The organism is Effusibacillus lacus, assembly GCF_002335525.1.
In the GTDB taxonomy this organism is placed as follows: domain Bacteria; phylum Bacillota; class Bacilli; order Tumebacillales; family Effusibacillaceae; genus Effusibacillus; species Effusibacillus lacus.
Genome location: NZ_BDUF01000011.1, coordinates 57672 through 115342, shown reverse-complemented (window position 1 = coordinate 115342; position 57671 = coordinate 57672). Strand labels below are relative to the sequence as shown.

Annotated in this window: 52 protein-coding genes, 1 pseudogene and 1 other annotated feature (1 of these 54 only partly in view); of the genes and pseudogenes, 5 read left to right on the top strand and 48 right to left on the bottom strand. The window is 49.5% G+C overall.

Annotated features, from left to right (window positions below; translation table 11 throughout):
* Positions 1–2812, bottom strand: partial view of a phosphodiester glycosidase family protein gene (locus EFBL_RS03295; protein ID WP_096180708.1) — the 5' portion only. The gene continues 503 nt to the left of window position 1, outside the view; only the first 2812 of its 3315 coding nucleotides appear in the window; its start codon is at positions 2810–2812; its stop codon lies off the left edge, out of view.
* A 150-nt stretch (positions 2813–2962) separates the two neighbouring features.
* Here EFBL_RS03295 and splB point away from each other — a divergent pair, with 150 nt between their 5' ends.
* Positions 2963–3988, top strand: a complete 1026-nt coding sequence (gene splB / locus EFBL_RS03290; protein WP_096180707.1) for a spore photoproduct lyase — start codon at positions 2963–2965, stop codon at positions 3986–3988.
* 51 nt (positions 3989–4039) lie between these two features.
* On the opposite strand, the gene lhgD is transcribed toward splB, so the two are convergent.
* From lhgD to EFBL_RS03185, 22 genes and pseudogenes are all read right to left on the bottom strand, one after another.
* Positions 4040–5251, bottom strand: coding sequence for an L-2-hydroxyglutarate dehydrogenase (lhgD, locus tag EFBL_RS03285; protein WP_096180706.1), 1212 nt, complete (start codon positions 5249–5251; stop codon positions 4040–4042).
* Positions 5252–5304: 53 nt separating this feature from the next.
* Positions 5305–6735 carry an NAD-dependent succinate-semialdehyde dehydrogenase gene (locus EFBL_RS03280; protein WP_096180705.1) on the bottom strand — a complete coding sequence of 477 codons (1431 nt, stop codon included), beginning with the start codon at positions 6733–6735 and terminating at the stop codon, positions 5305–5307.
* 32 nt (positions 6736–6767) lie between these two features.
* Positions 6768–7514 (bottom strand): SDR family oxidoreductase, encoded by a 747-nt coding sequence (locus EFBL_RS03275; protein WP_096180704.1) that lies wholly within the window; start codon positions 7512–7514, stop codon positions 6768–6770.
* Positions 7515–7536: 22 nt separating this feature from the next.
* Positions 7537–8277 (bottom strand): oxygen-insensitive NADPH nitroreductase, encoded by a 741-nt coding sequence (gene nfsA, locus EFBL_RS03270; RefSeq protein ID WP_269432673.1) that lies wholly within the window; start codon positions 8275–8277, stop codon positions 7537–7539.
* Between the two features lie 6 nt (positions 8278–8283).
* Positions 8284–9291 carry a zinc-dependent alcohol dehydrogenase gene (locus EFBL_RS03265; RefSeq protein ID WP_096180703.1) on the bottom strand — a complete coding sequence of 336 codons (1008 nt, stop codon included), beginning with the start codon at positions 9289–9291 and terminating at the stop codon, positions 8284–8286.
* A gap of 9 nt (positions 9292–9300) precedes the next feature.
* Positions 9301–10005, bottom strand: a complete 705-nt coding sequence (locus EFBL_RS03260) for an ABC transporter ATP-binding protein (RefSeq protein WP_207907574.1) — start codon at positions 10003–10005, stop codon at positions 9301–9303.
* Positions 9998–10720, bottom strand: a complete 723-nt coding sequence (locus tag EFBL_RS03255; protein ID WP_096180701.1) for an ABC transporter ATP-binding protein — start codon at positions 10718–10720, stop codon at positions 9998–10000. The genes EFBL_RS03260 and EFBL_RS03255 overlap by 8 nt, the downstream gene beginning before the upstream one ends.
* A complete protein-coding gene (locus EFBL_RS03250) occupies positions 10704–11735 on the bottom strand; it encodes a branched-chain amino acid ABC transporter permease (RefSeq protein ID WP_096180700.1) in 1032 nt (343 codons plus the stop codon). The genes EFBL_RS03255 and EFBL_RS03250 overlap by 17 nt, the downstream gene beginning before the upstream one ends.
* A complete protein-coding gene (locus EFBL_RS03245; RefSeq protein ID WP_096180699.1) occupies positions 11732–12619 on the bottom strand; it encodes a branched-chain amino acid ABC transporter permease in 888 nt (295 codons plus the stop codon). The genes EFBL_RS03250 and EFBL_RS03245 overlap by 4 nt, the downstream gene beginning before the upstream one ends.
* Before the next feature lie 67 nt (positions 12620–12686).
* Positions 12687–13943 carry an ABC transporter substrate-binding protein gene (locus EFBL_RS03240; RefSeq protein ID WP_096180698.1) on the bottom strand — a complete coding sequence of 419 codons (1257 nt, stop codon included), beginning with the start codon at positions 13941–13943 and terminating at the stop codon, positions 12687–12689.
* Between the two features lie 40 nt (positions 13944–13983).
* The gene (locus tag EFBL_RS03235; RefSeq protein ID WP_096180697.1) at positions 13984–14742 is read right to left on the bottom strand and encodes a glucose 1-dehydrogenase; all 759 of its coding nucleotides are present in this window, start codon (positions 14740–14742) and stop codon (positions 13984–13986) included.
* 11 nt (positions 14743–14753) lie between these two features.
* A complete protein-coding gene (locus tag EFBL_RS03230) occupies positions 14754–15905 on the bottom strand; it encodes an iron-containing alcohol dehydrogenase (RefSeq protein WP_096180696.1) in 1152 nt (383 codons plus the stop codon).
* A gap of 12 nt (positions 15906–15917) precedes the next feature.
* Positions 15918–17630: a thiamine pyrophosphate-binding protein gene (locus tag EFBL_RS03225; RefSeq protein ID WP_096180695.1), complete on the bottom strand. Its 1713-nt coding sequence runs from the start codon at positions 17628–17630 to the stop codon at positions 15918–15920.
* A 17-nt stretch (positions 17631–17647) separates the two neighbouring features.
* Complete coding sequence (locus EFBL_RS21785) at positions 17648–17722, bottom strand: 3-hydroxyacyl-CoA dehydrogenase family protein (RefSeq protein ID WP_131927686.1); 75 nt, start codon at positions 17720–17722, stop codon at positions 17648–17650.
* A 9-nt stretch (positions 17723–17731) separates the two neighbouring features.
* The gene (locus tag EFBL_RS03220) at positions 17732–18862 is read right to left on the bottom strand and encodes an acyl-CoA dehydrogenase family protein (protein ID WP_096180694.1); all 1131 of its coding nucleotides are present in this window, start codon (positions 18860–18862) and stop codon (positions 17732–17734) included.
* 141 nt (positions 18863–19003) lie between these two features.
* Positions 19004–20416: a sigma-54 interaction domain-containing protein gene (locus tag EFBL_RS03215; RefSeq protein ID WP_096180693.1), complete on the bottom strand. Its 1413-nt coding sequence runs from the start codon at positions 20414–20416 to the stop codon at positions 19004–19006.
* Positions 20417–20556: 140 nt separating this feature from the next.
* Positions 20557–21075 carry an ATP-binding protein gene (locus EFBL_RS03210; protein WP_096180692.1) on the bottom strand — a complete coding sequence of 173 codons (519 nt, stop codon included), beginning with the start codon at positions 21073–21075 and terminating at the stop codon, positions 20557–20559.
* Positions 21076–21197: 122 nt separating this feature from the next.
* Positions 21198–21773 (bottom strand): class I SAM-dependent methyltransferase, encoded by a 576-nt coding sequence (locus tag EFBL_RS03205; RefSeq protein ID WP_096180691.1) that lies wholly within the window; start codon positions 21771–21773, stop codon positions 21198–21200.
* Positions 21774–22034: 261 nt separating this feature from the next.
* Entirely contained in the window at positions 22035–22895 is an 861-nt protein-coding gene (gene proC / locus EFBL_RS03200) for a pyrroline-5-carboxylate reductase (RefSeq protein WP_207907573.1), read from the bottom strand.
* A 13-nt stretch (positions 22896–22908) separates the two neighbouring features.
* Complete coding sequence (locus EFBL_RS03195) at positions 22909–24219, bottom strand: glutamate-5-semialdehyde dehydrogenase (protein WP_096180690.1); 1311 nt, start codon at positions 24217–24219, stop codon at positions 22909–22911.
* Positions 24200–25327: a glutamate 5-kinase gene (gene proB, locus EFBL_RS03190; protein ID WP_096180724.1), complete on the bottom strand. Its 1128-nt coding sequence runs from the start codon at positions 25325–25327 to the stop codon at positions 24200–24202. Before proB ends, EFBL_RS03195 begins: the two co-directional genes overlap by 20 nt.
* Before the next feature lie 51 nt (positions 25328–25378).
* Positions 25379–25607: a binding site (T-box leader), on the bottom strand.
* 107 nt (positions 25608–25714) lie between these two features.
* A pseudogene (locus EFBL_RS03185) lies at positions 25715–26679 on the bottom strand (proline dehydrogenase family protein).
* Positions 26680–26789: 110 nt separating this feature from the next.
* Between EFBL_RS03185 and pdxR the strand changes: the two are divergent.
* Positions 26790–28208, top strand: a complete 1419-nt coding sequence (gene pdxR / locus EFBL_RS03180; RefSeq protein WP_096180689.1) for a MocR-like pyridoxine biosynthesis transcription factor PdxR — start codon at positions 26790–26792, stop codon at positions 28206–28208.
* A gap of 3 nt (positions 28209–28211) precedes the next feature.
* Here pdxR and EFBL_RS03175 read toward each other — a convergent pair whose 3' ends face one another.
* The 11 genes from EFBL_RS03175 to mnmL all read right to left on the bottom strand — a co-directional run bounded on the left by EFBL_RS03175 (position 28212) and on the right by mnmL (position 42109).
* On the bottom strand, positions 28212–28442 hold the full coding sequence (locus tag EFBL_RS03175) for a tautomerase family protein (protein WP_096180688.1): 231 nt from the start codon (positions 28440–28442) through the stop codon (positions 28212–28214).
* 297 nt (positions 28443–28739) lie between these two features.
* Entirely contained in the window at positions 28740–29330 is a 591-nt protein-coding gene (locus EFBL_RS03170) for a hypothetical protein (RefSeq protein ID WP_096180687.1), read from the bottom strand.
* A gap of 14 nt (positions 29331–29344) precedes the next feature.
* Positions 29345–29734: a hypothetical protein gene (locus tag EFBL_RS03165; protein ID WP_096180686.1), complete on the bottom strand. Its 390-nt coding sequence runs from the start codon at positions 29732–29734 to the stop codon at positions 29345–29347.
* Positions 29685–30812, bottom strand: a complete 1128-nt coding sequence (locus EFBL_RS03160) for a pre-toxin TG domain-containing protein (protein ID WP_096180685.1) — start codon at positions 30810–30812, stop codon at positions 29685–29687. The genes EFBL_RS03165 and EFBL_RS03160 overlap by 50 nt, the downstream gene beginning before the upstream one ends.
* 701 nt (positions 30813–31513) lie before the next feature.
* A complete protein-coding gene (locus EFBL_RS20875) occupies positions 31514–31669 on the bottom strand; it encodes a hypothetical protein (protein WP_165912507.1) in 156 nt (51 codons plus the stop codon).
* Positions 31670–32088: 419 nt separating this feature from the next.
* Positions 32089–32952: a selenium metabolism-associated LysR family transcriptional regulator gene (locus EFBL_RS03155; RefSeq protein WP_096180684.1), complete on the bottom strand. Its 864-nt coding sequence runs from the start codon at positions 32950–32952 to the stop codon at positions 32089–32091.
* Positions 32949–36662 carry a UvrD-helicase domain-containing protein gene (locus tag EFBL_RS03150; protein ID WP_096180683.1) on the bottom strand — a complete coding sequence of 1238 codons (3714 nt, stop codon included), beginning with the start codon at positions 36660–36662 and terminating at the stop codon, positions 32949–32951. The genes EFBL_RS03155 and EFBL_RS03150 overlap by 4 nt, the downstream gene beginning before the upstream one ends.
* Positions 36659–39691, bottom strand: coding sequence for a PD-(D/E)XK nuclease family protein (locus tag EFBL_RS03145; protein ID WP_165912506.1), 3033 nt, complete (start codon positions 39689–39691; stop codon positions 36659–36661). The genes EFBL_RS03150 and EFBL_RS03145 overlap by 4 nt, the downstream gene beginning before the upstream one ends.
* 99 nt (positions 39692–39790) lie before the next feature.
* Entirely contained in the window at positions 39791–40255 is a 465-nt protein-coding gene (locus tag EFBL_RS03140; protein ID WP_096180681.1) for a hypothetical protein, read from the bottom strand.
* A gap of 133 nt (positions 40256–40388) precedes the next feature.
* Entirely contained in the window at positions 40389–41054 is a 666-nt protein-coding gene (gene mnmM / locus EFBL_RS03135) for a tRNA 5-(aminomethyl)-2-thiouridylate-methyltransferase MnmM (RefSeq protein WP_231705669.1), read from the bottom strand.
* Positions 41051–42109, bottom strand: a complete 1059-nt coding sequence (gene mnmL, locus EFBL_RS03130) for a tRNA modification radical SAM protein MnmL/YtqA (protein WP_096180680.1) — start codon at positions 42107–42109, stop codon at positions 41051–41053. Before mnmL ends, mnmM begins: the two co-directional genes overlap by 4 nt.
* Positions 42110–42539: 430 nt before the next feature.
* Here mnmL and EFBL_RS03125 point away from each other — a divergent pair, with 430 nt between their 5' ends.
* Together EFBL_RS03125 and EFBL_RS03120 are read left to right on the top strand one after the other, a co-directional pair.
* Positions 42540–43367 carry a hypothetical protein gene (locus tag EFBL_RS03125; RefSeq protein ID WP_096180679.1) on the top strand — a complete coding sequence of 276 codons (828 nt, stop codon included), beginning with the start codon at positions 42540–42542 and terminating at the stop codon, positions 43365–43367.
* 774 nt (positions 43368–44141) lie between these two features.
* On the top strand, positions 44142–44582 hold the full coding sequence (locus tag EFBL_RS03120) for a cbb3-type cytochrome c oxidase subunit I (protein ID WP_165912505.1): 441 nt from the start codon (positions 44142–44144) through the stop codon (positions 44580–44582).
* 111 nt (positions 44583–44693) lie between these two features.
* Here EFBL_RS03120 and EFBL_RS03115 read toward each other — a convergent pair whose 3' ends face one another.
* The 12 genes from EFBL_RS03115 to EFBL_RS03060 form a co-directional block, all read right to left on the bottom strand.
* Positions 44694–45602, bottom strand: coding sequence for a DMT family transporter (locus EFBL_RS03115; protein WP_096180722.1), 909 nt, complete (start codon positions 45600–45602; stop codon positions 44694–44696).
* Between the two features lie 13 nt (positions 45603–45615).
* Complete coding sequence (locus EFBL_RS03110; RefSeq protein WP_096180677.1) at positions 45616–46410, bottom strand: ABC transporter permease; 795 nt, start codon at positions 46408–46410, stop codon at positions 45616–45618.
* 2 nt (positions 46411–46412) lie between these two features.
* Entirely contained in the window at positions 46413–47315 is a 903-nt protein-coding gene (locus EFBL_RS03105) for an ABC transporter permease (protein ID WP_096180676.1), read from the bottom strand.
* 14 nt (positions 47316–47329) lie between these two features.
* Positions 47330–48418: an ABC transporter substrate-binding protein gene (locus EFBL_RS03100; protein ID WP_096180675.1), complete on the bottom strand. Its 1089-nt coding sequence runs from the start codon at positions 48416–48418 to the stop codon at positions 47330–47332.
* Between the two features lie 83 nt (positions 48419–48501).
* Positions 48502–49590: an ABC transporter ATP-binding protein gene (locus EFBL_RS03095; RefSeq protein WP_096180674.1), complete on the bottom strand. Its 1089-nt coding sequence runs from the start codon at positions 49588–49590 to the stop codon at positions 48502–48504.
* Between the two features lie 30 nt (positions 49591–49620).
* Complete coding sequence (gene speB / locus EFBL_RS03090; RefSeq protein WP_096180673.1) at positions 49621–50589, bottom strand: agmatinase; 969 nt, start codon at positions 50587–50589, stop codon at positions 49621–49623.
* A 3-nt stretch (positions 50590–50592) separates the two neighbouring features.
* Entirely contained in the window at positions 50593–52251 is a 1659-nt protein-coding gene (locus EFBL_RS03085; RefSeq protein WP_096180672.1) for a sigma-54 interaction domain-containing protein, read from the bottom strand.
* A 262-nt stretch (positions 52252–52513) separates the two neighbouring features.
* Entirely contained in the window at positions 52514–53863 is a 1350-nt protein-coding gene (gabT, locus tag EFBL_RS03080; RefSeq protein ID WP_096180671.1) for a 4-aminobutyrate--2-oxoglutarate transaminase, read from the bottom strand.
* 223 nt (positions 53864–54086) lie between these two features.
* The gene (locus EFBL_RS03075) at positions 54087–54311 is read right to left on the bottom strand and encodes a DUF542 domain-containing protein (RefSeq protein WP_096180670.1); all 225 of its coding nucleotides are present in this window, start codon (positions 54309–54311) and stop codon (positions 54087–54089) included.
* 74 nt (positions 54312–54385) lie between these two features.
* Complete coding sequence (locus tag EFBL_RS03070) at positions 54386–54877, bottom strand: DUF2249 domain-containing protein (protein WP_096180669.1); 492 nt, start codon at positions 54875–54877, stop codon at positions 54386–54388.
* Positions 54878–54889: 12 nt separating this feature from the next.
* Positions 54890–55186, bottom strand: a complete 297-nt coding sequence (locus tag EFBL_RS03065) for a metal-sulfur cluster assembly factor (protein ID WP_096180668.1) — start codon at positions 55184–55186, stop codon at positions 54890–54892.
* A gap of 25 nt (positions 55187–55211) precedes the next feature.
* The gene (locus tag EFBL_RS03060) at positions 55212–56474 is read right to left on the bottom strand and encodes a hypothetical protein (protein WP_096180667.1); all 1263 of its coding nucleotides are present in this window, start codon (positions 56472–56474) and stop codon (positions 55212–55214) included.
* Between the two features lie 101 nt (positions 56475–56575).
* On the opposite strand from EFBL_RS03060, the gene EFBL_RS20425 reads away from it, so the two are divergent.
* Complete coding sequence (locus EFBL_RS20425) at positions 56576–56794, top strand: hypothetical protein (protein WP_096180666.1); 219 nt, start codon at positions 56576–56578, stop codon at positions 56792–56794.
* Between the two features lie 79 nt (positions 56795–56873).
* On the opposite strand, the gene EFBL_RS03050 is transcribed toward EFBL_RS20425, so the two are convergent.
* On the bottom strand, positions 56874–57305 hold the full coding sequence (locus EFBL_RS03050) for a gamma-glutamylcyclotransferase family protein (RefSeq protein WP_096180665.1): 432 nt from the start codon (positions 57303–57305) through the stop codon (positions 56874–56876).
* A gap of 140 nt (positions 57306–57445) precedes the next feature.
* Positions 57446–57622: a hypothetical protein gene (locus tag EFBL_RS20420; RefSeq protein ID WP_165912500.1), complete on the bottom strand. Its 177-nt coding sequence runs from the start codon at positions 57620–57622 to the stop codon at positions 57446–57448.
* Positions 57623–57671: the final 49 nt, after the last annotated feature.

Here is a 57671-nt window from a genome sequence, read left to right as displayed (position 1 = left end):
CTTTTCCACCGGAGCTCTGTCTGAATTCCGTCAGCCAGGTTTCCACCAATTGTGCCTCTTTGCCGTCGCTTAGCTGGCTGTTCTTTGTTGGCAGCGGGTCACGCGTCGGATGGTGTCCAATGACCACCACGTTCTTGATGCTTGGATCCTTGGCCGCATCGTTCAACCGTGACCGGAGATCGATCAGTTGCAGGAAGTCCGACTTGCCGAAGCTGCCCGCCGAGGAGTCCAGCAGGATAAAGCGCGTTCCCTTATGGTCAAAGGAATACCGGTTCGTTTTAAACTTCGCAAGGAAATAGTCCAGGTTGCCCGTACCCATGACTTCATGGTTGCCCGGAATGTAGTAAACCGGGAACCGGCTGCCGATCTCTTCATTCAAAAGCTGTTCGGCAAGAGCAAAATTCTCGGGATTTGACGCATCGACCAAATCTCCCGAAATCACGAGAAAATCGGGTTTCGCCTCCACAATTTGGCGAAGCGACGTACGAATCTGCTCTGTCTGTTTGTTGTCTGCTGAATTGGCCGTCAGATGGCTGTCACTCAGCACTGCAAACTTCCAGCGTCCCGCTTCCAGTTGCCCGTTTTGCACAATCAACGGGTCTTTGTTTGCAGGTTGTTGATCCGTTATCCGGATGGCTGGTGCGACTTTCACAGTCAGGTCGTCATATACCAGCTCTCCTTGATACTGTTTGTCTTTGTTTGTTTCAATGGCTCCGATTGTCACAATCTGCACCGGATACTGAACGCCTTGAGGAACTGCCGCTTCCGCAAACTGCCACCCTGTCCAGGTCACATGGGGCCCGTACACATAATGGTATTTGCCGGATGCGTCCAGCAGGGTGAAGGAAAGCCATTCCCCTTTGCCGCTGCCCTTGACCCAAACCCCAACCTGCAGCGGTTGACCCGGAGCTTCCATTGTGGCGTTGGGATGAATATTGGCCGTACGAGTAGCAGTTGATTGGGTGAAGTCAAAGGAGACTTTCACCCCTTGACCGTTCTGACCCGCATCTGATGAAACGGAAACGGTCGAACGGGCACCCGAGGTTCCCCAAGCGGATTCATCTTCGAAGTCCGCAACCACAACCGGCTTATAGCCGATGGTAACAGGCAGCAATGCCTGCTTATCTTTGACCTTCACCGCAACAACCGCAGCCCCATCGCCAACTAACGGTGTCACAACGAACTGCCCATTATCGGAAGCTGCAATTTGCAGGATGGTTCTGTCATATTCAAGGGTTACATCCTGTGGCTCTATCGGAGCAGAATACCCTTCCGCGTCAGATCCCGTCACAAAGAATGTGTGCGATCCGCCGGTCGGAATGGAAAGACGCTCGGCAGAGGTCTTCACCCGGAACAGATCCCCGATCACCTGAAGGTTGACGGTTCCCTTGGCATCTTGGGCTTGAGCCTGAACTGTCACAGTTCCCGGCTTCTTCCCATAAAAAACTCCATCTGCCATAAGACTTGCATTGTCTGTCGGAGTTGCCTGCCAGGTCAGGGCCCCGGTCACCACATGCGCATATGTTTCATCGTGTCCTGCAGCCTTGAGTTTGCGGGACAATCCCGGGAACACCCTGTGAGCGTCCGGATGATCCATCACAGGCTGAAGGGTTATCCCCGTCAGCTTTCCGCTTCCCGGAGCGGCAAAAATCCCGACTCCGTTAGCCACGGGGCGCTGGGAACCCTCCGAGGGGCTGTTAACGACCTCGACCTGATTTTTCCCAGGAAGTCTTGCCACCATAGTCGTGGATCCGCCTCCGTCCAGATTCAGGGCATTGGCCGCTCCCAGACCTTGCAACAGTTCGGCCAATTCACGCAATGTCATTCCCCGGCTGTTCTGTTGGCGGCCGTCAACCGTTGCCAGATACATGGTTTTGCCGTCCGCCGAGAATCCGATGGCAGTACGGGGATCGGAGCTCGTATCGTCCAGTTCCTGAACGGCTCCGTCTTTCAAAAGATAAAGATTGCCGCCGACGGCAAATTGAAACTGCTCCGGAAGATTGGCTTTGGGCTTGTATTGCACCGATACCGGATCTCCCGCCTTCAAACCGTCAAAAGCGTAAGTCGCAGAATCACGGGCAAGGATCACATAGGAACCTTGGGGAATCTCGCCACTCCCGGCTTGATCGCTGATGGAAACCACCTTGCCGTCTTTGACCAAGACTTCTCGAACCGCCCAGGCATCTCCCACCGAACCTTTACGGGAGGCGGATCCCCAGGCGGAAGTAAATACACCGATTCCGTCATAGGTGATCCAGCTTTGATTCAACGCGATCAGTGGATGGGAACCGCTTGGCAAAGTCACGGTTCCTTCCAGCATCATGTCAGCCAGCCGGCCAAGACCGTCTTTCCCAACTCCTGCGACCTTTGTCCAATCCGGGACCGGTCCTTTCAGCAGTTCCCCATTTTTTACCTGGGAGCCCAAAGGCGCCCTCGTTCCCGTTATATCAAAAAAATCCCCGTTCACACCGGCGATGGCACCGCTCTTATTGGCGGTCTCAGACAACGGCTCCGCAGCAGACACCACTCCCGGGAACAGCAAGTCTGTTGATATCTTCTTGCTGCCAAGATCGACTTTCAACACTTGTCCCCGAACCCATCCCCGCCTGTCGAGCCGGTCAAAGGTCGCAAGCTCAACCCCCGGACCGATGTTCGTGGTTTTCAGGTTTGCAAGGATTGTGTCCTTCAACTCCAAGTGAGTGCCGGCAATACCGGTTTCGGCAGCCAACACCACCGGAACCGACATTCCATTCCAACCGACCGACATCATAGTTGCTAGAAAAGCAGAAACCAATACCCGTTTCTTCGGCAAATTTCTCCCTCCAGTGCTGCATACAGGCTCCACTACCCTATTATTTTAGACGAAATCTAGCAGGAAATGGTTTCATCCGCTGATTATGAATATTTTTAATTTGGATTACGCAAGATTTTCTATAGAGATTTGGGGATTGGAGGAGTTGATTTGAAACGCTTTAACCCGGACCTTGTTTTCTTCGAGCCTGATGCTTTGAATTACCCGCTTGGCAAATCACTTCATCAACATTTTCAAAAAACAGGAACTCCAATCAAATTCACGACCTCACACAATCGTGTAACTGGAATCCCTGGAGAAACGGAAGCGCAAAAGTACCGAAACGCCAAGAATACTCTCGTCGTAGGAGTCCGGAAGACCTTGGAGTTCGATACTTCCAAACCTTCGGCTGAATATGCGATTCCCTTAACCACTGGATGTGCAGGACACTGTCATTATTGTTACCTGCAGACCACAATGGGATCTAAGCCATACATACGTGTGTATGTAAACTTGGACGAAATTTTGGCACAAGCAAAGAACTATATTGAACAGAGAAAACCGGAGATCACTCGATTTGAGGCCGCCTGTACCGGTGATCCTGTATCACTCGAACATTTAACTGGGGCACTGGAATACTATATCAACTTTTTTGGAAAGGAAGAATTGGGCCGGCTTCGGTTCGTAACCAAATTTGCAAATATCGAGAGTTTATTGGAAGCCAAGCACAACCAACATACAAGAATCCGTTTCTCCATTAACAGCGATTATGTAATAAAACATTTTGAACCTTCCACCTCGACGTTTGAGGAACGCATTGAAGCTGCGGGTAAAATTGCCGAAGCCAACTATCCGCTTGGATTTATCGTTGCTCCTATCATTCAATACGAAGGGTGGAAAGAAGGATACAAACACTTGTTGGAAAAACTCGCCAAACGGCTTGAGAACGTGTATGTGGAAGATCTTACCTTCGAATTAATTCAACATCGTTTTACCAAAGTTGCAAAAAATGTCATTCTCAAAAGGTACCCCAAAACCAAATTGGATTTGGACGAAGAGAACCGACAACTAAAGTGGGGACGATACGGTCGATTTAAATACGTATATCCGAAAGAGATCGCCGACGAAATGGTTGAACTGTTCGAAACCTATATCCCAGAGTATTTTCCTCAAGCGGAAATTTCCTACTTTGTTTAGGGTCATAAAAAAGGACCCCGACAGTTGAATGCCGGGGGCGGGAAAATGGGACTACACCGCATAAGAACGCAAATGCGATTGTTCAGGTATGCGGCTGACTATTTCCTTGCCGATGATTATGGAAGCTGTGGCAGCCGGAGAAGGGGCGTTGCATACATGGATGCAGTTTTTGCCTTCTAAAATATGAAAGTCATCCACCAATCCGCCATCCGGTTTTAATGCTTGGGCCCGTACTCCGGCAGGTGCCGGCTCCAGGTCATTTTCCGTGATTTCAGGGATCAGTTTTTGCAAACTGCGGACGAACGCCGCTTTGCTGAATGAACGAAGCATTTCTTCGACGCCTTCCCGCCAGTATTTCGATGCCAGTTTCCAGAATCCCGGATAGCACATGACTTCAGTAAAGTCCCTGAGATCAAAATCGGTTTTTGTATAACCTTCCCGTTTAAAACTCAACACTGCATTGGGTCCGGCTTCTACATGCCCGCCGATCATTCTGGTGAAGTGCACCCCGAGAAAAGGAAAATTCGGATTGGGAACCGGATAGATCAGATTTTTTGCCAAATACCGCTTTTCCGGCTTTAGATTGTAGTACTCTCCCCGGAAAGGAATAATTTTCATGTCGGTTTGGATACCGCCAAGTTTCGCTATTCGATCGCTGTGCAGCCCCGCACAGTTGATCAAATAACGTGTTTTTATACTGTCTTTGTCACTGAAGATCCGCAATCCGTCACTGACTTCCTGAATCCTCACAACACGTGTGCTCAAGTACAAAGCAACACCTTGTTTTTGCAGCAGGGAGGCGATTGTTTCACAAACCCGTTTGTAATTTACGATTCCCGCCATGGGAACCCAAATCGCTTCCAAACCGTTTACATGCGGTTCTATCTCCTTCAATTCCGCCTGACCGATCTTCTTGATCGCCAATCCATTGGCGAGTCCACGCTGAAGCAGATTTTCCAACAGGGGCAGTTCATCCGGTTTCGTGGCCACGATCACTTTGCCGCAAATCTCGTGTTCGATTGAGTGTTGTTCACAAAATTCGACCATGGCTTGGGAGCCTTCGCGGGCGAATTTTGCCTTGTAACTCCCCGGTTTATAATAAATTCCTGAGTGAATGACGCCGCTGTTGCGGCCGGTTTGGTGTTGCGCCCAACCATCCTCTTTTTCAAGCACGGCAACCTTTGAATTGGGATAGCGCCGCTGCAAAGCCAAGGCCGTCGATAAGCCGACGATTCCCCCGCCGACAATCACAAAATCATACATTTTTCCACCTCCTCCGCTTCATTTATTGAGCAAGTACAGTTTAGAAGGGCTACTTACATTTTAATCGAAACGAATTTTGTTTCCAAAAAGTCGTGCAGCCCGTCTGGACCGCCTTCACGTCCAATTCCGCTTTCCTTCCATCCCCCAAACGGCCCTTGAACCGTGGTGGGAACCGGATCATTACAGCCGACCATACCATATTCCAATCTCTCATAAACCCGAATGGCCCGACTTAAATCCCGAGTGTAAAAATAGGCTGCCAGTCCATAGTTTGTGTCATTGGCCTTACGAATGACTTCTTCTTCTGTGTCAAACGAGTAAATGGGAGCGACTGGCCCAAATGTTTCTTCCGTAGAAATCAACATTTCATCAGTCACTTGCGAGAGAATTGTCGGGTGATAGAAGGTGCCCGCTTTAAAATTGCATTTTTTTCCGCCGGTAACCAGGGCAGCCCCTTTTGCCAGAGCATCGTCCACATGTTCCTGGATCTTGACAAGTCCTTTCTCATCGATCACAGGTCCAATATCGGTGCTTTCTTCCAATCCGTTTCCGATTACCATTTTTTCAACCTTTTCCTTAAACAAAGAAGTAAACTCCTCTAATATGCTTGATTGGACATAGATCCGGTTGGCGCAAATGCACGTTTGTCCCGCGTTTCGGAATTTGCTTGCGATCGCACCCTCTACCGCAGCTTCCAAATCTGCATCTTCAAACACGATAAACGGCGCATGCCCTCCAAGCTCCATCGACACCCGTTTCACTTGATCCGCAGCATCTTTCATCAGAAGTTTCCCCACCTCAGTCGAGCCGGTAAAGGTGATCTTCCGAATTTTGGGATTTTTCAACAGTTCTTGGCCGATTTTACTTGAACTTCCCATTACCAGATTGGCCACACCTTTCGGTAGACCTGCTTCCTCGGCAATCTGGAACAGTTTTGCCGCACAACCGGGTGTTTGCGTTGCAGGCTTGAGCACTACACTACATCCTGCTGCCAGGGCAGGGGTCAATTTTCGCGTTACCATGGCCAAGGGAAAATTCCAAGGAGTAATGGCTCCGACTGGTCCTACAGGTTGGCGGATTGTCAGCAACCGTTTATTGTGAAAAGAAGAAGGAATCGTTTCCCCGTATGCTCTTTTTGCTTCCTCAGCATTCCACTGCACATAATCGGCGGCGCTTTGAACCTCGCCTCTTGCTTCCCGAATCGGCTTCCCCATTTCGATTGTGATGGTTCGGGCCAATTCTTCTTTTCTCTCCATCATCAATTGATAGATTTTCATTAAGATGTTGGATCGCTCTTTGGCAGGGGTTTCCGACCAGGATGGAAATGCTGCATGGGCAACCTCTACCGCCAGCGCGGCATCACGATCATTTCCAAAAGCAGCTTTGGAAACCACCTCTTGCGTGGCCGGATTGGTGACTTCATAAGAGTTGCCGGAAACGGAAGAGACCCATTCACCATTAATGTATAACTGATAGTATTTCATTTCGCTCACCTCATTGGTTAAGTAACAGGCAGCTATGCCATTACCCAGCCGCCATCGATATTAAGTACTGCTCCGGTAATGTAGGACGCTTTTTCACTTGCCAAAAACTCAACCGCTTGTGCTATATCCTCCGGTTTTCCAAACTTTCCGGAAGCTATTTGCGATAAGATTTGTTGATTTGCTCCCATACCGGCTTCAGCCATCATCTCCGTTTCAATTCGCCCCGGAGCGAGGGCATTAACGGTAATTCCATAAGGTGCAAGTTCACCTGCAGCAGCTTTGGTCAATCCGATCAGTCCGGCTTTTGTAGCAGCGTAATGACCGCCGGATACAGAAATGTAACTCTTTGCGGCAATCGAGGAAATGTTGACGATTCTTCCAAACTGCTGTTGAATCATAAACGGCGCAGCCGACCGTATCAGGTGAAAAGCCCCGTTTAAATTGACTTCCATCACCTGCTGCCACTCCCGGGCATCCATTTCATGCAGAGGGATCTTCTTCCCTTCCTTTTTTGGGGAAATTCCCGCGTTGTTTACAACGATGTCAATTGTTCCAAACCGGTCAACTACGTCCGCAACCATCTGTGACACAGCACCGTAGTCCGAAACATCAGATACGTAAGTGGAAGTCCATTCTCCGATTTCCCGTGACGTCTGATCAGCCAACTTCTCATCTATATCATTAATTACGACATGGATGCCCTGAGAGGCCAGCCCTCTCGCAATTCCCTTGCCAATCCCTCTTCCTGCCCCCGTAACAATAGCTACCCGTCTGGTCATGCGTGCACCTCGGCACCTCCCTTTATTTCAGATGAAATCCTTTACTCGCCAAAAACTCCCGCATATGCATCCTTCTTTTCGCGGACAAAAAGACAGCCATCTTGTTTGACCAGTTGCTGTCTCTGTTATTGCTGGATCTTGACAGGTAATAGGCGTTCATAATCTCATCGTACTCATCAAGCACCTGTGGATAATGGTCTTCTTTATATTCGTTTTCATGGAGAATCGCCCGAATGGGCAGCCGGGGTTTCACTTCCTGCTTCTCAGCCGGCACTCCCAAACACATTCCAAATAAAGGAAATACCTTATCCGGCAGTCCGACAATTTCACTGATCGGACCGGGATTATTGCGGACACCCCCAATATAACATCCGCCGTAACCCAGCGATTCCGCTGCGGTAAGAGCGTTCTGAGCCATTATTGCAGTATCCACGACACTGACGATGAAGTTTTCCAATGTATCGTACTCAATATCAACATCCTGTTTCTTCCCTGCATATTCCAACCGTTTCATATCGGCACAAAACAGTAAAAATACCGGACATTCGTTAACGTGCTTCTGATTATTGCCGAGAGTTGCTATTTTCTGTCTCTTGTCCGGGTCCGTGATTAAAATAATCGAGTAGGCCTGAACGAAATTGGAGGAAGCCGCCCCCTGTGCCGCTTTGATTATTTCGATCAGATGATTTTTTGGAATCGGATCTTTTGTGTATTTGCGGATCGAACAATGATTTTGCATCACTCTGATCGTTTCATTCGCCACTGCATTTCACCCCCTTAAACTTAATACCGGTTTTAACACTTTTTGCTGTAAAGCATCGTTAAACGCTTGCGGCGCCATTGTAACGGGATAGATGGAAACGATGTTTTGCAGTTGGGATTCCAGTTGTTTCAGGATCGAAAAAGAGCTGCCATAATCAACCGGTTGACAACCATAGCTGGTAAGCAGTTCCCATTCATTGCGGACAGCTTTCGTTAAGGGAAGGGGGATATCTTGTTCATATAAGGCCACCATCACAGTTCTCCCGCCTTTTTTCAAACGCTCAAGTCCGTCACGAATTCCTCCGGGTGAGCCGGAACATTCAAATAAAAGATCGACCTTTTCGTTGGAATTCGCAGATTCCCCCACAATAAACGATTTCAGTCCAAAATCGGAAGCATGCCGCAAACGGGCTTCCTTATCTCTTGGCAAGCCGGATATTGTAACTTCAGCCCCGGCCAATCCGCAGACCACTCCAACAAACAAGCCGATAATTCCACACCCCTGCACCCAAACCTTATCCCCGGTTTTCACTCTCCCGATGGATTCTGCCGCGTGAATCGCAATCGACAAGGGTTCCACCAACGCAGCAATCGGGCTGGACAAAGCATCGGGAATTTTTTGCACAAAACGGGAATGACATTTTACAAATTGAGCCATTCCACCGTCGAAATGCAATCCGATCACTCGAAATCTCTCACAGATATGAGTTCGTTCGCTTCGGCAATTGGAACATTCGCCGCAGTATTGAATCGATTCAATCACAACTCTTTGATTGAGCAGATGTTGATCTTCGTCTTCAGCCACTTGCACAACCACACCGGATACTTCATGCCCCAAGATCCGCGGCAATTCAACAAATTCGTAGCCCGGTGCATGGTTATAAGCGTGCAGATCACTTCCGCAGACGCCGCAATAATCCACTTCAATCAACACTTCACCGGACGACAGTTTAGGCAACTGGACCGGTCTGACTGCCACTTCCTGCCGATTTTCCGTTTTTACAACAGCCAGCATGGATCTCACCTACATTCCCAAGTAAGCCCGTTTCAGATAAGGGTCTGCCAGCAGGTCCGATGCATTGCCCGATAATGCAACCCGCCCATTTTCCAAAACATAACCTTTATCCGAGATGGCTAACGAATGATTCACGTTTTGTTCCACCAACAAAACCGTAATGCCGGATTGTCTGATTTCCTTAATCACATCAAACAGTTTTTTCACAATGATCGGAGCGAGTCCCAACGATAATTCATCAATCATCAACACTTTCGGGCTCCCCATCAATCCCCGGGCAATCGCACACATCTGCTGTTGACCGCCGCTCATCGAACCAGCCTGTTGTTTTCTTCTTTCTTGCAGAACAGGGAACAGTTCATACACCATCTCCAAATTCTTTTTAAAATCTTTTCTGGCCCTATGCGAATAGGCGCCCAGTTCCAAATTTTCCTCAATTGTCATAAAAGAAAAAAGTTTTCTGCCCTCCGGAACCTGAACAATTCCCAATTCGACAATTTCATGCGGATCTTTTCCGTGAATCTCTTCTCCTTGGTAAAGGATTCTGCCCGAAGTTATTTTCTCAAGTCCCGAGATCGCGTTTATCGTGGTGGATTTCCCGGCAGCATTTGCACCCAGCAGTGCTACCGTTTCTCCTTCCTGAACTTCCAGGCTGATATTCCACAATGCCTGTACTTCCCCGTAGAAAAGATTGATATCTTCCAGCTTAAGCAAATGCAATCTCCTCCCCAAGATAAGCCTCGATCACTTTCGGATTGCTGGTTACTTCCTGTGGACTGCCCTCGGCGATTTTTTCGCCGTGATGAATGACGATTACCTTGTGTGACAATTGCATAATCACTTGCATGATGTGTTCAATCACGATCAAAGTGATTCCCTCAGCCGCCAGGTTACGGATTAAAGGAATAATGTCATTAATCTCGCCGGGATTGAGTCCTGCCAAAACCTCATCAAGCAGGAGCAGGGAGGGCTTGGTTGCCAATGCTTTAGCCACTTCCAGCCTTTTTTTGTCGGCGATTGTCAATCTTTTTGCCACTATGTCCCGTCTGTGGATCAAATCTACTTTCTCCAGTACGTGTTCCGCATACTCTTTTGCTTCCTTTGCTTTGCGAATGCGATTGTAAGCGCCTACCACCACATTTTCCAAAACGCTTATATTGCCGAAAGGCTTTACAACCTGATACGTTCTGCCGATGCCTTTTTGACAGATGACATTCGGTTTTTGATTGGTAATGTCCTCATTATTGAACACAATCGTTCCCGATGTTACGGGAAGGGCGCCGGAGATCAAATTGAACAACGTCGTTTTTCCCGCACCGTTTGGCCCGATGATTCCCACGATTTCTTTTTCTTCAACAGTAAAACTTACGTTGTTTACGGCTGTCAGTCCGCCAAATCGCTTGGTAAGATCCTTAATTTGCAGAATCAACTTGCTCCCCTCCGTTCCTTGGGTTTGCAACGACTTGTCTGGTTCCCTTTTTTTTCGCGGTAGCTTTTTTCAGCCAATTTCGTACCGTGGGCAGGATTCCGTTCGGAATCAAAGACACCACCAGGATCAACACGAATCCGTAAATAAAGAAGTTTAAGCCGTTTAGACCGGAAAAAGCGGATCGCAGAATCTCATTTAACGGGATCATTAAAACTGCTCCGATCAGAGGTCCCAACACGGTACCCATACCGCCGATAATGGAAATCAGGGCGACTTGCACAGAGAAATTGATGTTGAACACCGCTTCCGGATCAATAAACAGAATGTATTGAGCGTAGAATACACCTGTCATTCCGGCCAAACCGGAACTGATTAAAACGGCATACATTTTATACCGGGAAATCGGAATCCCCAATGACTCCGCAGCCTCTTCGTCCTCCCGGATGGCTACCAGGTACGAGCCCATTTTCGAACGGTCTATCCAATAAGTGATAGCGATCACCAACAGCAAAATTACCAAAGCGATGTAAAAATACGGCTCCTTTGACCGGAACATCATGGTTGACCAACCGGGCTGAAACGGTATGTTCAAACCTACCGCTCCGTTGGTCAGTTCCTTCCAAAATGATGCCACCAGACGGATCACCTCGGAAAACGCCAGAGTTGCCAGTGTAAAAAAAGGTCCCTTCAAGCGGAAACAGGGATACCCGATCAGCGCTCCCACCAATAAACACAGCCCAACTGCAACCAGCATGCCAATCCAGGGGGAAATGCCCGATTTCATCAACAATAACGTTGATGTGTAAGCACCGAGACCGAAGAATATTGCATGCCCCAGTGACAATTGACCGGCATACCCGGCCAGGATGTTCCAAGATCCGCTGACTGCGGCATAGAACAGGATCAGGATCACAATGTGCATGTAAAATTTGTTTAAGCCGAACTGCGGAACCATGAACAAAAAAAGAACTCCGAGAATCAACAAAATGTTCCCTTTTGTCAGCAACCTGTTCACTTCAGCCCCACCTCCTCGGAACCCTTGCCCAAACTGAACAATCCGGAAGGACGGAAAAGCAGGACCAAAATAAAGATCACAAAGTAAACCGCTTCTTTAAGTCCCGGAGAAATCCAAACCCCGGCCAACGCTTCCACCAATCCGATTAGAATTCCACCCAGAAAGGCTCCTAACATGCTTCCCATTCCGCCGAGAACCACGACAACAAATGCGGTTAAAACAAACAATGTGCCTACTGTAGGAAAAACGTAATAAATCGGCATCAACAGCGACCCCGCCAATCCAACCAAAGCCGACCCGATACCAAAGGCGATCAAATAAATCTTCTTCACGTGAATTCCCATTAGTGAAGCGGCTCTTCTTTCCATTGCAACAGCACGAATCGCTTTTCCCATCAACGTATTTTGCAAAAAGAGGAACAAAGCAACCGCAATCAGGATCGCAACCGCAAACGCTATCAATCGCGGTACACTGATCGCCACTTCCCCCAGTCGAATGACTGACGTTTGATAAGCGGTGTGAACAGTCCGATAATCCGCATTCCAAATCATAAGTGCAAGGTTCTGCAGCATTATCGAAAGCCCAAGGGTCGCAAATATCTTTACCGTAGCGGAAGTTTCCAAGATCGGTTGAATGATGATTCTTTGCACAAAACAACCAAAAATGAATAACAACAGGACTACGATTGGCGCGGATAAATAAGGATCCAATCCCCACGTGACGAAAAACAGAAAACTTATATACATGGAAATCATCAAAAATTCGCCATGCGCAAAGTTGATAATTCGAACCACCCCGAGAATCAAGTTCAGCCCCATACTGATCAGGGCATAAATGCCGCCGACCAGAATCCCCGAAATGATAATCTGCATGAGTTGAGCCACTGTGATACCCCCTTCACCAAAAATGGGAGGAAATACAGGGAAGAAAAGCCCTGTATTTCCTTATCAGTTATTTTCTTTCACTCCATTTCGGCATTGGAAGTTGCGCCTCCTGAACGGCCGCCCCTTTTGGCCAAACAGTGACCAGCTTGCCGTCTATCCACTGATGAACATACGGTTGCCCCAGTTTGTTTTGCCCTTTTGCCTGATCAAAGTCGACACCCCAACCGGTTGCCGATTTACCGGGTTCCAGCTTGTATTCCAAAGCCGCCTGTTTGATTTTGTCCGGGTCGATGGTACCCACTTTATCAATCACTTCAAGCAGTACGTTGGTCCCCATAAAGTTTGCCAAAGAATGGCCGGAACGAGGTTCTTCATTGTAAGTTTCCTTGTAGAGTTTCAAGAACTCCTCAAGCCCGGGAGTGTAGGACTTGTTAATTTCATACTGCGGAAAGTCTACATCAATAATTCCATTCACATCCTTGCCAAGCGCCTTTTGGAAATCAGACATCGTATGGCCTCCGCCGGTTCCGATAAAGACGGGAACATCCAAACCTAATTCCTTCGCCTGGCGCCAGAACAAAATCGCATCATTCAGATAAGATACCGCAATCAGCACATCCGGTTTTGCCTGTTTTACATTCAACACTACGGAAGACAGATCTACCGACTTCATGTTATAAGGCTGAGTGGTGGCAATCTGCATCTTTTCTTCTTTCGCCATTTTCGTAATAAATTCGGCCACCGTTGTTCCGTAAAGGGAATCTTCATGGACAATGCCGATTCGAACATCCGTCGGACTCTTGCCTAATTTGGGTGCTACCACTTCCTTGATGTACTGAATTTCCACTTTTGCAAATTCGGAGGCCGGCGGGTTGGTGCGGATCACATACTTGTATCCTCTTTCTGTGATCGGGTCTGAAATCGCTCCCATTTCCCAATAAAGCACACCGTTTCTTTCCGCAACTTCACTGGCTGCAAACGAAATAGCACTGGAATAGGACCCGAGAATCAGATGGAGCCCTTTTTGAGTAATCAATCGGTTTGCTTCAGCCTGAGCGGCGTTAGCGTCAGGTGCATCGGTTTTGACTAATTCCACATGCTTACCACCGGCTACTCCGCCATTTTTATTTCTGAGTTTTACAGCAAGTTCCGCACCCCGAAAACTTTCATCCCCGAGCAGAGCCGCCGCCCCGCTTAAAGGATATAAAGCTCCTATCTGCAGAGTCTCCTTTTTTCCTCCTTCGCCCCTGGTGCCGGTGCTTCCCGAACAAGCGGTGGTGACTGCCAACAAGCTGATCATCAGTAAGGCAATCCATTTTCTCATTTGAAAATCCTCCCTTTTTTCTTTTTGAACCCTGATCTGTTTAAGAGATCAGCCATCCGCCGTCAACGTAGATGGTTTGTCCGGTGATATAGTCCGACGCCGGTGATGCCAAGAAGATGGCCACACCCGCCAAATCGTTTGCTTCCCCTGTTCGCCGCATCGGAATTCTTGACAGGATCCAATCCCTTTTTGCGTCATCATTAAAAACAGGTTCCGTCAGCTTCGTCTTGTAATATCCGGGGCCAATCGCATTCACAAGAATCCCCTCTTCGGCAAACTCAACGGCCATTGCTTTTGTGATTTGGGATACTCCACCTTTGCTGGCACAATAGGCGGCTATATCTTTCATTCCTATTTCACTTGTCAAAGAGGCTATGTTAATGATGCGCCCACTCTGTTGCTTTCGCATATACGGCAAAACAATCTGGCTCGTTAGAAATACACTTTTCAAATTGACGTCCATAACGAAATCCCAATCCGATTCGCTGATTTCCAAAAAGGGGCGGCGAATGTTAACTCCTGCTGCGTTTACCAGGATATCGACAGTGCCTTGTTCCTCTACCACTTTGGCTACAAAGGATTTCATCTCTTCTGTATCCCGAATGTCCATATTCTGATAAAAGGTTCTGACGGAAAATTTCGACATTTCCTGACAAACGTTCTCCAATTCTTCCTTTGATCGGCTGACAACCGCCACGTCGGCACCAGCTTCCGCCAATGCTAGAGCGATTCCCCTTCCCAAGCCTCGCCCCCCGCCGGTCACCAGGGCCGTTTTACCCGATAAATCAAACAACCTCATTTTTTCATCCCTCACATCGCTTTTTCATATAAAGCAACCAAATCGTCCATCGAGGTCTTTCTTGGGTTGACCAGGATATTCCCGCTCTTCATTGCATCCTGGGCCATCTCTTGAATTTTGTCGCTCTTTACGTTGAAATCGGACAGACGGTTCGGAATTCCGATATCCCGTGACAGCTGCACAACGGATTCAACCGATTTCCATGCTTTGCCCATTATCGTCAACCCTTGTGTATTCTCACCCATATCCTCGGCAATATCGGCAAACAATTCCGGAACGGCCATAGCGTTAAATTCCATCACGTGGGGAATTAAAATGGAATTGGCGACACCGTGGGGAACCCCAAACATGGCACTTACAGGGTGACTCATCGCATGGCAATTCCCCAAACGGGTATTGTTAAAAGCCAAACCCGCCAATAAACTGCCCATCAGCATTTTATCCCGGGCTTCTAACTGATCCCCGTTGTAGACCGCTTGTCGCAGGTTGCCGCTGATCAATCGAATCGCTTCTCTGGCCAGTGCCTTGGAAATCGGATAAGCCATCCGGGAAGTATAGGATTCAATTGCATGCACCAAAGCATCCAGGCCAGTGGAAGCGGTGATAGGTTTGGGCATCGTTTGCGTCATTAAAGGATCAACCAATGCCCAACGGGGCGCCAATTTGAAGCCACCAATGGTCAACTTGTACTGCCGCTCCATATCGGTAATCACCGTAAAAATGGTAACCTCACTGGCAGTGCCGGCTGTTGTGGGGATTGCAATCAGCGGAAGAATGGGTTGCGAAAATGTATCAATTCCTTCATAGTCGACTACACGGCCGCCATTGGTTGCCAGTAAGCCGACTACTTTGGCTACATCGATTGCGCTTCCGCCTCCCAATCCAACCAGCACATCCGGTTTTAGCTCCTGTGAGAGTGCAAATGCTTTTTCGCAAGTCCGGACGGAAGGATTGGGTTCCACTTCGTCAAAAACGGCATACTCCAAGCCTTCGAGTTGTCCGGTTATCTCTTGTACCAATCCGGCTTTGACAATCCCGGGATCGGTAATCACCAGAACCCTTTTGTACCGGTACTTGTTGAGAGTCGGGCGTAATTGTTTGGTAGAATTGCAGCCATATACAATTTCGGTAGGATTTTTAAAAAAAGAGATCGGAAATTCCATTTCGCTGCCCTCCTATAAATACTTGACAGGCACTTTGTCGTTCTTTTGAATGGCTTCCCGAAAACCAATCACCGGTGTTTCCCACAGTCCGGTATTGATATGAATAATCGATGATTTATCCGATTTTTTGGATTCGGATAACGCTTGTGCCAATTCACCCGCATTCCTGACACTAAATCCGACTAACCCGAACCCTTCACCCACTTTGGCAAAATCGATGGCCGGCAAATCGAAGTATTCTTTTTCATAGTTGAGCTTGTTTAACCACTCCATCCATCCCCAGTTCCGATTGTCCAGAATAAGAATAGTAACCTTCAAACCGTAAGCTTGCAAAGTGGCCAACTCTCCAACTGTGTAACCGAATCCGCCGTCCCCGGCCAGCAGATAAACTTCACCGCGTTCCAGTGCGACTGATGCCCCGATTGCCGCCGGAAGCCCAAACCCAAGACCGGCCAATCCTCTTGGTGTCAACAGCTTTCTGCCGGAAACTTTGTGTTTGTAATAGACTGCTCCCCAACCACTGGCAAAGCTTGCGTCACACACCAACACATCCTCCGGATTTGTTACTTGGTTGAGAACGTCCATAACTTGCTGAGGTTTCAGATAGTCTGATTCGGCAGCGATCTCTTGTTGTACAAAATCTTGCCATTGCTTTTTCGCTCTATCGATCCATTGCTGGCGCTGTGGAACTTGCGGTCGTTGATGGTTTTCCTGAGCGAACCGCAGCATTTCACCAATCGTAGCTTTTACATCGCCCACCAGTCCGACATCGGTGAGGAACACCCTGCCGATTTCCGCTTCGTCAATATCGAGGTGAATGACTGTTTGGCGGGTTAAGGGAATTTCCCAATTAAATGTGGAGTTTTGCCCCGATTTGAATCCGACCAGGAAAACTACGTCCGCTTCTTCAACCAATTGCTTTGCTGACAATGTTCCAATTCCGCCCATCATGCCAATCCCCATTGGATGATCGTCAGGTATCACGCCCCTACCGGTAAAGGTTTGCAAAACAGGAATCGTAAGAAATTCAGCTAACGCGGTGATTTCCTCTTCCGCTTGCGATAACATGGCACCGCCGCCAGCCACCAAAACCGGTTTCTCCGCATTAAGTAGAATCGTTAACGTCTTTTCGATCTGATCTTTTGGCGCGGTTACACGATGCCGGGGAAAAGTACCGAGATCAGTTGGTAATACCGGCACATTACCGCTCCATTCTTGTTTAAACACGTCTTCATGAATTGACAGAGCTGTCGGTCCGGGTCTGCCGGAAACCGCCTTCAGAAAAGCGTTTCGAATCATATCAGGCAAAGCTTTCTGGCTGGTTACTCGCCCCGTCCACTTTGTAAACGGTTTCACCATATCCAATTGATAACAGCCCTGTGACGCGTTTCCATGATCCCGCAAGTGTTCCCAATCCAGCGGCAGATCACTGAATAAAGCAAAAATTGGTGTTGAGGAGTTATATGCCTCACCCAGTCCGGAAGTGAATTCGGTGGCACCGGGCCCCACCGTGGCGTCACAGACTCCCACTTTGTTTTTGATTCTTGCGTATGCCACCGCTGCATAGGCAGCATTTTTTTCTGCTCTCATCGTAATGTGCCTGATTTTTCCATTGGAGTTTTGGATCCCGTCATAGAACGGCAGCGTTTGACCACCTGGTACCCCAAACACCGTATCCACCTTCATTTGCAATAACAGATTGACTAACGCATCACCAACATGCATTTTCAGATTCCCCTTTTCTATTCAGAGTAAGTATAGAAGCCTTTTCCCGACTTTCTCCCCAGTTCCCCGGCGGCCACCATATTTTTCAACATCCACAAGTATCACCTCCCCAGAATTTCTTTTGCAATGATGAGTCTTTGAATTTGGTTGGTTCCTTCATAGATTTGTGTGATCTTTGCATCCCGCATCATTCGTTCTACCGGATAATCTCTCATGTATCCGTTTCCGCCGAAAATTTGCACAGCGTCAGTAGTTACTTTCATGGCCGTATCGGAAGCGAACAATTTGGCCATCGAAGCATACTGAATGATCTCACGGGAACCGGTGTCCAACAATTCCGCTGTGTGATAGACAAGTTGCCGAGCCGCTTCGATTTGGGTGGCCATGTCCGCCAGCATAAACTGAATCCCTTGAAACGAGGAGATTTCCCTGTTAAATTGAACCCGTCCTTGCGCATACTTGGCTGCTGCTTCAAAGGCTCCTTGTGCAATCCCCAATGCCTGGGCTGCAACTCCCGGACGTGTGTGGTTGAGGGATTTCATTAAAATTTTGAATCCACCTCCCTCTTCCCCCAACATTTGTGACTTATGAACACGGACATCTTCGAGTATCACTTCTCTTGTAACCGATCCGCGAATTCCCATTTTGTCTTCCTTGCGTCCGAACGAAAGTCCCCATGTGCCGTCATCCACAATAAACAATGTAATACCCTTATTTTTTCTGGTTTTGTCAACGGTTGTAACGAATATGTAGACTCCTGCCTCCCCACCGTTGGTGATGAAAATCTTTCTGCCGTTCAGGATGTAATAATCTCCGTCTCTGGTTGCTCTTGTTGACATGGAAGCGGTATCGGATCCCGCTCCGGACTCCGTAATTCCAAACGCTCCAAGAAAATCCCCTTTTGCCAAAGGGGTTACATATTTCATCTTTTGTGCTTCAGTGCCGGCGATCAAAAGAGGTGCAATCGCCAGGGCTTGGGTGGTTAAAAGAACCGATGTTGCCGCACAACAACGGGCAACTTCTTCAATCGTGATCAAGTGGCTTAAAGCGCTGCTGGCCGAGCCGCCATATATTTCGGGAACACTTACTCCGAACAGTCCGTGTTCGGCAAGCAATCTGATATGAGATTTCGGGATTTCTTCAGTTCTGTCCACTTCCTGAGCCATCGGAAGAAAATGATCTTCCGATAATGTCCGTACAAAGCTTCGAACCATCGCAATCTCTTCTTGCATACCTGACCTCCTCTCTTGTTCACTTATTGTTCAAGCAATAACCATGCCAACAAAAAAAGACCGAAACTTCGGCCTTTTAGAAAAATTCTATATGCAATTTCACATCACTGGATGATGTAAAATCGCAACAGTTATGCAATTTTACATCGCGTCTTTTTGAATTTGATACTTCTGCATCTTTCGCAGCAAAGTGGATTGATCGATTTGTAATGCCTTGGCTGCCTGACGGATACTTGGAAATTGTTCCAAAGCCTTTTTGATAAGCGTTTGCTCAAACTCTTCCACTTGTTCTTTAAGCGGCAAAAATTCCTTTTTGACATGATCAACCGTATGATTTAGAGGACGCTGCACAAGACCGGTTTTAACCTCTTTTTTAATGTCAGTCAAGCTGATTAGCGGTTTATTTACCATGAGTGACACGCGCTCAACAAGATTTTGCAGTTCTCTTACGTTGCCGGGCCAATCATACTGACGAAAACTCTCCAGTGCATCACGGGTGAACATCCGATTGACTCCATATGTGTGTTTGATTTTATTGAGAAAGTGATAGACAAGAGGAATAATATCATCTTTCCTCTCACGAAGCGGGGGCACATAGATGGGAATAATATTGAGACGGTAGTACAAATCCTCTCTGAACTTTCCTTCCGCCACCATATCGTCCAGATTCCGATTGGTGGCGGCGATAATTCTGACATCTACCTTAATCGGTTTAACTCCCCCAATTCGTGTAATTTCATATTCCTGTAATACCCGCAGCAGTTTTACCTGCAGTTGCAAAGGCATTTCGCCAATCTCATCGAGAAAAAGAGTCCCTTTGGATGCCACCTCAAACAGACCGGGTTTGCCTTTGTGGCTGGCGCCCGTAAATGAGCCTGACTCATAACCGAACAGTTCCGACTCAAGCAATTGTTCCGGTATGGCCCCGCAATTGATCCGGACCAAAGGTTTGTCGTTACGGTTGCTGTACTGATGAATCAAGTTGACAATGCCCTCTTTTCCCACACCTGACTCGCCTTGAATCAAAACGGCTGAATTAATTTGCGCCACTCTTAGTGCTCTTTCCACCACTGCTTTCATTTTAGGATCATGAGCGACGATCGCATTTTTGGCATCTTGTTTTTCTTTCAATTCTTCCAGTTCACGATTGACTCTTTGATTTTGTTTCTCCAACTCGATAATTTCTTTCTCCAATTGATTCAGTGTCGTCAAATCCCGAATGTTGCACATCACTTTTTGAATGTTCCCGGCGGTGTCCATAATTGGCACTCCGGACACCAAAACTTTCTTGCCGGTAATTATTTTTTGTACAATCGTCAATGGCTTTTGCTCCTGTAAGACACGCAGGGAAACGGATTGATCAATCATTCCCTCATCAATCAGATCCTGCAGATGCCGTCCTACACAATCTTTTGCTTTCAAACCGGTTATTTTTTCATAGGCCGGGTTTTGAAACAGTATGATTCCATTGGCATCAACGATCACGATTCCGTCAAATGAACTGTTGATAATCTGTGTAAATTCGTCACTTTCCTGGTTTTTGAGATAGCTCATTGTATCCCTCCTTTCCATATTAAATTCTATGAAATGAGTTTGATGTTAATATTTTGCGATTTGTTATAATATTAAGATAATATATGAGAACTTGTAAATGAACGGAGGTTAAAAGAAACTCCCCCTGCCTTCGCTAACGCTTAAAGGCAAGAGGAGTCTCCTTCATCGCCGTTTCCGGGCTTCTTCACCACTTTTTTCACAATGCGCCGTTTCGGGGTTTCATCCGGTTTGTCTGCTTCCACAGGCGCTCCTGACGTATCGACCCCTTTTTCACCGAGCAGTTTCTGAATTCGCTTGATGTCAATCGGGGCGATTCGCCAGGCTTTCTCGGCAAAAGGGAACGTTTCCGCCGTCAACTTCCCCTGCTCCCGCAGTTCTTCCAAGGCCATTCTCACTTGATCAATCGGTACTTTCAGCATCTCCGCCACATCATCCATATTGAATCGTACTGTCATACCCGACCCTCCCTGCTCACGTCCATTCACTGGGGAAGACCGGACACCGATTCGCACATGATCCTCTTCTTTCGAGACTGTAACTGCAACTTCCCCAAGTTTGTAGCTATACTTTATCGCATTGGTCACAAGATTTTCAATCACCCGGGCCAACTTGTCCGGATCAATCAGACTTTTTATTTGTTCAACATAAGAACCGGCCATTCTTCCAATCAAAAATTAAACCTGTGTGCATACAAAACCTGTCGTATAGGAAAAAGCAGCATATCCATATTGTCCGCTCCAAGAAACGATCTCTTGGATTTCCATGGAAGTCTCTCCTTTCTCTACTTCGATTTTCTACAGACTGACACGAACGCCGGCGGCAGATTGAATGGCACCAACTGAATATCCACCGAATCAAACATTTGCTTGAACTCGTTCTTCATTTGCAGTGAATACTGAAATGCCACAAACAATCCACCCGGTCTCAAGGAGCGCATCACTTCCTCAAGAATCCGTTTCCTTTGACCCGTGGAAAAATTGGTAAACGGCAATCCCGACAATATGCAGTCCACAGCCGGAAGCCCCAACTCATGAAGGTACTCGGCGATCCGTTCCGCATCTGACCGGACTGTCAGGTTCGGATAGCGCGCTTGCAACCGCGCCCTCATATCGTCATCTTTCTCAAGAATCAGGGCCTGACAGCCGTGAGGCTTCCGATCGTTCACCCTCCTGGTCAACACCCCTGTGCCGGCCCCCAACTCCACAATAGCGTTCAGGGAATCCCAAGGAATCGGATCCAGCATGGCTCTTGCCAGAAAAGAAGAGCTGGGGACTATACTGCCGATTGACTTGGGTGACTGCATAAACTTCTTGAAGAAATATGCGGCTTCCAGAACCGAGGTCTTGGTTTGATTCATTGTGGTCACCCTTTCCGAACGGATACAGACAGGATAACCAAAAAACTTCTTACCAACACCCTTCGAAAGTTCTTAAGAAATAAGTAAGAAAAAAACGGGGGCTGTCTCAATATTCATAAGACAGCCCGCTTAGGGTACACTTTCGAAATAACGGTGTTTTTCACCGTTATTTTTCAATATGGTTGTCATCCTCATGGCTTCTGACCTGACCAGGAAGCTTCCAAACAACCAATTTTGGGACAACCTCGTTCCTTGTCTCTTCTATTGCAGGATCGAAGCCTGCTGCTCTCCCATTTCCCTGCTTCGCTCCGCTGCCCGGGTGATCACCCGTTCCACCAGTTCTTTGAAATTGGCTTCTTCAAACACACGGATCCCCGCCATGGTAGTACCGTTGGGGGAAGTGACCTGTCTTCTCAGCACATTGGGATCAAGATGCGTTTCCTGCAGCATCTTTCCCGCCCCGAACAGAGTTTGCAGGATCAAAGTCCTTGCCGTATCGGAAGGAAGCCCCAGATTCTCGGCCGCCGACTGCATGGCTTCCACCATATAGTAAAAATAGGCCGGCCCGCTGCCCGACAACCCGGTGACCACATCCATCAGTTTTTCCTCTACGACAGAAACAGTGCCCAGCACCGAAAGAATGGTTTCTGCCAGCGTCTTTGTCTCTTCTTCGCAATGTTTGCCATAGGAAACTGCTGTTGCCGATTCCAGCACCGCACAAGCAGTATTGGGCATTGCCCGGACCACTCGCGCATTCTGCCCCAGGATCGATTCCATCAGATCAGTGGAAACCCCTGCCGCCACCGAGAGCACAACTGGATCTATCACTTTGTCGCGGATTCGCTCCAACACGTTGGCCACATCATGAGGTTTGCAAGCAAGCAGGATGATATCAGCCGATGCAAGAGCTTCCGATCCCGCCTCGTCCTCCAGGTTCTCCACGATTGAAACCCTGTACGTCTCCTGCAGATACTGCAGGCGTTCCAAATTGCTCTTGTTTGTTACGACAATCTGTTCCGGAGATACCGCGTCCGCTTCGGTCAACCCCCGAATCATCGCTTCCGCAATCGCGCCCGCTCCCAGTATCAAGATTTTCTTGCCCTTCAATGCGACCTCTCTCACCGCTTGTTTCCCCCTATCCCCTGATTTGACCTTGTCCTTTGATGATATACTTGTAACTGGTCAATTCCCTTAATCCCATAGGGCCCCGGGCATGCAGCTTTTGTGTGGATATGCCGATCTCGGCGCCAAAGCCGAATTCGAATCCGTCCGTAAAACGGGTGGAAGCATTATGATATACGGCTGCCGCGTCCACCTCCCGCAGGAATTTGTCAGCCGTCACCTGGTTCCCGGTTACAATCGCTTCCGAATGCCGAGTCCCGAATCGCTCAATATGAGCAATCGCCTCTTCCACATCCGACACGACCTTCACTGCCAGAACCAGATCAAGATACTCGGTTGCATAATCCTCTTCGGCCGCAAGGGGAAGGTTCAGACATCCGCAAGCTTTGGCCAATTCCTGCGTCTTGGTGCAGCCACGCACTTCCACTCCCCGTTCCTGCAATAAGTATATCATGTTTGGCAACCATTTCTTAGCTGCCTGCTCATGCACAAGCATCGTCTCCATCGCGTTGCACACGGATGGCCGTTGCGTCTTGGCGTTCAGAATGATTTTGGTCGCCATCTCATAATCGGCCTCGGCATCCACATAGACATGGCAATTGCCTACCCCGGTCTCGATCACCGGAACCAGCGAATTTTCCATCACACGTTGAATCAGGCCGGCCCCACCACGGGGAATGGCCAGGTCCACCAGGTCTTTTGCCCGAATCAGGATGTCCACCGATTCACGTTCGGTGCAGTCAATCAATTGAAGGGCATCCAGTGGCACCGCTGTCTGTTTCAATCCGTCCTGCAATGCCTCGACCAGGGCGATGTTGGACTTTAAAGCTTCTTTGCCGCCCCGAAGGACAACCGCATTGCCCGTTTTCAGTGCAAGGCCTGCCGCATCCACAGTCACGTTGGGCCGGGATTCGTAGACCATCGCGATCACTCCAAAAGGGACCCGCACTTTCTCAATCAGCAAACCGTTTGGCCGCCGAATCGTTTCCAGGGATTCCCCGACCGGATCTTCCAGTCCGGCAATTTGCCGCAACCCTTCCATCATCTCCCGGAGACGTTTCTCAGTCAATGCAAGCCGGTCAATCCGAGCTTCCGAGACACCGCTTTCCCTCGCCTCTTTCACGTCTTCCCCATTGGCGGCAAAGATGGCATCCCGGTTCCGCCAGAGCGCGTCGGCCATTTTCAGCAACGCTTCGTTTTTCTGTTCGGTGGACAAAGTCCCCAAGACCCGGGTGGTGCGTTTGGCAGCTTTCGCCTTCGCCAACACCGCTTCCCGCAACCCCATTACTGTTTCCGTCACCTTTTCATTTCCGATGTTGGGCATATGGAATTCCCTCCCGTGAATAAATCACCATCGCATCCCGATGGATCACTTCATGATAATGGCGGAGCCTCTCGCCGGTTTGGCGGCGTTCAATCAACAGCTGCAGATCCCGGTCCGAGAAACTGACCGCTCCTTTTCCGATTACCTGTCCGGCAGGTGCCGCGATTTCCACAATCGCACCTTCCTGGAACTCGCCTTCAACCGCGGTTATTCCAGGCACCAGCAGGCTGCCAGCCCGTTCCGTCAGGGCCCGGACGGCCCCTTGATCGATGATGATCCGACCTTCCGGACGCGGTCCGTGGGCAAGCCAGGACTTCTTGCCTGAGAACCGGGGATTGGCGTGAAATCGGGTTCCCAAGGATTCCCCTTCGGCAATCCTTTGCAAGACCTCCGGCTCCCGGCTTGATGCCACCACCACATCGATCCCCGATTCGGTGGCAATTCGTGCGGCCATCAGCTTGGTCCGCATCCCTCCCGTACCCATAACACTGCCGTTCCCGCCGGCTGCTGCCTCCAACTCCGGCGTTATTTCCCATACGTCCGGGATCCGCCTGGCATCCGGATTCGATTTGGGATTGGCCGTATACAGGCCATCGATATCCGTAAGCAGAATCAGCAGTTCGGCTTCCGTAACCAGGGCGACCAGACTGCCCAACGTGTCATTGTCCCCAAAACGGATCTCCTCCACCGTTACTGTATCGTTTTCATTGACAATCGGCAGAATCCCGTTTCGAAGCAGCGTTTCTGAGGTATTGCGGATATGGATGAACCGTTTTCGGTCTTCAATGTCCGAACGGGTGAGCAGCAATTGGGCGACTGTGATTCCGCGCTGCGCAAACAGCTTCTGGTATTGTTCCAGCAGCAATCCCTGTCCTACCGCAGCGGCTGCTTGTTTCTCGGGCATGGTAATGTTGGGACGGGGCCAACCCAATTTGCCCAATCCTGCCGCAACCGCACCCGACGACACCAGGATCACACGGCATTCCTGTTCCAACTGCAGCACGGCAATCTGATCCGCAAGCTGCCTCATCTTCTCTTCCGACAGCCGGCCCTGTTCATCTGTCAAACTGCTGGATCCGACTTTCACCACGATCCGTTTCGCCTTCATACACTCGCCCTCTTTCACCAAAATCACCAAAAAACAAAAACCTTTCGTCCCAGGAAGGACGAAAGGCATTCTCTCGCGGTACCACCTTCATTGACCTGACTGCACATGAAACAAGCGCGGTCAGGTCCACTCTGCCCGGGTAACGTCCGGTTAGCCGTCCCGCTTTTCACGGAAAGTTCAGGAGCCGGGTTCAGTCAGGTCTCGCGGCGGGATCTCACAGCCTATGAATCCCGCTCTCTGGACGCTTCCTCAGACTTACTCACTCCGTCATTACGGTGCCGTATCACTTATTTCTCATATTTATACACCGAACCGTGGGGGATTGTCAATCAATTTCCCCTAACGCTTCCCACAATGCTCATGACAAGCGCCAGTTGAACATATGCCTTATAATTGCTCACACGACACCTTCTTTTCCAACTGATTGGCAAAAGCGACCACTGCCTCATACAGGTTTGGGGGAAATTCAGCCAGCCGGTGGCAGAGATACAAGAACCATTCCGTTCCATACGGCAGATAGATTCGTGTCCGATACCCTTTTGTCTTGAATCCGGCGAGCAGGTCCGGGCGGATTCCGTATAACATTTCGACTTCGACGTAAGGCAGGGCAAATATCCTCTTCTTGAGACCTCATCAAGAATCGCCTCATCATGAGTGGCAATGGCAACAGGATGATTGGCGGTAACCAGTTTGTCAACCAATGACAGATACCTTTCATTCAATTGGACGGATCGTGAAAGGGCGACGTTTGACGGTTCCAGATAAGCTCCTTTGACGAGTCGTATTTTTCCCGGGAGTTTCATCAATTCACGCAGATCATCTGTTGTTCTGTTCAAATTCGCCTGAACAGTGATTCCCACATTCAAATGACGTGTGCTTGTTTGTTGATAGAGTTGCAGAATCGATTCGGTCTTGGCCGATTCTTCCATGCTGACCATCACGGTCATCCGGTGGCGTTTTGCTGCCGCCGCAATTTCAGAGAGATGATTCAACGCCAATTCCGGACTTATGGTCAACCCGGTATGGGACAAATCCAGGCAGATGTCGGTTTCGGGAAGATGACCGCCAATCTGATCGATCAACTCCACATATTCTTCCTTGGTGCTTTCGCATTCCCTGACTGTCGACGTGTTTTCTCCAATAAAGTCCAGGGAGGCCCGATAACCGCTCGAAACAAATTTTTCAAGTTTCGGCAGCACCTGTTGTCTTGCTTCACCGGCCACAAACCGCCGGGCTGCCCCCCACAGAAGCGGATACAATTCCTTCGATGTCTTGACATAAGCTTTGACTTGTTCGTTCCGGGCAATGCTGCGAAGTGCCTGAATCACTTTCATTTCTCCAGTGGAAAACATGGGAATCCCCCTTTAATATAGTGGTCGGATTCAACGTATCATGATAAACTGGCTCCAAAAAGAACCACTTTTTTAAAATTTCAGGAGTACCACTTCAAGGAGAAACGGCCATGGTATGGGTTTCAATTGATCGAACGCTTGCAACACCTTTGTTTCGGCAGATCTATGAACAACTTCGTACAAAGATCCTCAACGGGGAACTTCAGGCAGGGAGTCCGCTTCCCTCCACGAGGGAATTGGCCTCCCATTTGCAAGTTGCCCGAAATGTGGTCCTGGAAGCCTATGAACAGCTGCTGGCGGAAGGTTTTCTGGAGGGACGGCAAGGGTCGGGCACCTACGTAGCGGAAGGAGCCTTTCTGCAAACGGTGGAACGGAAAGCTCACTCCCTTCTTCCTGATCCTATTGCGTTGGAAGTCCATGACGGGTTTGATGCCCAACCTGATCGTATTGATTTCCGGTCAGGGATTCCCGCTTTGGACCTGTTTCCGCGAAAAATTTGGGGGCAATTGGCCTATCGGGTATTTCAGGAAATCCCCGATCCTGCCTTTGGTTACAACCGGCCTGAAGGGCGTCCCGAGCTCCGAACCGTGCTGTCCGGCTATCTGTACCGGACTCGCGGAGTCCGTTGTCATCCCGATCAAATCGTGATCACTTCCGGTGCCACGCAAGCCTTGACTCTTGTGGCCAAGCTTCTGCTTGGACCCGATCAATGTGTGATCACGGAAGATCCTGTCACTCAAGAGATCCAAACCATTTTTTCCACACCCGGCGCCAGGCTGCATGGGGTTGCAGTTGATGAATCAGGGCTGCGCACCGACCTTTTGCCCGCCAACAAGAACCCCTGTTTTGTCTATGTCACACCTTCCCACCAGTTCCCACTGGGCGGCACCATGTCGATTCAACGCCGGGTTCAACTGATTCAGTATGCGAGATCCGAGGATTGTTTCATAGTGGAAGATGATTACGACAGCGAGTTCCGGTACAAAGGTCCGCCTGTCAGCTCGCTGCAGGGATTGGAGCCGGAGCGGGTTATTTATATCGGGACCTTCAGCAAGAATCTGTCACCCGCCTTGCGATTGGGATATTTGCTGTTACCTCCGGATCTGATCGAGCTGTGCCGGAAACTGAAACGGTTCTCCGACCTTCACACCCCGATTCTGGAGCAACTGGTTCTGGCACGCTTCATTCAAGAGGGGCACCTGGAACGACACATTGCAAGAATGAAGAAAATCTATCGAAAGCGGCGCAATATTCTGGTTCAAAAACTGTATGACCGATTCGGCTCCGAGATAGCCGTCAGCGGCACATCCACGGGCCTGCATCTGATCGTGGAATTCCCACTCCTCGATACAATTGAAGGGCTTGTGAAACAGGCGGAACAAGCCGGAATCCGGGTATATCCGGCCGAGCATCATTCCATTCAAAAAGGGGTCCATGCCAACAAGCTCATTCTGGGGTATGGAAATCTGGACGAGGCTGAAATTGAGGAAGGGATAAAAAGGCTCCATACCGCCTGGGGATGTCTTTAATGTTCATTTGGGATACTCCTGACTCCCAATTTTGCCAAACCCTTTTCCATACTTGTCACTGTGGAGTTCACCTGCAGTGGCCCAGTTTTCCCGGTCAAACTCGTCAAATAACACTGTAACCCATTCCGGATTCACATCAAGTTTCTCCACGACCGTATTCGTGATGGCCCTGGCCAGGTCCCTCTTTTGCTCAACTGACCTGCCCTTGGCAAGTCGAATTGTGATGATCGGCATAACTTCATTCCTCCCCCAAAATCAATAGTTCCTCATTGAAAAATGTAAAATCTATTCAAACACCAGCCTTAATAGGTACAAAAATTAAAATTTATTCTTCACTGCTTCTACATTATAAGAATTTTCATACTAAAAAAGAAACCTCAAGAGAGTATTTTTTCTCTCTCAAGGTTCTCATTTCTTCCCGCCACCTCTTCTCTTATGCTACACCTGAGGAAAACTTGAATCTGCTTGGGTATTTTGTCTGCAAAAGATACCTACCAGAGTTGTGGTGCGGATTTAATCTTTACTAGGAAGTTAGATAAATTGTTCAACCCTTTGAATGGATCGAAGTTCACTTGAATCGAGCATATAGCTGTCTGAAAACTTTTCTGGATTTTGAATCCAAGTAATAGATTCCCCAATCCAGAACTCCATCATACCTAAAGACGAATCCCTAGTCATAATCAACAATTCTAGGTTATTTTCAAATTTGAACTTTAACCCTTTGTCGATTATTAATTCCCAAGTTTCTTCTTCAGTACCCCATTTCACTTTATCACGGATTATAGATACTGAGGCTAACGTTTGACCTGTCCATTGAACACCTACAGCGGTATTCAGGTCTTCCAAGTCCGATTTGAACTCGCTTGTGCAAAGTTTCATGTCCAATATATCTAACCGTGGAAATTCTACATTGTTGACATTGGGCATGGAATTACATAGCAAAGCGAGTTCCCTCTCATTTTCTTTGAAAGCCACAAGGAAGCCCATATTGTGATTTAAACCATACATTTTATCAAAGCTTCCTGCAGTAGTAATGCGAATCTCATCAACCATTTTTCCCTTAAGGTAGGATAATTCTGCTACGGATTGTGTAGTAAGCAATGATTTAACATCAAAATGCAAGTTCCTCACCTCCATTAATCGACAAAATGAATTTTTTGCTCTTTTATCGCTCCCTTGCCGTGAATTTCTACCACGGGAGTACCATCAGACGATGAGATGGGACGATATACTACTCTCTGGCCATCTGGCATATGGGCTATGGTTACATTACCTTTTTGTTCGATCTTGGTAGCACCTTGAGTCAATTCTTTCATCAAATCTTGGGCTGCATTATCACCACCAGGCAGATTTCTAGTATGGCTACCACCTAGCCCCTTCGTTCCATAGAAACCATTTTCATCAGGTGCAAATTTACCCGTCCCCTCAGCAACATTGTCCGAACCTTTTACAACATTACTCCCTGCTCCACCAATATCATCTGCGTTCTTGAACAGTGGTTTTGCTACTCTCTTTCCAAGAACCACCTCCAACGATCCCAATCGCACTGATAGTCCTTTGAGCGGGGGAAAGTTCCTCGCCAGTTACAGGATCTTTTCCGGTAACTGCTTCAACACCGCTTTTTACGTTTCCTATACCCGGAACAAAATCAGTTATAGTCGAAGCCGCTCTCCGGGCTTCTGGGTTTGGCGGCTGGTTACCTGTAGGCGGATTAGGGTCGATCACTGTTACTCCATCTATATAGATAGGTTCAGACAGTTGCTGCTGCTGTTGTTGCTCAATCTGACGAAGATTTCCCCAACCGGGGCTTGACTCTTCAATTCCAGTACCGGAATCCGAACTCCCTCCCCCCATCCCCATTTGCATTGAGGCAAATTGTAGGTCCTGCCTTTTTAGACCTCCTTGAGAAAGAGACATAACATAGTTCTTGAACTCGCCAATATTTGTTATTGATGGAGTTGTCGTATCGGCTTTTGATCCCCAAGTTTGTCGGGTTTTAATTTCAGAACTGATTATTCTCCTTGCTTCCTCAAGGGTTGTACCAGCGGATATAGTGCCTCCACGGGCTCTCAGATTATCAGCCGTCCTGGAAGCCAGTTCCATTCCTTTCTTGTCCCCACGGGCTTGTGCAACAGCATAGTCATATTTGGCCTGATAAATTCCTCTGTTTAACTCGTCAACGGAAGGCTTGCTAATCGTGACTCTGTCACGATCATTCGAGTGACTCCGCTTATATTCCCTTGTTTTCGCTGTATCTTCGTCTGCCCGGAGAGTCGCGCCCATTTTGCGGAGCTCGTTCGCTTGTTGATGGGCCCGGTCCATTCCTGCCCTGTCGCCTCGTGCTTCCGCCTTCATATAGTCAATTTTCAGTTTTTCTACTTGCTTGTTGAGTGATTCCACTTGTTTGTCTTTTGCCGCCTTGCTAATTGTAACATGGTCTCTTGCATTCCTGACAGAGTTGGCATTCCTGTCATTATGCCTATCATTTGTTCGGGTCGATTCTTGTTTCGAGCGTTTGTCTTGCTTGATCCTTGCATCCGCAGCAATTCTGTCTTCCCTATGATGTCTAGACTGCTTGCTCAATGATCTAATTTTTGCCATCATAGACACCTCATTTACGTGAAGTTATTCTGCCAGCCTTAATAAAACGTTCGAATATTAAGGTATCTCCTCCCGTTTCAACCTAAAATCTCACACTGTAAATTTGAATAACCTTGACATAAAAATACTAAAACGCACCAACATAAATAAAGTCCAGAATTTGTATTTTTTGTTAAAATTTTTGGATTTATTGAAATATCAGTCTTTATGAACGCAAAAATTAAAAAAGATGCCTTTCCGTCTGGGAAAGAGCAATCTCTATCCCCCTCCGGGCTATTTCTGATGCGTCCCAGAGGCAATCCCCATCCTCGAACTGCCGCTTGCTTGTCAGTTGCCCGTTACTACATTCACCTACAAAAGAAAAAACCCAAGCATGTGAGCTTGGGTCTTGCATGAGAACATGATCGTCGGGTTTCTTTTGTTTATAACTTGCTTAACTTTGCCTTACTTTACCTTGCTTGCCTAACCTTCGGTTGCTCGCTTACATCGCTACTCCCCACCATGCGGGCGGGTCTGCTTGCTCCCTCGAGCCGTGTGCCAAACTGAAAGGGGGTTTCACATTTGGCTTTGTCTTGTCAGCTTTCTTGCTGCTGAAAGGTATTAAAAGAAACCCGACGATTCACAGCCTCATGATTCCTTTCTTCACTTTCAGTATACCACCGGATTCTTTCAGATAGTGTGACGAAACAGTGACAGGTAAGCGTTTAAGACGGCGGATTCCACTTTCTCTTATCCTCGACTTCACCCCTGGCTCTTTCGGCATCCTGGTTGAAAGGTTTCTCGGTTCCGCCCAGGAATCGGGATTCCAGACAGAGGACCAGAATAATTAGAACAGCTATTGTCAGTACAAACCACAACATACCCGCTCCCCCCTTAAAGAGTTCTGTTATATAGTACGGACCGGATAAAGAAATGGCGAACACCCCTGTAACAAGATCGTTCGCCATTCGATGTTGTAATCATGTTGGTTCCGGTTCAGATAACGGATTCTTGAGCACCTAATTCTATTTCGATGGCACCCCGAATATGAATAACGGCTTATGATGCATTTATTTTGCAAGTTAGTCAATGAAAAAAAGTCCACACCCTCAAATAACGGATCGAAAATCCGTTACCTCGAAAGGTCACCCTAAAAGAGCCAAATTAACAGATTGAAAATCCGCTACTTTTACAAAAGGCACTTTTAAGGTACTTTTGGCCCGGCACGCTGCCTCCCATGCTATACCCACTGGAGCGTACGTCCCTCGATCCCCCGCCTCCCCGTGTGAGTGCTGCCAATCTACTCCTTCACCATCAAATTGACAATGGCTGTGATGGCGGGATTCTGCTGTTTTGACGCCAGGTAGGTCAGGTAAAAATTCCTTTCCATCGGGAGTTCCGCCAGGATCTTGATCCGTCCGTGCCTGGTGGCCGGTTTTGCTGCAAAGCAGGAAACGATCGAATAGCCAAGACCTGCCTCCACCATCGAGATAACTGCCTCAGTACTGTCCACTTCGGCTACGCAGTTTAGATCGTCCACAGAACCGCCCCATCGGCGAAGCCCTTCCTTGGCCGCATGCCAGGTGCCGGAACCTTCCTCCCGAAAGATGAACGGTTTCCCTTTCACATCGCCGAATCCGTCCACCTCTTCACTGTCAGCCGGACCAACCAGCAGCATCTTGTCATTGGCAATCACATGGCCGACGAACAGATCGTTTCTCGGTTCCTTGCCGACGACCCCAACGTCTATCCTGCCGTCGCGCAGAAGCCCCATCACTTCCTCCGAGTCATGCACACTCAAGCGAACTTCCATTCGGGGGTACCGGTCCCGAAATTCACGAAGAATCGGCGGCACCAGGTAGGAACCGGGAATGGTGCTTGTCCCAATCCGCAACACCCCTGTCAATTGTCCTTGCAAAGAATGGCATTGATCGACAAGCTCCTCCCACCGGAAGAGAAGATCCTTTCCTTTCTTGTACGTCAGTTTTCCGGCTTCCGTCGGTTCCAACGTGTCGCGATTCAGAAGAATGACTCCCAATTCTTCCTCAAGGGTCTTCAGCTGCTTGCTGACAGCCGGTTGGCTGATACTGAGCAGTTCCGCCACCGTTGAGAAATTTTTGTGTTCGACAAGCATCATAAACGTTCGGATTCGCTTCAAATTCATACAAAACTCCCATTTCTTCCGCAGAGTGTGCGATAGCCGCATTTTCCGCAAACAGTAAGGTCTTCCGTCATTGGATACGATTCAATGGTACATCTTTCCAACAGCTTGTTGCAAGTTTGCCGGAGATCAATTCGTAAACTGTCAAGCGATTCGCTGCTCACGTCAACATCCACCGATTTATCCGCATCCAGGAAAAACAGAACCGCCCGGCCAACAGGTCTCTGGAAGACAGATTGGGCAGCCAGCGCATACAGTTGCAGCTGCACCCGGTAATACACAACAAGTTCTGCCATCTGTTCCCCGCTTCGGATCTCATTGGTTTTGAAATCCACCACGGTAAGCGACCCATCCTCTTCCGGAAGAATGGCGTCAATAAACCCGTGTACCAGCATTGATCCGGCCTTCAGGTAAAAAGCCTGTTCCCGCAGCGACTCCGTGCGGAACCAGGGACTTTTCAAATACCGCTCTGCCATGGATTCAAGGTACTCGACCAAAGCAGCACGATCTTCCTTGCGAATTCCTCTTGCGCTTTCCACCTGCTTGCGAATCCACAAGGTCGTCTCTTCCGGTTCCCGCAGATGCTCAAACATTTCATGAACCAGCGTTCCCCGCAAGTCGGCGTGCATGCGCCGGCGTGGTGTATCCGGTTGAGCGGTGTCACCGGCCTCCACTTCCATCTCTTCACTGTCAGGCAGGTTGCCGTTTGCGGGATCTCCCGACAGAATCTGACCATTAGGGAACCGCATTTCCGGAAGACGAAACAGATACCGCAAATAAAAACGGCGTTGGCATGTCCGATAAGCCATATAAGCAGAGGCAGACAACATCGGCAGCGGCAGACCGTCCGGATTGCCTGCAGAAAACAGCAGGGCCGGTACCGGGGTGCCAGCGGGGGAAGGCAGGGACAGAACCCGGTTGTCTGGAAACTTATCCCGCCACAACTCCCATGGTTTTTTACGGTTGTTCAAAGGATCGGCCTCCGGGTGCCCCACTTCCGTATTTATAAAAATCCGGTACCCGGTGCCCGTTTCAAAGTCCCCTTTTTCACAGAGGCCGGGAACCAGATCGTTCCATTTGGAAAAACCTGCATGCTGGCGAATCCACTTTTGCCACGAGGGCATGTCGGTTTTCGGTTTGGTCATCACAAGTATCAGGTAATCCCGGGCACGAGTCATTGCCACATAGAGTTTGCGGTGTTCTTCGAGGAGTTCCCGTTCATTCTCCTGCTCTTTCATGATGTGGTACAACCCGTCACCCTGCACCTCCAGGGCACCCTCGGAAGCCGAGTCACCAAACCGTTCCCCTTTCAATCCCATACCCATGCCGGGACGGATGATGCACCGCCCCGCATCCCCTGCAGCAATGGACCGCTTTAAATCAGGCAGAATGACAACAGGGAACTCCAGCCCCTTTGACGCATGAACGGTCATCAGGCGCACCGCTCCCCCTCCTGTTCCCGAACCGCTCCCCAATTGAGCTTCCGTTTCCTGGACTTCCTCGTCCCTCATGCGCCGCAAGTGTTTCACAAACTGTCCGAGTCCATACCCATCCCGCCGCTGCATCTCCTCGGCAAGATCCACCAGTTTCAGCACGTTGGCATAGCGTTGTTCCCCGCCAAATCCGGCAAGCAGCACCTGCAGATAGCCGCTCTCGTCCAGAATCGACCGCAGGAAATCGGCCAATGGACGGAAGCGGCAGCTCTCCCGCCATTCGGCCAGTTTTTCCACAGCCCACAAGGTTTTCGTATATTCTTCAGCCTGCAGCTTTTCTTTAAAGACAACCGGTTCCTTTGAAAAAGCAGCCAAGCCCGAAGCGAGCGACCCTTCCTGGGCAAGCCAGAACAAGGTCTCATCCGACAAAGCAAAAACAGGAGAACGAAGCAGAGCCGCCAAAGAAGTCTCATCACCGGGGTCGGCAATGGCAGACAACCACGAGCAGATGTCGGCGATCTCCCGCTTTTTGTAAAAGTGGCGTCCCTTCTCGACTATGTAAGGGACCCCGTACTTCTGCAGCGCCTGCTCGTATACGGACAGATGGGTGGTGGCCGAGAACAACATGGCGATGTCGCCAAACCGGACAGGATGGGCGGTCTCTTCCCGCTCCCCTGCTTTCTTCCGGTACACCAGCGGCCGGTTCCCATCCACCAATTCACGAATCCGGCGGGCAATCAGGTCCGCTTCCGCTTCCCTGGCGTCTTCATCCTCTGCTGCCTGATTGAGCAGAAATTCTACACAAGCGTCCCCGTGACCGGGATTCCGGGCCGCATGCAGCGGGGCAAACCGGACTTGCCTTACATGTTTGGCCTCGGCACTGCGCATAAGATTTTCAAAGAAGTCGTTGATATAACAGATGATTCCCGCTTGTGTCCGAAAGTTGATTCCCATGTCAATCAGGCGTTTCCCCGATCCGTCCGAACGGTGTTCTTCTTCCACCTCCTGAAACACATCCACGTCTGCACCGCGGAACTTGTAGATCGATTGTTTCCCGTCTCCTACCAGAAACCGTTTCAGGTTGCCGTTTTGGCTTGAGATCCGGTCAAGGATCGATTTTTGCAGCCGGTTCGTATCCTGAAACTCGTCAATCATGAGAAAGCGAAACCGTTTGCCGTAGACAACCGCCACTTCGGGGCAGTCTTCCAGCATCTTGGCCGCCAGTTGTTCCAGATCGTGGAAATCGAGCATGTGAAGCTGTTCTTTCAGCTGCCTGTAGCGGATGTCCAGAGTGGACAGCAACCCGCAGAAAAACCGGACCCTTTCCATGGCATCGGGTGCCAGTTCCGAACGCATAAGACGCGGAAGCAGCTGCTGCTTGATCTGTTCATGCGCTTCCTTCAGCGCTTCCGAGCCGCTTTTTTTCCAGACGGTTTTCAACAGGTCTTTGATTGTTTGCCGGACTTCCGGACGGACAATCCCGTCCCAGGACCGCAGCAGGGCGGATCGCTCCTGCCAGTGGGCCACCCACGCTTCCATGTGAAAGGCGTATTGCGGGGGTTTCTTGCTTTCCAGCAGTGCACCCAGTTCCGGACGGACTATTGCATCCACAATCCTGTCAATGGCAGCAACAGTGTCCCGGATTTGCTCCCGTAACCTTGCAAAGGAAGTTCCGGTATCATCAAGAATCTGTTCAATGGAATAGTCAAAGGTCTGAATGGCCTGGTAAGCGGACAGAAGAGCTTGAGCGATCCCGCTTCGCCCGCCCCAAGCGGCATAGAGCGGCTGAATGCCTTCAAACTGTTCACGCAGCGCATCTTCCAGTACTTCTTCCACAACCCGTTCCAACAACCGATCCGCATCGTCCGGCTCCAGCATCTCCGCCATGGGGTCAATGCCCGCTTCCACCGGATGTTCTTTAAGAAGCCGCATGCAGAAACCGTGAATGGTCGATATGATGGCCGAGTCCAGCTCCCGATAGATTTGGCGCAGCCGCTTTTTCCCCGCCAAATCGGCAGTTTCATCGATCCACTTCTGCACGGCCCCGCGAATCCGCCGCTTCATTTCGGCTGCCGCCAGTTCCGTAAAAGTGATCGCCACTATTTGGCTTGGGCGGGCACCGCGAACCAGCATCTCCATATATCGTTCTGTCAGAACCCACGTCTTTCCCGATCCGGCACCAGCCGCCACCAACAGGTCATCGTCAAGATTCACGATGGCTTTCAGCTGTGCTTCGTTGGGCTCCGGGTTCCGGACTCTTGCAAATGCAGGCTGTGTCATGGTGTCCGCTCCTTTCCGGCAGCATCATATCGGCAAACGTCAAGATAGGGGCAGTAAGGGTCACATTCCACCCGGGGCTTTGCGTCAAAAATCCCGTCCCGCAATTCCTCCAGCTGGGCAGCCACCTTCTCCAGGGAATCGGATATTGTTTGCTTCAGGTCTTCGCAGGTATCAGACTGCCTGGTTGCCGTGATTCCCCAATTGCCGGCATCCGCCCCCCAGACTCCCACCATCTTGGAGGGTAATGGCGCCACATGCCGGAATCCGGCGCCAAGCGGGACAACCTGGTTTCCTTGAAGTCCTGCCCATTGGGTATATGCAGCCAGATACAGCGGCAGCTGCCAGTTGGTTCCGTCTTCCAGGTCTTTGATTCCTTTGTACTTCTTGGGATTGAGGCTGGTCTTGTAATCATAGACGGCAAACCCGGAACCGTCCTCAGTCAGGTCAATCCGGTCAATTCGGCCCCGCAGTTTCAATGATTCGCCTCCTGCCTGCACTGCAATCAATTCTTCAGTTGACTGGACATCGGGCAGCTGCCGGTCATCCTCCCGAATCGGACTGCCGAATGACCATTCCAGGCGAACAGGCCGCATCCGGGATTGCACCAGATCGTTCATTTCATGTTCCAGCCAGAGACGCAGCTCTTTCTTGAGCCGCATCCTTTCGACGGGCCAGTAACGATTGGCCGTCAACTCCGACCCTTCCCAATTACGGCAGGTTTCCTCAAACACATCCTCGAATCGTTCCATGACCGCTTGCGCCTCATCAATACCGACTCGCTCCCGTCCGGTCAGCGGCAACAGCAGACGCTGAGCCAGGTCGTGCAGAAAGACTCCTTTTTCGGTTACAGGGATACCGTCTTCCACCTCTTCCCGCGGTTGGATCTTTAACACCCGTGCGGCAAAAAACTTGAACGGGCATACGGCGTAATCGTTCAGCACCGATACACTCCAGGGATATTGGGCTCCAAACTTTGCCCGCAGGATCGCCTTGATCGCAGGGTCTGCCAGACGGCCAGCGAAGGAGCTGGCTATGCCGCTCCGGCGCTCCGTCTCGGCGGCAAGCCTGTCTATCATTTGCCGCCAGGATTGCCCATCGATACCCGCAAATTCCCGTTCCAATTGCTCCAAAACCCATGCATCCGGCTCCGCTGTCACATGCAGGGACGACTCTCCACCGAGCCATAAGGCCATGCGTTCCCGCCATTCTTTCCGGCTTGACAGGTCTTCCCACCGGTCGGGAACCGGCAGGTGGGACATGGCTCCCCGAAAACGCGGGGGCGCCATCCACTCCCCTTCCTTCAAACAGTGCATCACTGCTTCCAGGTAGGGAGACGGCAGATTCCGCTCATCCGCTTCCGGACTCTGGTAGCCCAGATACAGCCGGTCCCCGGCAGATTGAATGCAATACCTGAACAAAAGGCTTTGCAGATCCATTTGTTCCCGCCTCTGCAGGATCACGCCCTGCCTTTCGGCAACCCGTTCCAAACGTTCAATCAACCAGTGATCCCCCGGCTTCTTGGGATACCCGCCTTCATTTAACCCGAGTATGAAAACTGCGCGAAACGACAGGCCGCGCAATTCAGCCGGCCGGTAGACGCCCACCCCGCTGCCCGCTCCTCCATCCACCTGGACTTTGGACTCATGCAGCAGATCCTTCCATTCCTTCCAAAACACCGCAAAGGACACTTCCCGGTCCCCGTAAAGCCGGTTGGCGCGAACCATGCTCTCCAACGCGTCCTCGCAGCACTGCCATGCCCGAACATCACGCCGCAAATCCTCCAGGGTGTATGGACCGTCAGCAGCCGCAAGCATATACAGCTTCTCAACCAACTGCAAACGGGATACCACTTGCCTTACCGTTTCCGCATATCGGGTATAAGTTGCCCTTTGTGAAAAATCGTCCGGGTTCTCCTCGACAGCCTGCAGGATGGTACGGACAACGGGCACCTCCACCAGATTCTTGATATCGGCAAGACGAACCGCGATGCGGTTTTCCTGAAAGATTCGCCTGATCAACGGACGATATGCCGCATCATCCGCAGCCACCACAGCTATCTGACTGGGATCCCAACCGGCACTGGCCAATCGCTTGATTTCTTTTGCAACCGCCTTCACCTCTTGCAAAGGAGTGCTGCTTGGGATCATCTCCACACCGGAAATGGCCAGCTTCTCCGGGTTTTCCGCAAACAGGTTCCGGGCCAACATCCCGAATCCTCCCGTTTCCGGTTGGCGGAGCTCAACATGTTCCACACCGTATCCGGCAAGGGTTTTAACCAATCGTTCCCGAATCTTGTCAAGTGTTCCGATCCCCTCCGCATCTGACGGATAAGGCATAAAAATCTCCACATGCGGCACATAGCGGCATACGGCTTCCACAATGGGAAACTGCAAGGGGGTCACCGTCAGAAAGTCAATATATACCGTATCAATCCCCGCGAACAGTTCTTCCCCGCTTGCGTTGAGATGCCCTGCCGCCACCCGGTACCCTTCCTGCCGATCCAGCAGCCTTCCTGCCGGGTGAGTTTGCAACAATTGTTGATAGACTTTATAGATTTGTGCGAATGACCGGAAGTAAGCGGAAGAATTGGCCGACGCCCCCGCTTCTGTTCCAATCGCCCATTCGCTTGCCATTTCTTCCGAAACAGCGGAACTTTTCATCTCTTCAAGGGCATCCATCAAAGATTGGAGAAAGCCGGGCTTGTCCATAATCCGGCGAAAAGGTGCCGTCGCTTTCTCTCCTGCCATCTCGACCGCTTTCATAAGTACCGCCAGCTTTCCCTGTTGGTCAATCCGGAGAATCCCTTGTTCCTTGGTCAATCCCAGATCCACCAGATCATCAAACGTCCCAATCTGGCCGGACACTCCAAGCCCGTCCTTGGTCAACTGTTGCCGCACTTCCTGAATCAGGTGCCGTGTGGGCAAAAGAAACAGGAAGCTGCGATGTCCATCTTGCAGTTTCAGACGGCATTCCTCCGTCCACTTCAACCTGAGTTCATTTGTATACCAACCTGTATAAATCCGTTTCATAGGCCCTCCGTACATGTACCTGTTCAGGAAAAAATATTCGCCATGCGTTTGCCGGAACCCTTTGCCTGTATGAATTTGTCATGGAACGACCGTCAAGGATTACCTTGTTGATCGGTACTTATAGGCAATGATGTAGATCGGTTCTTTTCTCAGCACCTGTTCGGAGGCCCAAGGATTGTAACGGGCGGGACGGACGGTCCCTTCCTTCGCGGCTGTCTTGCGGACAGACTTGATTTTTGTTCTCGTAATGCTGCCGCTTCCTCCGCTGCGAGCCCTCTGCGGGATAATTCTGTGGGCTTCCCGCTGCTTTAGCTGCAGTTCCTGCAGGCGACGCTGTTCCTCCAAATACGATTCCAGCAGGGAACGTCCGAACCGAAACAGGAACGGTTTGGCTTCCTTGGCATGCTTGACAACAAAGTCTTTCGCCATGTGGGACAAATCATAGACAGTCATGGATCCCTCGAACATTTTCACCATCCCGGCAACCCATTCCTCCACCTTCTCCCGGGGCTGTCCGGTACGCTGCATGAGCATCTGTACCAAACGCTCCTGTTCGCTTTCCATTCCCATCCCCTCCAGAAACCTGACGAATTGCCTCTTGGTAGTGTACGAGGCTGAAAAACAAGATGTGCGCCCAATCTTGGCGCAGAAAGCACCTGGCGCACATTCCCCGTTTCTGCCTGTCGCAACACTGCCGCTATTGATTCCTGCTTATCGCCAACAGAGTCGGAGGGTGATTCCGCTGATTCAGAAACCGGTACCAAAGGACTTGGAAATGCTTCTGGTCAAGATTTCTCGCCCATTGGAGCACTTCATTCTCTTCCTCTTTGCCGCCGGGATGGCCGGTATACAGGACAACGGTTATGATGCCGCCCGGTGCCAGCCAATCATGGGAGGTCTGCAGCGCCTGGAGAGTCGTCTCCGGCCGGGTGACCACTTCCTTATTGCCGCCCGGCAGATATCCCAGGTTGAATGTGACAGCCTGAATCCGACCTTTGGCTTCCGGCGGCAACGCGTCCGCCATCCGCTCATGACCTGCATGGAAAAGAGTCACACAAGACAGAAGCCCCGCTTCCGACAGCCGCGCTTCTGCCGAGGCCAGAGCCTCTTTTTGAATGTCAAAACCGTACACCTTCCCGGTTTCTCCTACACATTCCGCAAGAAAAAGCGTATCGTGCCCGTTGCCAACGGTAGCGTCCACGACAATCGAGCCTTCCCGGAGCCGCTCTTTCAGCAACAACTTGGCCTGCTGCAGCACAGACGGGATCCGCCAGCCCCGGCGTCCTTCTGCCCCACTGTCGCCGCTTCTCCCACCTTGGCGCACTCCCGCCGCAAAGTCACCCATTCGCCCCCTGCCGCTCACAGAAAGGTCTCCTTGAATACCGGCAGTTCCTGAAAGGCAGCCTGTGGATTCAGCAGATGTCCCTTGTCCGGCGTCCATGTATCCCGGGGTATCCAGAGCCTTCCTTGCCAGGTGTTGCGCCGTTCCAGTTCCTCATCGATTCCGTTCAGAACCCCCCATTTGTCCAGGCTCCACATCGGCCCGATCAGGATGTCAGGGGGACCGTCCCCGGTCAATCGATGCACCACCATCTCCGGCGGCAGAATTTCCAGAATGTCCACGACAAGGCGAATGTATTGATCTTTCTCCAGAAACTTCAATCCACCCGCTTCAAACAGTTTGACAAGCGGCGTGTACTTCAACAGATGGAGCAAGTGGATCTTGATGCCCTGTACCGGCAAGCTGGCTATGGCCCGGCCTGTCTCCATCATGTCTTCTTCCGACTCACCGGGAAGCCCCAGAATCATATGGGAGCAGATGCGGATGTTGTGTTTCCGAAGTTTCTCTACCGCATCCAGGTAACATTGGTAGTCGTGGCCCCGATTGATCAGCAGCGCTGTTCGTTCATGCACCGTTTGCAGGCCCAATTCCACCCACAGGTAGGTTCGCTCGTTCAATTCCGCCAACAATTCCACCACATCGTCAGGCAGACAATCGGGGCGGGTTGCAATGGACAGACCGACAACTCCTTCCTGGGCAAGAATTGTTTCATACATCCCGCGCAGTTCACCGGCAGGTGCATACGTGTTGGTGAACGCCTGGAAATAGCCAAGGTATTTGGCGCGTGGCCACTTCAGATGCATGCGGTCACGGATCTTGCGGAACTGCTCTTCCAGATCTTCCCGCCGATCCCCGGCAAAATCCCCCGACCCTTCAGCCGAACAGAACGTGCAGCCCCCGGTTCCTTTCGTCCCGTCCCGGTTGGGACATGTAAAGCCCGCGTCGAGCGGCACTTTGAAGATTTTCTCGTTGAATGCCTGACGCAAGTGATGGTTCCATGTATGGTAACGCTTTTTATGATATCCGTCCCCACCCCAGAACAGCGGAGTGCGGTGGTTGTTTCCGGCGTCTGCCATATACAGCCTCCTCCTTTCGGAAAGAGCGGCAATGGTGTCGTTATTGCGAGCTGACTGCTAACATAACGGCACCCAGTGCCGCTATTGCAAGCTACCTGCTGACTTAACGGCACCCAGTGCCGCTATTGCAAGCTACCTGCTGACTTAACGGCACCCAGTGCCGCTATTGCAAGCTATCTGCTGACTTAACGGCACCCAGTGCCGCTATTGCAAGCTACCTGCTGACTTAACGGCACCCAGTGCCGCTATTTGCGGATGAAAGGGAACATTTCGATTGTACCAAAAATCAGTCGCCCCTGCGAATTTGCCCGGAAGTTGCGGGACAGGAAAAATTTTTTTGGATGCAAGACAGGAATCGAACTGGCGGATATCGACTATGTTATAGAATGGGTTACATGGATGACTATATTTTTTAAGTGAGGGAATCATAATGAATTTATTGTTGGAATCATTTCGCACGATTAACCGTAACCTGGGCATGATCTGGCCTCCGGTTGTCATGGGACTCGGCTTTTTCCTGTTGATGGCGATCTCCTTTGGCGCCCTGATTGCCGGAACCGGATTCTTTCAGGCCCTCGGCGAACTGGTAAATGCAACAGGCGATCTTGATTCGTTGCAGGTGCAGGATTTCTTATCCCAACTGAATCCCGGATTGTTGATCATCTTTATCGTGCTGGTAATCCTTTTTATGATCCTCGGGTTCTTGATCGGGCCGTTTATCACCGGCGGTATGTATGCCATATCCTCTGCCGTCATTGACGGAAGCAAACAGTATTGGAGTTCGTTCTTCCAAGGCGGATTCCGGTACTTGGGATGGGGAATTCTGTTTATATTTGTTTCCATCGCCGTCTATATTCCCATGTGGATCCTGGAATGGCTGCTGGGACCGGCCAATCCCCGGGACATCAACCCCCTGCTTGAAATCATCCGGTTTGTCTATTCCATAGCTGTCACCTATTTGTTGTATCTGTTTTACCCTGCACTGATCGACGGCAAGGAAGGATTTGTCGACTCGATCCGCACCAGTTTCAGCCTGGCATGGAAAGCGTTTCTGCTGACGATTCTGCCTGTCATTGGTCTGCTTGTCGCGGGAGTGATCGTGTTTTTGATCCTGCTTGCCATCGGCTATTTCACCCACCCGCTGGCGGCAGTCCTGATTGGCATCCCTCTGGCGCTGTACCTCAGCCCGTTGTACTACGTGTGGGCTACCCTTGTGTACCGGGAGCTTACGCACCCTTCAGATCCGTTTACCGATTAGTGTTTCTGCGGCAAGTCAAGTGGGAATATTTACTAAAGCTGCCTAAGAAAGCAACATTAAGAAAAGCAGCCTGAAACAAAGAAGCGGCAATTTCGCTGACTCATCCAAAATTGCCGCTTCTTTGTGAAATTCGGATTAGGGGCAAGGAAACCGGAAGATATCGATGATTATCGCGATCGGAATCCGAATCACGATGAAAACCCTGTCAATTCCGCTAAACACTCTAAGTCGGATTGTCGTTGCTCCGATACTGAGTAAGCAACCTGTGAAAGTACCAAAGAGAGTGCGAACGACTACAATGTTATTAATCAGACTGAGTGCATCTCTGCGAACTCGCCGCTGTGTTGTAAGTGACGTTCTTCTTGATGTAGCAATACCCAATTTTGTTTTTGCCACTGTTATCATCTCCATAACAGAGGATTAATAGGTTCCGGGAATCAACAGGATAAACAGAACAAAAATGATTAGAAACACCACTGCCCATCGGGTAAAGCCCCCAAATGCTCCGATTCCGTCCATGCAATATTCCTCCCTTCACTTTTCTAATTGCATTTAATTCAAGCGGGTCACAGGTCGCCACTGACAAGTGTTTAGACCTTTAGTCTATTTTGCAAAGAGTTCTTGCCACCGGAAAAAGGGCGGCCAAAAAGAAAATCCTTTGGTCCCGCAGACCAAAGGTATGTGATCTGAGTGTGATTCCTGTCACTCTGTGAAAGCTGTCCTTCCGCTAAAATGGGGGTAATGAACAATTCCCCGGACTGTCGGAGGTGCACCATGAGCAAGGCAACCAAGCTGTTTATCGTGATGAGCATTGTCTATCTTTTGATCGGAAGCACGGTCGGTGTCTTCTTTATGATGATCCCGGAGCTTACCATGTATCTTCCCGCCCACGTTCATTTAAATCTGCTCGGGTGGGTTACGTTTATGATCTTTGGTGTGCTTTACCACGTTCTGCCGCGTTTCCTCGGGAAACCTTTGTATAAACCAGGGCTGGCGATGGTTCATTTCTGGATGGCCAACATCGGTTTGATCGGCATGATTGTCGGCTGGATCGGATACAGGACCGCCGGATCGGGAACGTGGCTTGTAATCCTTGCCGCTGCGGGCGCTGTCCAACTGCTTTCCATGTACATCTTCGGTTACAACATCCTGAGAACCATCTACGGAAAGCCCCAGTTTGAGCCGATTCAATTCCATCATCACCATCATCACTGAGGCTTGCCGCTCTGTCCCAAAAGTCATGAAACATACCAGCAGGCTTCTGTATTTATTCAAGAGGTAACGGATTTCATTTATGTCTGAAAATACCGGCAATTCAAAGGGGCGTTAGAACGTATGTCCGTTTTTCGCAGTCTCTGTTATTTCCCTCTTAGCAGGGGTTAAGACGATCAACATCGAACCTGACAAAACAATGAGCCCTCCCAGAACTTGCATCCACGTAAGCGTTTCGGACAAGAATAATGCCGAACAAAGGGAAGTCACCAATGGTTCCACCATACTCAAGACAGATGCTTTGGTTGAACCGATCAAATCCAATCCGCGAAACAAACTGAACATGGCGACAATCGTCGAAAAGATTACAATCGTCAAGACGAATCCCCATACTTTGATGTCAATCCGAAAATCAATTTCCCCTAAAAACATACCTATCAAAAAGAGAGAAACAGAGGCGAATAATGCAATAAAAGCACTGGTGACGACAGGCGACAGTTGTTTCACAACACTGTGTCCCACCACGATATAAAAGGAATAGACAACAGCGGACAAGAAGGCCAAGACCACTCCATATACGTTAATCACTCCGAAAGAAGCGCCAAATAACAGAAACAATCCGAAAATCGAAAGTCCGGTCGCTGCGATAACCGGTTTTGCCATTCTTTCTTTCGAGATCAGGAGATTCAGGACGGCAACAAATATCGGACTCGTATAGAACAAAAACGCAGCCAGGGAAGCCGGTATATACGTTATCGAATGATAATAAAAAGTGGACTGAAGTGTATAAAACACCCCGCCCAACACAAACAGAGACAGAATCTGCGATTTCGTCATCCTGACTTTTTCTTTCTTGAAGAAAATATAAAGAAAGAAAAACACAGCCGATAACATAAATCGGAGAAAGAGAATGTTTGTAACAGACGCTCCGTTTTGATAAGCAAACAAAGTAAAAAGAGGCATTACCCCAAAGCCGGCAGCCGACAGGAAAACGAGCAGCACACCCAGATAAAATCTGTTCAAACCGGTTTCACCTCTATTGTTGATTTTCAAGCTGCAACCGGTTTTTCGCCTCCTGACGGTTCGTAAACCACCATTGCACCAGGAACAGGATAGTGGTCGCGGCAATAATCAGGGTCGAAGCAGCCGCCATGGTGGGATCCACTTGAGCCCGCATCTGTTCCCACATAACGCGCGGCAAAGTGGGTGTCGCAACACCCGAAATAAAGATCGTCACCACTACTTCATCCATCGAAGTGATGAACGCAAACAACGCACCGGATAAGATTCCGGGCTTAATGAGAGGAAGGGTAATTCGGAAAAAGACTCCCACCGGTGTGGAGCCCAACCCCTCTGCGGCCAATTCCAGATTCCGGTCAATTCCCTTTAGACTTGCCAGCACGGTGACGAACACGACCGGCAGGCCGAGCAGGGCGTGCGCCAAAACTAACCCCGGGATGCTCCCCACCAGATGAATTTCCGAGAAAAACCGGTAAACGGCAATTGCCACAACGATTACCGGTACCAGCATGGGAGACAGCATAACCGCCATGAACAGATTTTTTCCCTTAAACGATAAACGGCTGACGGCCAAGGCGCCCAATATTCCCAAAATTGTCGCCACCAGAGTCGATAACATTGCCACTTCCAAACTTCTGGTCAGTGATTCGACCCATAAACTGTCTCCGAAAAATTGGTTGAACCATTTTGCTGAAACACCCGGAGGCGGAAACACGAAAAAAGGCGAAGTGCTGAAGGCCATGGGAATGATGATTAGCACGGGGGTAATCAGAAAGAGAAGCAATACCCCCACGATCAGATAGAGCCACACTTTTACTCCACCTCCTTCAGTACGGAGTACTTTTTTGCGATCAGCATCGAGATCCATAACAGAATCAACGTTGTGATCAACAGAACTACGGCAATTGCGGCAGCGAAGTTCCAATTCAGGACGATATTGGTCTGCTGGAAAATCAATTGCGAAATCATCGTGTTTTCATTTCCGCCCAACAGCGCAGGCGTAATAAAATACCCGATCCCCAATACAAACACAAGCAGTGAGCCTGATAAAACTCCGGGGAGAGACAACGGCAGAAAAATGTCGACAAACGCTTTCCACGGACGGGCTCCCATCCCTTCGGCAGCTTTCAGCAGATTCCGGTCAATTCCTTCCATCACCGCATAGAGACTTAAAATCATGTATGGCACAAGAATATGTGTCATGCCGACTACTACTCCTGTCGTGTTGTAAAGGAGGTCGAGCGGTTTGTCAATAATCCCCAGGCTGAGGAGAAGTTTGTTCACCACACCGTTCTTTTGCAGCAGGACTGTCCAAGCGAATGTGCGAACCAGCAAACTGATCCAGAATGAAACCAGAATCACTCCCAGAATGATCTGCTTCCAGAGTTTTGATTCCAGCTTGGCCAAAACATAAGCGATCGGATAGGCAATCAACAGCGATACGACAGTTACGATAAAAGCGGTTTTCATGGTCAGAAACAGAACCTGTACATAAACCGGTTCCGTAAAAAAACGTGCGAACCAGGCAAAGGTAAATCCGTTTTTATCCATCACACTCAGCTTCAGGATGGAAAAAAGGGCAAACGCAAGGGTCACCAGAACATAGAGCAGAGGAATGAGCAAAAGCAGCCACTTAAGTCCGGAAATTGCAAACAGTTTGGAAACCGTGGGCACCCGAACGGGCGCCCCGACTTTCTTCTCAGTATCCAGTTGCATACCAACCCTCCGTGTTATTTGTTGAGCAGCCACTTCTCAAACCGTTCGTTAACCTGGTCAAAATTCTTGACCCACCACTCCAGATTCACAACCACCTGATTTTTTGCGTTTTCCGGAGATTGGCCGATTTTTGCGATACGATCCTTGCTTAACAGATCAAGCGCTTTTTTGTTGACAGGAGAGTAGTCGATATAATTGGCGTATGCAGCTTGATTTTCCGGCGCTACCGCAAAATTGATAAATTTCATCGCCAACTCCTTATGCTTTGTCCCTTTCGGCACCACCCAGGAGTCGCCCATCAGCAGGCCCTGGTTAAATTCAACAGCTTCCGGAGCCCCTTGCGATTGGGCAGCGCTGATCCGTCCGCTCCACGCCATCGCCAACGAAACTTCACCATTTGCGAGCAACTGAGGAGGTTGCGCACCGGCCGTCCACCATACGCTTACATCCTTTTTAATCTTGTCTAGACTCTTGAATGCACGGTCTACGTCAAGCGGGTACAGCTTGTTCGGTTCCACCCCATCCGCTAGCAACGCAGCTTCCAGTAAACCGGTCGGATACTTCCATAACGAGCGTTTTCCCGGGAACTTCTGGACATCCCAGAATTCGGTCCACGTCTTCGGATGCTTGCCGGTCGGGAAAGAATTCGTATTGTACGCGATAACTGTCGAGAAAAGTTCCGCTCCAATCCCGTAATCGTGGACAAACTCAGGCATCACGTCATTTTTATGCTTGATAATGTCATAGTCGAGTTTTTCCAAAAGTCCTTCATTCGCCCCGCGAATCACGAAATCACTGTCAACGTCGGCCACGTCAATGTCGACGTTCCCGGACTGTACCATCGCTTTGAGCTTACCGTAGTCGGTAGGAGTGACCAGGTTGATTTTCACGCCGAACTCTTTCTCGAATTTTTCATAGATTCCCTTTTTGTGGGCTTCTGTGTTGGCCCCGCCCCAGTCCATAATGTTAAGTACCTTGTCGCCTCCGTTGCCGGTGCTGTTGCTGTTGCCTGATGCATTTGACTTCGTGTCCGTGCTGCCACAACCGACTGACATCATGACCAGGCTTGCAGCAAGGCCAAAACCAAATAACTTTTTCAACATACAAGTTCCCCCTGTTTTTGATTTTCTTCAATACCTTCGTTGCTGTATCGGATCAGGCATCCCTGTCATCCGCAATTACGGGCTTACTCGGCGATTACTACTACATCTTCGCTGTTCCAGCCTACCAGTACTTCTCTGTCATGCAACCGGGATGACTGGACGGCCGGCAATTTGATGAGCAGCTCTTTGCCGAAGTGAGTGGTCGCTCTTACCTTGAGAGCCTCACCCACATAGATTTTTTCATCAATCGTGACCGGGAGAGTCGTTTGATATTCGCCGTTTTCCGAAGCAATCCGGATATTTTCCGGTCGTACGGCAACACATACCGTTCTGTCTGAGGTATGATTGAATAATAGAGATCTGTTGGACTGACCGGTTATGTAAAAATTGGAATCGATCATAATATTGGCCATACCGTTCTTGATCTCTGTAACCTTTCCATCCAGCAAATTCATCTCTCCAATAAATGTTGCAACAAAGCGGTTTTTCGGACTTGTATACAAATTTTCCGGCGTATCGATCTGTTCAATTCTTCCGTTGTTCATCACGCAGATCCGATCAGACATGGTTAATGCTTCTTCCTGATCATGGGTTACACTTATGGTGGTAATCCCTACCTTTTCCTGAATATGTTTGATTTCTAATTGCATCTGTTGGCGAAGTTTTTTATCAAGTGCGGAGAGAGGTTCATCCAGCAAAAGCAGCGGCGGATTAAAAACAATCGCTCGCGCCAGGGCAACACGCTGCTGCTGTCCTCCCGAAAGCTGTTTTGGATAGCGTGAACCATGGGCGCTTAGATGAACAAGATCGAGAACCCGATTGACTTCCCGCGTAATATCCGCTTTCGGCCATTTGCGGATTTTCAATGGATAGGCGATATTTTCAAAAACAGTCATATGAGGAAACAGTGCGTAATTTTGAAACAGCATTCCGATATTCCGTTGAAAAGCTTTCATCCTTGTGATGTCCTGTTCATTGAGATAAATACTGCCCTCACTCGGCTCTTCAAATCCGGCAATTAGCTTCAACAAGGAGGTTTTTCCGGAACCGCTGGGTCCCAAAATCGTCAGGAATTCCCCTTTTTGAACGGATAAACTTACATTGTCCACAGCTCGGAATTTCTTGTAATACTTGGTGACTTCTGAAAGTTGAAGACTCGCTCCCGCTGCCATGACAATACCCCCTTTGCAAGATTTCCGTGATTACAAATTCCCGTCGCGCCTGGCTACCGCCAACAGACTGATAAACTCGTAAGCGACAGCCGCTGCGGTGAGTGCTGTCACTTCCGACGGATCAAGGGCGGGCAATACCTCCACAACGTCAAATCCGACAAATTGCAAGCCTGTCAGCCTGCGTAACATATACTGTGCTTCCGCACTCGTAAAGCCGGCAATTTCCGGGGTTCCCGTACCCGGAGCGTAGACTGGGTCGAGAAAATCTATATCAAATGTGAGGAATGCTTTCGATTTTCCAACCCGTTCATGAATTTGGCGGATCGTTTCTTCGAAGCCGATTTCACGCACTTCGTCAGCAGTAATCACCTGAAACCCGAGATCACGTGCTTCCTCTATATCATTTGGATCGTATACGGTGCCACGCATACCGATTTGAATAGAGCGCGAAGGGTCGATGATCCCTTCTTCAACGGCCCGCCGGAACGGGGTTCCGTGTGTATACTTTTCTCCCCAATATTCATCCCATGTATCGCCATGCGCATCAAAGTGAACAAGCGATAACGGTCCGTGCACAGCTGCAATTGCCCGCAGCTGCGGCAGGGATACGGAATGATCCCCGCCTAATGTAATCGGAACTGCCCCTTGCTCCACCCATGCCTGCACATGACTCGTTATGTTGAGATGGCTTTGCTGTGTATTTCCCGGAATCACCATAATATCTCCGCCGTCAACCCCATCCAAATAGTCGCTTGGCCTGATTCGGTGAAATATGTTGGATGGGCGCAACAGGGTGGAAATCCGCCGGATCGCTTCCGGTCCGAATCTGGCACCGGTTCGGTAACTGGCTGCCGTGTCAAAGGGCGCGCCCAGGATGACAAAATCTTTTTTCTCCGGTTCAGCCTGATAGGGCAGCCGCATAAAGGTGCGAATCCCGCTGAATCTTGGTGTCGCGTGCAAATTTGGAACAGAAAATGGAGTTGCTTGTTTGCTTGACATTGTTTAGTCCCCCTTGAAAAGTTTTTGGTAACGGCTTAATTTGCGGACGATGGTGGATTGGTTGACTTTCAGCACTTCCGCCATTTTGTAGGTCGTCCCGTATTCTTCATGAGCCCTCCGCAATAACTCGGCTTCCACCATTTCCACCGCATGTTTGAGCGGAACGATCCCATTTACGGAAACAGCTGTTGACGGCCTTGCATTGGTCTGGAATCCGTCAGGCAAATCCGTGATTCGGATCATTGAACTTTCCGAGGTTAACACGAGACGTTCGATCAAATTTTCAAGCTCCCGAATGTTGCCCGGCCAACGATAGCGCAGAAAAATTTCCCGGACTTCCGAATCGATCATTTTTTGCAATCCGTATCGACGATTAAACCTGTCCAGGTAAAGATCAATTAACAACGGTATCTCTTCTGTACGATGGCGCAGAGGAGGAACGTGAATCGGGATTACGTTCAGGCGAAAGAAAAGATCTTCACGAAACTTTCCAGTTTCTACCAAATATTTGAGATCCTGGTTGGTTGCCGCAATAATCCGAATATTTGACTGTCGAACCGTCTCTCCCCCAACCCGCCGAAATTTATGTTCCTGAATAACCTCCAGCAATTTGACCTGGATTGGCAGAGGCAGTTCGCCTATTTCATCGAGAAAAAGAGTCCCTCCTTCCGCTAATTCGATGAGTCCTTTTTTTCCCTCTTTACGGGCACCGGTGAACGCACCTCCTTCATACCCGAACAATTCCGATTCAAACAGTGCATCCGGAATTGCCCCGCAGTTCACCTGAATAAACGGTTTTCCTTTCCGGGAGCTCCACTCATGGATCAGTGCGGCAATTTTACTTTTTCCTACACCGGATTCACCTGTTATCAAAAGAGTGGAATCGACCGGAGCGACCTTGCTGACCACTGCCACCATCCGTTGCATTGATTCGGATTGAACCACAATCTGGGTCTCGCCAACTGTTTTTGTCAATTCAACCAATTCAGTGCGGTAGGTGGACAATAAGGACTCGGTTTCTTCCAATCGCCGCTCCAATATTTTAAAATCTGTCAAATCGCGACTGTTAAATATAATTCGCACGATATTCCCCGCCTCATCAAACACAGGGTTGCCGGTAACATACAAGGTTTTGCCGTTTTTGGCTGTCTGTACCCCGGACATCTTCCTCTTGTGTTTGATTACCAACGGTGTCAAAGGAGGATTGAAAAAACCGGACTTGCTGAGATCTTCCACTTTTTTTCCGATCAATTGGTCGGCTGTTGCTCCATACAGTTTTTCACCTGCGGGATTTACCCGAAGACAAACTCCCTCCCCATCTGTAACAAAAATCTCGTCAAACGACGAATTGAATATCTCTTCCAGTTCTTGGTTGCTGCTCTGAAGACGTTCAAGTTCCGTAACATCATTTAAATACCAGAGATGGAACGAGCTGTATCCGGTATATATACAATGGTACGTGTACCCATTGACAACCAGCTTTCCATCCTCCGTTCCCAGTTTCAAGAGTTGCTCTCTTACCTTCTCGATAGAAAAAGAGGAATGCGCTTTTTGATTGGCAAACAACACATTTCCGTTATCGTCCAACAAAAGAATCGGTTGCGGGATTCGATCGATCAGAATTAAAAGCGTTTCTTTTGACAGTTGCAGACTTCCCGCCATCCTGCTTCCCCCTCACAGAAAAAATTATGCAATTTCTGTGCCAATAAAAAAACAATTTATGTGATGTAAACTAACATCGTATTCCAATAAATATAATGCATAATAGAATTAATATTTAGAATTCTATGCCCAATATCCTCTTTCCTGCTTATAAAGAGAAGGTATTTCAAGCAATTCCAAATTGCATCAATAAATGCAATTCAGCATTAAATCAAACAAATAAATACCCGACCATCGGATCGGGTTAGGAAATCGTTTCGCTTTAATTCTTTACAAAGTCGGCAAAAACCTCTTTGATTACGTCAAGACCTTCTTCCAACTGCTCATCGGTAATTACCAACGGAGACAGAATCCGGATAACGTTTCCATAGAGGCCGGCCCCCATCACGATTACCCCACGGCGGTTGCATTCCTGAATGATCCGGCCTGCCAATTCCTTATCCGGCTCTTTTGTGTCGTCTTTTACCAGTTCAATTGCACACATGGCTCCCAAGCCGCGAACATCACCGATCACAGAATACTTTTGCTTCATCTGAAGGAATCGGGACATTATTTTTTCCCCGATCACATTCGCTCGCTCAACAAGTCTATCCTCTTCCATCATTTCGATCACTTTCAGGGCGGCAACACAACCGAGCGGACTTCCCCCGTACGTACCGCCAATTTCTCCAGGCGAAGGACGATCCATAATTTCAGCCCTTCCCGTAACCGCACTGATCGGCAGACCGGCGGCAATCGACTTTGACATGGTCATCAGATCCGGAACCACATCGAAATGTTCCATTGCAAACATCTTGCCTGTCCGGCCAAATCCAGTCTGAACCTCATCGGCAATCAGCAGGATCCCGTATTTATCGCAAATATTTCTGACGCCCTGTACAAAAGTCTTGGAGGGGACAACGAATCCCCCTTCCCCCTGAACCGGTTCCATTATAATGGCCGCCACCTCTTCCGCCGGTACTTCCGACAGAAAAAAGTTCTCAAGCCGCAGCAGGATTTCCTGGTCCAGTTGGTCGGGTGACGTTCCTTTAGGACGGCGGAAATAATATGGATAAGCCATCTTGTAGGTATCGGGAGCAAATGGGCCAAAGCCAAACTTGTAGGGTTTTACCTTGCTAGTGAGCGACATTGCAAGCAAGGTCCGGCCGTGAAATCCTCTCTCAAACGAAATAATCGCTTTTCGGCCCGTGTATTTCCGGGCGATCTTCACCGCATTTTCCACTGCTTCCGCCCCGCTGTTCAGGAAAAACGTTTTCTTCGCATGCGAACCGGGCGTAATTTCATTGAGCTTTTCCGCCAGTTTGACATATGGTTCATACATCATTACATGAAAACAGGGGTGGATATAGTAATCAAGTTGTTCCTTCAAAGCTTCCACCACTTTACGGGGACAATGTCCGGCATTCAGGCTGCCGATCGCTCCGGCAAAGTCAATGAATGTATTACCGTCCACATCTGTAAGTAAAGCCCCTTCCCCTTTCTCCGCAAAAGTAGGAACTGTATTAAAAGGACCACGGGGAACGTTTTGCTCTTTTCTTTCCAACAGCTCTTTCGCTTTTGGACCCGGGATCGTCGTATTCATTCTGATAAACCTTCTTGCAGTTGTGTTCATTGTAACAACTCCTTTTATTGATAATGGTTGAAGATTGAGAATGGGAGCAATCTGAAGAACTATTTAATAGAACTATTTAATGCAATATCTGTGCCAACAACGCCTATCAATGAGCACTTTAACCCATAACTCATTTCCATTCCTGATCTCTCATAGATTTGGTAAATAAATTAATCCGCCATTTGCGCGAAAAAAAAAACTGCCTTGAAGGCAGCACAGAGATTCAGTTGCAGCCACATTCGCCGCAGTTGCCGCAGCTTTCTTCCGTGAAAAGGTCATTCAGCATCTGCACGACCGCCTCGGGGTTTTTGCCCGATTGCATGCAGCCTTCTTCGATCGTTTGATGGGCGCCGCAGCAGGTGTCGATATTCAATGCGGCCAACACCTGCATGGATTGGGGGTACTTCTCCAACACCTTCTCAATAATCGTTTCTTTTGTGATCTTCATCCGCTGGCCTCTCCTTTCCTTACAGCCGCCGGAGGGGGACAGCCCGCCCGCCGACGACCCTCGCACAAGTTCGACTATTTCTTCCGAATCCGAACCTTGGCCGATCCATCTTCCAACTGCTCAACCTCGTAGGGATACCCCTGCTCTTCCAGCTTGGGGAAAAGGAAGACGGGCACCCGGTCGTTGTGGATCTCCAGCACTTCGCCGGCTTGCATTTCATTCAGCTTGGCCAACGTGCGCAACTGGGGTTCCGGCGGGAACAACCCCCTGTTGTCCAAACGGTAAGTAACCGATTTTTCTGGCAAAGCTTCCATGGCCTCCAACTCCTCTTCCTTCGGAATTCCCTTGAATTCAAAAGTCACCGTGTAACCGAACAGTCCCGCTTTGTCCACATGGGCCTCATACCCTTTCTTGCGCATGAAAGAAATAAGCGGGAGCGGCTTGAAAGGAGCTTTGACGACCATGCCCTGGCCGGGTGCCAGGCTGTTTACCTTCTCCATCATTGTACCGTATAGATGGGGACCATTTTTTAACAAAGATTTGACATCTACATGGAGCGGGTCCATCCTTGCCCCTCCTTACCGGCGAAGAGCCGCTTTCGCCGCGTCCGACATCATGGACGGATTCCAGGGGGGTGACCAGACCACTTGCACATTAACGTTCTTGACACCCGACACACGCTCCGCCGCGAACCGCACCGCTCTTGCCATCTGGTCGTGCAGCGGGCAGCCCATGGTGGTGAGGGTCATGGTAATCTCCACGTCTTCACCGTTTACCTCCACCTTGTAAATCAGCCCCAAATCCACCACGTTGATGCCAAGTTCCGGGTCAATCACTTCCCTCAGCCGTTCCTGCACTTCCTCTTGAATCGTCATTTGAATCTCCTCCTTTTGCGTTTCTTTAAATCGGAACGATTACTTTCACCATTTGGGATACGAATACCGCCACCGCAACAGCCAGCAACCCGAACCCGCCATAGACAGCAGCAGCCACCCCCATTCCGATTCCTGCCAATGCTGTCGCCAATCCGGCATTGTAGAGAACCGCCACCACACCCGTAATCTTCTCGTTCACCATGTCCTTCAGCATGGGCACCGGTTGCCGGCCGACCTTGTCTGCATAGCGTTCGTTCCAGATCAGGAACGGGACGATTTTGTACAAGTAACCCATAATGGTCTGGGACAACCATCCCAGGAAAAATGCCAGCCCCAGCGCCGTGATGAGTCTGCTGCCGAAACCGGACCCGAGCCATCGAACGGTTAAAATCGCAAGAACCAGGCCCGCCAGCCAGACAATCGCCACAACCGCCATCGCCATCGGCAGTTCCAGCTTGCCGCGCATCCGGTGCTTGTAAATATCCGCCACGTCCACCCCAAACAACAGAATCCCTGCAAGAAACACTGCCAATCCGGCAGCCTGAACCCATTCACTGTTTGTCAAAGCCCCCATTGCAGTCGCTCCAATCGCCCCATGGAGCAGGAACAGAATCAACGTCTGCCTCCTCTCACTGAACCCGTGGGAGAGGGTGAACATCGGAAACAACTTGTAAGTAAATCCAATGATCAACATCGTAAACCAGCCGATCAAGCCAGCCCATATGTGAATCGTAAAGATGGCCGGATAGAACTTTAGTCCAATCCCCATTCCAATCATCAATAGTTGGCTGATTCCCAGCAATGCTGTCAAAGCCAGATACAACACTGCCGAAATCACAAACCAAAACATGGGATTCCGGGACTTCACCCGCATCATGGAACGGACAATGTTGAAGGCAAACAACAATACGGCAAACATTGCAATCCCGCCGAATGTCCGCAAGCCGGATACCCAATAGGAGGCAAAGGAAACCACGAAACCGGCGACTCCTGCCGTGTAAATCCAGTGATTGAAGACTGCCAGTCTGTCATGGCGGATACCAACCTGAAAGGCCACAGGGATCAGTTGGTACATCGCACCCTGAGCCAGCATTGTGGCCCACCCGAGCACCACCAGATGCACCAGCGCCAGTACAACGGGAGTACGGTAATCCCCCCTTGCCAAATCGGGCATAGCATATAAAAACATACCCGCAGCCGCCAACCACCCCAACAAACCGGCCGCTACATAGCGCAGTACGGTTCGAAACGGCAGCAGGGGCACGGAACCAACGCCGGATATGTTCATGTGAGTCATCCCCTTTCACATTTTCAAAATACTACAAGCAAGGTATTTGTGTTGTGATTTTTGTCATGTGATTGTGTGATACTACTCGAGAGGTGAAGCATATGGCAGTATCCCCAAAGCTCCGGGAATTCTGGAACAAATCTTTGAGTACGATGCCGAAAAAAGAGGTTCAGGCAAAGCTCAGGAACATCGGTGTCAATTTGCCGACCGGGAACCTGTCGGAGGATGAGACACGCAAACTTCTTTACGGATTTCTCGCACGGCTCGACGAACCCATTCAGGAAGAAGCCATCCAAATGTTTGCAAAGCAACAAATTTAGGAACCAAAAAGTCCTTGGTCTGGCCAGCAGGAAGACCAAGGACTTTCAGTTCGTCACGAATCAACCGGATCGGTTGACGCTAGCGGTTTCTTCTCCATGTCACCCAATCACCTCGCGGGATCGGCATTGCGTTTTGTTCCAGCCATTGCAGTTTGCCCGGAACAAAAACATATATATAGCACTCTTTCGGGATTCCCGATCGGGTTAAGACGGTGACAGACTTTCTCTCATAAAGGTTGCGGGGATCATTCGGCCCGTAATAATCCTCCAGTTCGTCCAGAATGGCCAGAACCTTGTCCTGTTCATCAACCCCCAGCAACTCACCCCGGACGTCGACCGAATCCATGCCGCCGGGGAGATCCTTTGCCAGAACCAGAGCAGGATAGCCTTCCGGCAACTGATACAATTTTCCGCGGATAAAAGCAGGTTTTACATCCCGTACATATCGGCCGATCAAGTGGTGATACATCTCACCCGGCCGAAGGGTTCCGTATACAAACACGTATCGCATGCCACTATACCCCGTTTCTTGATACCGATCCTACCGAAGAAAGGCAACTGCCCTTTCTAAATTGATTATACCCGCTCCGTTTCCGGATAAATACCGGGAACACAAGAAAAAAGCCTGGGAGACCGGATCCCCCAGGCTTGCTAGATCTCAATTCCCGTTTCTTTGCAGGCATGCTCCCATGACGGGTAGTAATAAGAAGCGTGCCGCAAAAGTTCCGGGTCTTCTTTCTTAATGTTTCGCTTGGTCATGTTCGCTCCGCTTCGGTGCATTTGCCTGATCTTCTCGAGAACCTGCTCTGCGGTCAGACTCAACTCCATTTTGATCGACCTCGCTTGGTTAAGAGTAGAACCACAGTTAATATTGTTC

Bases quoted from the DNA above. Each gene is read 5' to 3' on its own strand.
- EFBL_RS03235 (WP_096180697.1), bottom strand. From the start codon at position 14,742: ATGAGGTTGTTTGATTTATCGGGTAAAACGGCCCTGGTGACCGGCGGG.
- EFBL_RS03195 (WP_096180690.1), bottom strand. From the start codon at position 24,219: ATGCCCAACATCGGAAATGAAAAGGTGACGGAAACAGTAATGGGGTTG.
- EFBL_RS03075 (WP_096180670.1), bottom strand. From the start codon at position 54,311: ATGAAGATCACAAAAGAAACGATTATTGAGAAGGTGTTGGAGAAGTAC.
- EFBL_RS03070 (WP_096180669.1), bottom strand. From the start codon at position 54,877: ATGGACCCGCTCCATGTAGATGTCAAATCTTTGTTAAAAAATGGTCCC.
- EFBL_RS03125 (WP_096180679.1), top strand. From the start codon at position 42,540: ATGAATTTATTGTTGGAATCATTTCGCACGATTAACCGTAACCTGGGC.
- EFBL_RS03240 (WP_096180698.1), bottom strand. From the start codon at position 13,943: ATGAGAAAATGGATTGCCTTACTGATGATCAGCTTGTTGGCAGTCACC.
- EFBL_RS20420 (WP_165912500.1), bottom strand. From the start codon at position 57,622: ATGGAGTTGAGTCTGACCGCAGAGCAGGTTCTCGAGAAGATCAGGCAA.
- EFBL_RS03225 (WP_096180695.1), bottom strand. From the start codon at position 17,630: ATGCATGTTGGTGATGCGTTAGTCAATCTGTTATTGCAAATGAAGGTG.
- EFBL_RS20425 (WP_096180666.1), top strand. From the start codon at position 56,576: ATGGCAGTATCCCCAAAGCTCCGGGAATTCTGGAACAAATCTTTGAGT.
- EFBL_RS03120 (WP_165912505.1), top strand. From the start codon at position 44,142: ATGAGCAAGGCAACCAAGCTGTTTATCGTGATGAGCATTGTCTATCTT.
- EFBL_RS03065 (WP_096180668.1), bottom strand. From the start codon at position 55,186: ATGACGATTCAAGAGGAAGTGCAGGAACGGCTGAGGGAAGTGATTGAC.
- gabT (WP_096180671.1), bottom strand. From the start codon at position 53,863: ATGAACACAACTGCAAGAAGGTTTATCAGAATGAATACGACGATCCCG.
- EFBL_RS03205 (WP_096180691.1), bottom strand. From the start codon at position 21,773: ATGAATCAAACCAAGACCTCGGTTCTGGAAGCCGCATATTTCTTCAAG.
- EFBL_RS03050 (WP_096180665.1), bottom strand. From the start codon at position 57,305: ATGCGATACGTGTTTGTATACGGAACCCTTCGGCCGGGTGAGATGTAT.
- speB (WP_096180673.1), bottom strand. From the start codon at position 50,589: ATGTCAAGCAAACAAGCAACTCCATTTTCTGTTCCAAATTTGCACGCG.
- EFBL_RS03230 (WP_096180696.1), bottom strand. From the start codon at position 15,905: ATGGAATTTCCGATCTCTTTTTTTAAAAATCCTACCGAAATTGTATAT.
- EFBL_RS03140 (WP_096180681.1), bottom strand. From the start codon at position 40,255: ATGGAAAGCGAACAGGAGCGTTTGGTACAGATGCTCATGCAGCGTACC.
- proB (WP_096180724.1), bottom strand. From the start codon at position 25,327: ATGAAGGCGAAACGGATCGTGGTGAAAGTCGGATCCAGCAGTTTGACA.
- EFBL_RS03085 (WP_096180672.1), bottom strand. From the start codon at position 52,251: ATGGCGGGAAGTCTGCAACTGTCAAAAGAAACGCTTTTAATTCTGATC.
- EFBL_RS03060 (WP_096180667.1), bottom strand. From the start codon at position 56,474: ATGAACATATCCGGCGTTGGTTCCGTGCCCCTGCTGCCGTTTCGAACC.
- EFBL_RS03275 (WP_096180704.1), bottom strand. From the start codon at position 7,514: ATGACCAGACGGGTAGCTATTGTTACGGGGGCAGGAAGAGGGATTGGC.
- EFBL_RS03095 (WP_096180674.1), bottom strand. From the start codon at position 49,590: ATGGCAGCGGGAGCGAGTCTTCAACTTTCAGAAGTCACCAAGTATTAC.
- EFBL_RS03160 (WP_096180685.1), bottom strand. From the start codon at position 30,812: ATGATGGCAAAAATTAGATCATTGAGCAAGCAGTCTAGACATCATAGG.
- EFBL_RS03215 (WP_096180693.1), bottom strand. From the start codon at position 20,416: ATGAGCTATCTCAAAAACCAGGAAAGTGACGAATTTACACAGATTATC.
- EFBL_RS03265 (WP_096180703.1), bottom strand. From the start codon at position 9,291: ATGCTGGCTGTTGTAAAAACGGAAAATCGGCAGGAAGTGGCAGTCAGA.
- pdxR (WP_096180689.1), top strand. From the start codon at position 26,790: ATGGTATGGGTTTCAATTGATCGAACGCTTGCAACACCTTTGTTTCGG.
- EFBL_RS03210 (WP_096180692.1), bottom strand. From the start codon at position 21,075: ATGGCCGGTTCTTATGTTGAACAAATAAAAAGTCTGATTGATCCGGAC.
- EFBL_RS03145 (WP_165912506.1), bottom strand. From the start codon at position 39,691: ATGAAACGGATTTATACAGGTTGGTATACAAATGAACTCAGGTTGAAG.
- EFBL_RS03280 (WP_096180705.1), bottom strand. From the start codon at position 6,735: ATGAAATACTATCAGTTATACATTAATGGTGAATGGGTCTCTTCCGTT.
- EFBL_RS20875 (WP_165912507.1), bottom strand. From the start codon at position 31,669: ATGTTGTGGTTTGTACTGACAATAGCTGTTCTAATTATTCTGGTCCTC.
- mnmL (WP_096180680.1), bottom strand. From the start codon at position 42,109: ATGGCAGACGCCGGAAACAACCACCGCACTCCGCTGTTCTGGGGTGGG.
- EFBL_RS03150 (WP_096180683.1), bottom strand. From the start codon at position 36,662: ATGACACAGCCTGCATTTGCAAGAGTCCGGAACCCGGAGCCCAACGAA.
- EFBL_RS03100 (WP_096180675.1), bottom strand. From the start codon at position 48,418: ATGTTGAAAAAGTTATTTGGTTTTGGCCTTGCTGCAAGCCTGGTCATG.
- lhgD (WP_096180706.1), bottom strand. From the start codon at position 5,251: ATGTATGATTTTGTGATTGTCGGCGGGGGAATCGTCGGCTTATCGACG.
- EFBL_RS03105 (WP_096180676.1), bottom strand. From the start codon at position 47,315: ATGCAACTGGATACTGAGAAGAAAGTCGGGGCGCCCGTTCGGGTGCCC.
- EFBL_RS03220 (WP_096180694.1), bottom strand. From the start codon at position 18,862: ATGCAAGAAGAGATTGCGATGGTTCGAAGCTTTGTACGGACATTATCG.
- EFBL_RS03175 (WP_096180688.1), bottom strand. From the start codon at position 28,442: ATGCCGATCATCACAATTCGACTTGCCAAGGGCAGGTCAGTTGAGCAA.
- EFBL_RS03155 (WP_096180684.1), bottom strand. From the start codon at position 32,952: ATGAATTTGAAGCGAATCCGAACGTTTATGATGCTTGTCGAACACAAA.